Raw genomic sequence first — 57,671 nt, forward strand, 5'->3', positions numbered from 1 at the left:
TGCAAGCTCTGCGTATTCTTCCTTCAGCTCGAGTGAGGTGAGCTTGCCGTCCGTAGGAAGTCCTCGGCACAGACAGATTCCGCTATAGCCGCCAAGGGCGCCGATTTCGAGAATATTCCTGGCGCCGGCAGTCTGTACCAGCATGGTCAGCAGTCGGCCATATGCCGGTGCCACCGAAACCTCCGGCATCCCCTGCTCGCGGATGGCCTCTATCACGAACTGAAGTTCTTCATCTTCAGGGTATAATTGGTTAACATAATCATCAGGGGTGGTAAGCAATGAAGCCGCCTCCTTTATCTTGATAAGATACGCTATTCCCGTTAAACCTAACGAGAACTATCATATGATAATTGTCTTAGTCAATGCAATCGCCTATACTATATAGATTGAACCGGCGGCGACTATCGCCGTACACATGTTAAATGGAGTTGACATCGTTAATGCCTCGATTACAATTAATCGCGACGGCCCCGATGGGGCTGGAAGCCGTTGTTGCCCGCGAGTTGAAAGAGCTCGGGTATACCGACATGGAAGTAGAAAATGGCAGAGTTACCTTTACAGGTGACCTGATTGATATTTGCCGCTGCAATCTGTGGCTCCGGACGTCGGACCGTATTCTCGTCAAGATGGGTGAGTTTAACGCCTTTACCTTCGATGAGCTCTTTGAAGGAACAAAAGCTCTTCCATGGGAAGATTGGATTCCGGCGGATGGAGAATTCCCTGTGGAAGGACGTTCCCATAAATCGCAGCTTAGCAGCGTTCCCGCCTGTCAGGGCATCGTGAAAAAAGCAATCGTGGAGAAGCTGAAGCTCTCTCACCATACGGAATGGTTCCCCGAGGACGGCCCCCGATATGTAGTCGAGGTTTCCCTCTTGAAGGATCGAGCCATCCTGACCCTTGATACCACAGGACCAGCCCTTCATAAACGCGGCTACCGCAAGCTGGTTACGGAAGCTCCGCTGAAGGAAACCATGGCTTCCGCTCTGCTGCAATTAAGCCGCTGGGGTCCGCATCGTCCGCTATATGACCCGTGCTGCGGTTCGGGCACCATTCTGATCGAAGCCGCGATGATGGCCTGGAATATTGCGCCCGGCCTGCGCCGCTCGTTCCCGTCCGAGCATTGGGATATGATCGGGGACAACCTCTGGGAGGATGCGCGCGAAGAGGCTTTTGACGCAGTGAAAGACGATATTCCGCTGCATATCGCCGGAAGCGATATCGACCCGAAAGCGATCGAAGTAGCCAAGGCCGCCGCCAAAAGTGCAGGACTTGCCGGCGAAATCGACTTTAGGGTTCTCCCTGCAGCCAAAGCCATCCCTGAGGGCGAATTCGGCTGTATCATCACCAATCCGCCTTATGGCGAGCGGTTAAGCGAGAAAGAGGAGGTTGAGCGTCTCATTCGCCAGCTCGGGTCCGTGACGCATTCACTCCCGACCTGGTCCTTCTTCGCGCTCAGCCCAACCAAGCAATTCGAGCATTACTTCGGCCGCAAGGCGGACAAGCGCCGCAAACTGTTCAATGGCCGGATCGAATGTCAGTATTATCAATACCTGGGCCCCTTGCCGCCGCGTAACAAATCGGCGGAATAACGTAAATGACACTTCTTGCAAAAGCCGCCCTCGGGCGGCTTTTTTTGCTCGGTCAACCGAGCCAAGCTATAATAAGAAGACTGCGTAAAAGGATGTTTTTTAAATAAAAAGGAGGATACCCACGTGCTCTCATCCCCATCTTGGAGCGATATCCGAAGCCGGGTCTCCAAAGGGCTGCATTACCGGAACACCGCATATTTATTATTCCTTATTCTCATGATGGACAAGCTGATCATGCTTGATCATCATCTCCATATTACCAACATGAAGCTGGATCAGGCAGACTATGTGATCGCTGTCGGCTCGCTCCTGCTGATCTCCTTCTGGACCTTGTGGCTTCCGCCAAGAGGCCGGCTTGCAGCTTTAACTTTATTAAATCTCTTATGGACGGGGATCCTGTACGCCGATTTGATCTATTACCGCTACTTCGATGATTTCATAACAGTGCCGGTGCTTATGCAAGCCGGACAAGTCGGTTCCCTCGGGGATAGCATCCGTTCCCTGATTCATGCGTACGATCTGTTCTTTTTTATCGATTGGCTTATTATTGTCCCGTTTACTGCCGTGATGGTATTCCGCAAACGGAGAACCACCTTGGAAACCTATACACTCCCGGGTGAATATCGTCAGCATCGGCGGAACCGGATCATTCGCCGGTTGGTTACAGGCACGCTCGTGTTCATCCTGGGCATCATCATGACTTTCATTCCGATCAAGAAAGCGTCCAATACATGGGCCGTTGGCCTCTTTGAAGGCAATTGGTGGAATATTACGCTGTATAATGTGACGGGACTGATTGGCTTTCACGGATATGATATCTACCGTTATGGACGAGATCATCTCGTGGGTCAGCCCAAGCTGGCAGAGGAAGAGGTCAACCAGGTCAAGGCATGGTTTGATGCCAAGCGTATGGAGCCGTCCGGTACGGGCGCCTTGTTCGGCAAGTATAAAGGCAGCAATGTCATCATGATTCAGACCGAGGCCTTTATGAATTTTGTCATCGGCCAGTCGATCGAGGGTCAGGAAATTACCCCTAACTTCAACCGATTGATGAAGGACAGTATGTATTTCAGCAATTTCTATCATCAAACCGGTCAAGGGCGAACCTCCGATGCGGACTTTGTCACGCACAGCTCCTTGCTTCCGCTCCCCACAGGTTCCGTATTCACGCGATATGCTGACCGCGAGTACGATACCCTTCCGGAGATTCTGAAAGAACAGGGTTATGGCGCAAACGTGTTCCATGCCTATGACAGCAGCTTCTGGAACCGTACCACGATGTACCGGGAAATGAATTACGACCGTTTTTACAGCAAGAAGGATTTTGAAATGAGCGATGTGCAGGGATGGTCATTGAGCGACAAAGCGTTCTTCGCGCAATCACTGGATCATATGAAAGGCATCAAGCAGCCCTTCTATTCCTTCCTGATTACGCTAACGAGCCATCATCCGTATTATGTCCCCAAGGATGCTGCGAAGCTGGATACGGGGGCTTTCGAAGGCTCGATATTCGGGAATTATCTGCAGTCGATCCACTATGTTGACGAAGCATTCGGCCAGTTCGTCGAACAGATGAAACAGCAAGGGTTGTGGGATAACACCATATTGCTTATCTATGGGGATCACGACAATTCGATCAAGGAAAAAGCGGACTATGAGAAGTTCCTGGGACGAGACCTGAATGCACTCGACATGGAGCAAATCATGAACCAGGTTCCCCTCCTCATCCGCCTGCCAGACGGAGGGCATGCCGGAATTTACCCGGAGGCCGCAGGTATGATGAACGTGACGCCGAGCATCCTTCATCTTCTCGGTGTATCGGATGAGCCGTACTACTGGATCGGCAGCCATCTGTTTGATGATGAACCGCGTCTGATTCCGCTGCGCAGCGGCGCTTTTTCCGATGAGAAGGTGTTCTATCTGCCCACCGAGACGGCCGGGCTTGAAGGTGGAACCTGTTACGATCTGACGACGCGTCAGCCAACTGACATCCAGGCATGCCGTGACGGATATGATGAGACACAGAAGCAGCTGCGGATATCCGATCAAGTGATCACGTATGACCTGTTGAAGTTATTTAAAGCACAGGGTGAAGCGAATCCCCGATAACCGGGCCTAACGTTAATAAATTTCAAATCTTATTTTGGCCTCTCATCGCTGTTTGATGAGGCTGCTTTAAACCAAAACAAACCAGGCTGATCTCACCCATCGGCCTGGTTTGTTTTTTGGGCTAGGCAGTGTCCGAACCCACACCAAGCTGGATTTGTGGTGGATCATCTGATTTACTGATTGCATTTCATGTCAAGCTCCGCGGATAACCGACTCAGAATGGTTTCTCCGGCTGACAAGCGTTCCGTACATTAGCAAAAGCCCCATCAATGCCAGGCTAGCTACAATCCCCAGCGTCATATAGGCAATGTCAGGCGCAAAGAGTCGTATGGATTTCCAAGGGGAGCTTGTCAGACGCGCGAAGAGCGGAATGATGCCAGCTGAAATCGCAAAGAGAACCAAACTCAGCGGAAGCGTGAGATATAACTTCAAGCTGCGTTTCTGCATTCTTAGCAGCATCCATATCACGATAGCGAGCAGAATGATCAAAGTTACCGCTAATCCCCAAATCACCGGATGGATTCCGGCGGAAGGCGGTTTCGGGTCTTGTCCGTCTAACATCCCTCTCAAATCCTTGGAGACCTGAATCAATTTGGCTTCCTCCAGAATGTGGTCCTTGTTGGTTAAAATAGCGGCCCCTACGCCTCGTTCAGGGATGAAGAAGATTTCCGCCCGTGCTTCCGGTGTTGATCCGGAGTGCCATACCAGCCTCTCGCCTTGTTCCGTCTCGCTTATTCTCCAGCCAAAACCATAGGCACGATCCGGTCGATGCTGAACTAAAGGCGACAGGAGCAGCTCCTTATATTCCCGACTAAGCACCCTGTCATTATCTTGGAGCAAAAATTGGAGATACCGCGCCATATCTTCGATACTCGCCGAGATATAACCATAAGAAGCACCGCTGTTGTCATAGGGGACGCTGCTCACTCGCGGATAGCCGAACCAAGATTGATACCCATGTTCAAATCCTGTTTGAACCGCCCGCTCCTCATCGGCTGCAGCCGTACTCATGCCCAGCGGGCCAAACACATGCTTCTCCATATAATCGGCATAGGATTGACCCGACACCTCCTCCAGAAGAGCTCCCAGAATCATGTAATTGGCGTTACTGTATTGATGTTGTTCCCCTGGTGGTCTGCTAAGCTTCGTATTGGAGAGATGGCGCACATTCTCTTTCAGGGCAGAAGCATCCTTCGCACCCACATCAGAAAACACCAAGCCTGAATATGTACTATATCCGCTCGTCTGAGCCAGCAATTGCCTTATCGTTATTGATGACACCTCGGAAGACGCTTCGTCTGCAAACCACGGCAGATAGGTCCCAACGGATTCATCCAAATCGACCTGACCCGACTCCACAAGCTGGACAATCCCTAACGCCGTCATGGATTTGGAGAGAGATCCGAGTAAAAATGGAGTTTTGGAGCTGACCGTACTGCCCTCTGCTGTAACACCATAACTGTTCGTAAACACCATGTCCCCATCCTGAACGATGACAACGGAAAGGCCCGGAATATGATATTCCTCCATCGCCGCTTTCATGTAGAGATCAACCTTATCAGCCATAACTTCTTCCGCTTCAACAACGTTCCCCCATGCCGGAAGCACGAAAGCCAGTACGGTTAATACGACATACGCCCACTTCTTTCTCACAATACGTTTCCTCCTTCTGTAAACGGGAGGGAATGTCTATGTTTTCTTTTACCGAAGACGTGGACCAGAATGGTAACGAGCGCCGAAATCGAAAGGCTTAATACGATCAACATCATATTCCACCACGTCTGACCGGATATTCGGTACAGCAGATTGAAGCCGGTTATCTCATACCCCTTCACCCATGCCGTCGTTAATGAAAAGGAAAATAACAGCTGACATATGATATAAACGGCCGCAAAAACCAGCGAATATTTCAGAACCCCCCATACGCCAAGCCGCCCGCTGCGCTGTCCCGGTGATTCTGCAGAAACAGACTCGAGGTCCATGGCGTCTTGCACTCTAACCAAACCTTGCACCTCTGCATAATCCCTGACATACATATCGGGAGAGCCCAGATCTTCAAGACCATACTCCCCGTGCTCCCGGCTTGCCTCCAGATGTTCCCGGATCTGTTCGACAACGGCTTCCACCTGGTTTGACGTCATTTCGTACCGTTTCAACTCGCGGCGAACGTCCGCGATAAATTGTTCTTCTTCATAGGATAATGTCATCATCTCTGGCTCTCCTGTTCCACGCCATCTGCCATTCGCTGTACATTCGATGTAAGCAATGATCGAATATCCTGCTGCAGCTCCTGCCACTCCTGGATTTTCTTATCCAGAAACAAATCTCCGCTTGGCGTTATTTCGTAATACACCCTGGCTTTGCCGCTCTCGCTAAGCTCCCTCGTATCGGTCACCCATCCCTGATCTTTTAGCTTGGACAGGATGGGATAGATGCTTCCTACTCCCTTCAACTTCAGTCTGTGTTTCTCAAGCTCCTTCATGATCTCGTAACCATAACTCTTGCCATGACTCAGAATGGCCAATACGCACATCTCCAAATGCCCTTTTATTAAACTTGTTCTATCCATGACAACAATTTAACAGAATTATATATCGGAATCAAGTATATAATTCAGATACGTATATAAATTAAAAAAAGCCCGTTCATTAGCTCGAAAGCTATTGAACGGGCTGCACAGGATCATAAACTACTTTTTAGCTGAACGAAGCTTGGACAGACGTTCCTTCTCTTCGCCTAACAACTCTTCCGCCAATTCCACGGCGTTTCGGTTCCCCTGCTCAATCACTTGGGCGACCGCTTGCTCCGTATGGGATAACGAATTCTCCGCTTGCTGAATCAGCTGTTCCGTCGGGTGGGACATTGCCGAGGATACGGCACGGTGCAGCTTCTCCACGGAATCTAGCGCACTGTTGCTGGGACTGTTGGAATGAAGACTGGAATCGTGACTGTTCATGACGGATGCTCCCTTCTAAAGTTGTTGTTCCTGTTGCCCTCTTAGCATGGATGGCTGAGCCAGGAACTATACCCGGAGAATGGGAATATCTGCGAAACTTCGATTCTGATGTAACAAACAGCCGGTTGTTTGTTATTTCACAAACGGCAGCGCCTTTGCTAGCACTTCATCTTCTGTAGGCGCGCTGACATAACGGCCATTGATATACATAAAGGCGCGTTTGCCGCAAGGACCGCAATAGGATTTGCAGCCGATCTTAATGTCGGCATCCGGTACCATTTTCTTAATTTTCGGTATCATTGTCTTTAACTTCGTATGTCTACACTTCTCGCAGACGCGAATATCATTAGCCATTGTACATTACCTTCTTTATTCTGAAGTAACCTAGTGGTCGCCGTGATTGCCCTGGGACGGGTTCGTAATTACAAAGCCTTCCTGAGGAAAATAAAGATAGTCGATTTTGACGCCGTCCAGGAAAGGTTGTCCCGCTTCCAAAATGACGTCGATCTCTTTATCTGTGGATACGATAACATCATTTTCCTTCGGCGTATCCAGATCCAGACCGTAGTGGGCATGATCGCCATGCGCATGGGTTACCAGTACGCGAATTTTCTTGTCCTTGTTCTCTTCCTTGTCCAGCTCTCTCTTTAACACCTTGGCGGCATTACGGGTAATTTTACATTTCACGTATATTCATCTCCTCACGGATGTTTCATTCAATATGTTATTGTAGACCCCTGCCGGTTTTTTCGCAAGGGTCCTGTCCGTATTGTTACATCCGAAAAGCTCGTTTACCGAACGCGCTTTGCGGGACCCTGATCCTCACCGAGCACACCTGGATATTTCCGCTCGACGCGGGATACGAACCAATTCATCAGCAGCATCGTGACTCCGATATCGTCGATCGGCAGCAAAGGCATAAAGTCCGGCAGCACCCAGTACAGCACAACCGGAACCAGAAATAACAGCTTGTCCCCGAGTGTAACCCGCGAAGAGGCTAAATAACCGAATATCCGCTGGAATACGTGCGACCAGCGCCGATGCGACCATAATCTTCTCCACTTCATATTGTTCCCTCCATTCCAGGCAGCTTGTCTATATCATTACCCAATTAACAAATCTCTAAGAAATCCCACGCAGATTGCAGCAATTAAAGCACGAAAATAGGCCACTGCCTTGTAATCCTTAAAAGCAGCGGCCGTATTCTTCTATATTTTATACGTTGAATTGACCGTTTCGTTTCATAATATGCTATTCCAACGACATAAACGCAGCAAGAATGGATCCCACCTCCACGCACAGATCCTCGAAATCCTCAAGCGGCAGCGGATTCATCCCATAACCAATCTCTACGGTAAAGCCCGGCCTCCGGTAATGCTGAATAAACCAATCTTTATATCCCGCATCACTGCCCTGCAGCTTCACCGGCCTGTAACCGCCGGCCTGACCTAATCTTCTGGCCATGTCCTCACTTTCCGGTGGTTCGTAGTCCCTGTAATTCCAATAGATTTCCCGCCCTTGGCTGTGAAGGGAAATGGCCCGTTCCGGAGATATCGATAATGTATGCTGATAGACAGCTTCGGCTTCCGGCTCGCTTAGCGGCTTAGTCCCCGCATAATCCTGCGGGGATGGGCGGATTTTCCCCCTTCGCGCGACTTCCTCATGCCAATGCGCAGGGAACTGGTCTCCCAAATCCACGCCGTTTATATTAGCCTTCCAGCGCCGAAAATCCTCGCGCCCGCCATTCCACTCAAGCAGACGTTCATAATAGGGATGAGAAGGAGTGACTCCTTCCTGTACAAGCTCTACTCCATCCGGGTTGGCCATCGGCACAACCCATAACGTATAGTTCCGGTGCCAGGCATCCGGCTCCTGAAAATAAACCGGTGACTCTTGCGATAATGCCCTGCCGTACTCCTCCATGAATCGCATCAGACACGGAGTTGTGATCCATTCATTGGCATGCAGTGCTGCATTGATATGCAGGTTCTTAGGGCCTTTACCGATTTTGGCCGCATATAGCGGTTTGCCGAGTACGCTTCGGCCGATGACACTCCACTCGATAACAGGGTAACGCAGCTGTATCTCTTGTATATCGCGTTCCAGATCCCCCGGTCCGTATTCACCGGTTAATCGTATCATGCGCCTAGGCGTGGTGCCCGGCAGAACGATCGTTTTCCCCTGCGGCAGATGATGAGCCGATATCCCGGGATTCAGTTCTTCCAAGGCTTCCTTCCGAAACCGGAACGTATTGGCAATACTATCAAAGGTATCATGTTCCTGGATGACATACCTTCGGCGCAGCGATGCAGGAAGGTAGAGCATTTGCCCCTGCTGGAGATACGGCTGCTGCGCCGCCCATGGATTCGCCGTAATCAGCTGTTCATAGGCCAGACTATATCTGGCAGCCACGCGTTTTAGCGTATCGCCTTTCTGTACGACATATTGCTGCATAATGGATTCCTTTCCGCGGCAAAGCCGCTTCAATTAGCGTCCATTCCATGTATATGAGCGGCCGGTTGTCCAACATGTATGATGCAAAAGATCGAAAAAGGCGCCATACCCCGCTCCTGTTCTAAACTAGACACTGGAGATAATAAAGGCAGGACAAGGTCTTTTCCCTTGTCCTGCCTGCGTTTTCTGCACTTATTCATTACGGATTAGCTCTTAATATGAATGATGAATTATAGCCTTGTAATTTGCCAGACAACAGGTGTCCGCTTGATATGATCTCCGAGCCATTCAGTCGCGATGCTCTGAAAAATAACCGGATCTCCTGTACAGAAGAATTGATGCACCGGGCTCTCCATGCTGCTCGCAAGCTGGCCTTTATCGTACAGAATCGTGCTGACCTCGCGAGCTGTCTCATCGGCGGAGCTGATCAGTTTCACCGACGGCCCCATGACCGTTTGGATCGTATTCATCAGGAACGGATAGTGAGTACACCCCAGGATCAGACAATCTATGGAGGTATCCTTGATGCCTCTCAAGGATTCTTGCACCACCTGCAAAGCATCCTTGGATCGGAACAATCCGTGTTCGACGAGCGGCACCAGTTCGGGACAGGCTTGGCTTTCCACCTCGACATAAGGCGAGAGCTGTTTCAGAGCCGCTGTATATGCTCCGCTGCCAATGGTTCCGACTGTACCGATCACGCCGACGTTACCGGTCTTCGTTGCGCTTATGGCGGCACGCGCTCCTGGGTGAATGACACCTATGACGGGTACAGGCACTTTGGACGAAATATAATCAAGCGCCGCCGCCGTAGCCGTATTACAGGCGATCACAATCATTTTAGGATCATACTGAATTAGATAATCTACAATTTGCTCCGTAAATAAACGGACTTCTTCCGGCGTACGGGGTCCGTAGGGTGCGCGGGCTGTATCTCCGAAGTAAATGATTTTCTCTCTCGGGAGCTGTCTCATCACTTCTTTAGCGACAGTCAGCCCGCCGACACCCGAGTCTAGTATTGCGATTGCTTGCTGCACGAACCCACCGCTTCCTTCTTGTCAAATTCATGGTTTACAGTGATACCATATGTCATTTCGGATCGAAATGTACCTTAAATCTTACCCCAATTCCCCCCTATCTTCAACAAGATCGCCGTTGCAAAAGACGGCTGGTAATTTGTTCAAGCAATTGTAGGACTCTTGCGCCAGTCGCTTACCGCAGGTAGTTTATACTATAGTAAGCGTGCGTATAGTAAAGGAGAATTTTACGTGAAGGACAACATACATCATACCGACCTTATGGAAGCTGCAAAGGAGTTTATCGAGCTTTGTTATGCAGAATTAAACCGGAACGGGGAAGAAGTGCAGTCCCGGATCAGCGACATCCGCTCACAGATCGAGAGGACAGGTACATATGAGCATACGCTCGAGGAACTGACGCATGGGGCCAAAATGGCTTGGAGAAACAGCAACCGCTGTATCGGCAGACTATTTTGGGATCGCCTAAAGGTATTGGATGCCAGGCACTTAACCGAGACCTCTGACATTTTCTCAGCACTCCTCCATCATATCAAGAGTGCCACCAATGACGGAAAAATTATGCCTACGATTACGATTTTCAGGGCTGCACGTCCAGGGGAGGCCCCATTGATGATCAAAAACCACCAATTGATTCGGTATGCGGGTTACGAAACGCCGGACGGGACGGTTGGCGACCCGGCTTCCCTATCCTTCACGAAGGAATGCATGGAGCTGGGGTGGCGGGGAGACTTGACCGACTATGATGTGCTGCCGCTGGTTGTGCAGCAGGGGAATGAGCCGCCGGAGTGGCTTCCGATACCGAAATCCTACGTGCTGGAGGTCCCCTTGGAGCATCCCGAACTTCCTGCTCTGAAAGCGGAAGGAATAAAATGGTATGGGGTGCCTCTCATCTCGGACATGCTGCTTGAAATCGGCGGCATCATATACACGGCCGCACCGTTCAACGGCTGGTATATGGGAACCGAGATCGGAGCCCGTAACCTTGCAGACGAAGGACGCTACAACAAGCTTCCGCTTATTGCCAAGCTGATGGGGCAGGATACTTCCAGCGAAACGACCTTATGGAGAGATCGCGCATTGGTCGAGCTCAATGCTGCCGTTCTCTATTCCTATAAAAAAGCTGGCGTCAGCATCGTGGACCATCATTCGGCAGCATCCCAGTTCGGTTTGTTTGAACAGCGGGAACAGCAAGCCGGGCGGGAGCTCACAGGGGATTGGAGTTGGCTGATTCCTCCGGTCTCGCCGGCTACAACACATATTTTCCACACCTCTTATCATAACGACATCCGTTCGCCGAATTTTCATTACAGGAACAAGGAAAAGTAGTCTGGTCTTTATCTTTCGGGTAGTTAATACACAGCAAAGCCGGGGCTGTTTGCCCCGGCTTTCATGTATTTTGGCGTAATTCTTATCCTCGTAAATGAGTGCTGAAGCGGACATCAGATCCTTAATTAATCGTTGACCTTCACTTCCGCAGCAGATGGGACATAAGCATCTTCTTCAAAATCCTCGTCAAACGAGGAAACCTGCGCAATTTCCTCTTCCGCCAGCCAGCTTTCTTGCCGGTTGCGCCAGGACTGAATATCGGAGATTACGTTCTCCGCCCGATCCGTCATGATGCCGATCAGGTTGACGCCCTGCTCTCCTACCTTCTCTGCTGCCTCCTGCACCTTGGTGCCGATCCCGCGGGCGCCGTCGGCAATGTCATTCCGAAGCTCTTTGCCGGATTTTGGAGCCAGAAGAAGTGCGGTAACAGAACCTGCAACACTGCCGATCAATACTCCCCAGAGGAGTCCTTTGCTCTTCTCTTTCATATTCCATCTCTCCTTCTATTTGGCTTGCCCTTCGCCAGACTTGGAGGTGTACTTGTTCCATGAATGCCAAAGCGTCATTCCGGCATCAACCCACCGGAACATCTCCCCGATCTGCCGTTCATTATCGAGGCGAGCACGTTCCAGATGCTCAATGGCGGTTATGGAAGCTTTTTTCCCTACAGCATGAACCGCATCGGCCGTCTTGGCTACCGCTGACGCAGCATCGGACATGGAAGCGGCAAAAGCTTCGCCTGCCGCCAGCTGACGCTGAATCATCTCTAGCGAGACGGATGCCTGCACCAGTACTTGCGAGGCTTCCTGTGTCAATCGGGCACTGTCTTCCTCAAGCCGGCCCAGCATGGTCTCGGCCCGCCCGACCAGCTTTTTAACCGACAGCATCATGATCACCGCCGCAACCGCGATCAGAACGATACCGATGGCAGCAGCCAGCGCACTCCATTCTGTCATGGGGAACTCCTCCTTTCGTCCGACCGGGCGAATGCCTAGTCGCTTGATGCATTATAAGCAGCATGGGCTTGTCTTGACACAACATCGGCGATTTTTTTATTCCAGCACAGCAGAACCACGAGTTTCCCAGCAACTTCCGAACATGCAATCGCTTGAGATAAAACCAACAAAAAAACAGACCGTTCAGGGATTCCCTGAAGGCCTGTTAAGGATCATTTGTATGGAAGAGCCCATGGCATCATGGGATATTTCTTTGTGAAACTATACAACTATTAGTACATCTCGTTCTTTAAATACTCACGGACATTTCCCGCAAATTGCTCCAGCACATCAGGCAGAATCGGAGATAAAGAATGAAGCGTATGCCTATCCCAATCATAGTAGTCCTGCACGAGCGGTTTGCGCAATCGGACCAGCTCCAGCAGCACCTTATGAACCTCTTCGGGGAACACCTTTTCCTCATGATTAATATCCATGATATCTTCATAACTGCTGGCATCCCGCATAATAAATCCGTCAATCAAGTAGCTGCCGACATCCGTCACGACTTCGATCGCCAGATGAAGCGCACGCTCCTGAACCAACCCCAGCACAAGGCCTCCGTCCCATGATTGTGCCGCAGCACGCAACCCTTCCGCAATTTCGGGAATCGCGCTCAGACGCCGTTCAATTTGTTCTTGATTTACATAATACACCGCAAATCTCCTCCAACCCGTTGTTGTAAGTCTATATCAATGCCTACACTTCAAAATCAACGCTAAGCGTATGATCTTTCACCGTATTGATGTATTGGATCACTTCCTGGTGAACAGGATGAACGGCATATGCTTGCAAATCTTCAAGATTGTCCACTTCAACGATCAAAGCCAAGTCATATGAGCGCTCCGAGCGAATTACATCTGCGCCCGCCTCAAGGGATCTAAGCATCGGAATCTTGCCATCCATATCGCGCAGCACCTGCACCGTCTTCTCAATATTCTCTGCGGATGAGTCCTTCAATTTGAAAAAAACAATATGTTTAATCATCGTCCGTTCCTCCATCTCTAGCATGTATGTAAATCTTTCGTATCTATCATACCCCGTTCGTCCGGAAAAAGAAATCGCTCCCACCAACATATCGGACATATCGGCTGCGCCAGATCTAACCAAATAGGAGCACGGTCTGGTTTACACCAGACCGTGCTCCTGAAGTCAACACTCTATTTAAGAAAATAACGCTGAATCACAAACTTAATTGGTTCAGCATGTTCTGGGCAATCCAGACGCCGGCGGCTCCTGCTTGAGCAAGCCCCCTGGTAATGCCCGCACCATCCCCGCCACAATAAAGTCCCTTGATTTCCGTCTCGAAGGACTCCGTCAGCTTCGGTCTTGCGGAGTAGAACTTGGCCTCCACCCCGTAGAACAGCGTGTGCTCCGACGCGATCCCCGGCGTGACTTTATCAAGCGCTTCGACCATCTCGATCAGGCTTTTCATGGTGTTGTACGGCAGCACCAAGCCAAGATCACCTGGAACGGCTTCCTTCAGCGTCGGCTCCAGAAAACCTTCGCGAATTCGGCCCTCGGTGGATCTCCGGCCGCGGAGCACGTCGCCGTATTTCTGTACAATAACCCCGCCGCTGGATAGATCGTTAGCCCGCTTGCATATTTCACGCGCATATTCGTTAGGCTTGTCAAACGGCTCCGTAAACTTATGGGATACAAGCAGCGCAAAGTTCGTATTGGCTGATCCCAATGCCGGATCTTTATAAGAATGGCCGTTGGCTGCCATAACCCCGCTATGGTTCTCAACCACAACATGACCGGAAGGATTGCTGCAGAACGTACGCACCCGGGTTCCGACCGAGGTGTTAAAGATGAATTTGCCTTCATACAAATGCTCATTGATCTCGCGCATGACCACATCCGAGGTTTCAACCCGAACACCCACGTCCACCTGGTTATTATGCATTTTCAATCTGCGTTTTTTTAATACACTGGTCAACCAGGCAGAGCCGTCACGGCCAGGGGCAACCATCACCAAATTCGCCTCATGGACCTCCCCGCCTTTCATTGCGATGCCGGTAACGCGGTGGGCTCCGTCTTCTTTGACGGTGACAATGTCCTCGGCCTCCGCCCGAAAAGCCATATCAATTCTTGTCTTCAAATATTCGTATATCGATTTCAGTATCTCCAAATTCTGCTCGGTTCCAAGATGCCTTACCTGAGCGCGAAGCAGCTTCAGGCCCGCTGCGTATCCACGCTGTTCAATATCCCGGATCGCATTTGTTGTCGGATCCGTAATGGCAGGTGTTGCTCCGTGCTCCAGATTGATGGCGTCCACATATTGGATGAGCTCCATGACTTTGGATCCTGGCAAATAATCGGTCATCCAGCCGCCAAACTCCGTGGTTATGTTGAATTTGCCGTCGCTGTATGCTCCCGCCCCGCCAAATCCGGCTGTAATCGAGCAAGCCGGCAAGCAACCGGCAAATTCCTTACGTCCTACTGCCGGTGGACAGAGCTTAATCTTCTCCTCCAGGATCGGGCAGCTTCTCCGGTAAATATCATGTCCCTTGTCAACCAATAGCACCTTGCTGCCTGGTGACTTTAACGTCAGTTCATAACAAGCGAAAATACCGGCCGGACCGGCACCAACAACGATAACATCATATTTGCTCATCATATCCCCCTGTGTGTTTGACTGTCGCTTCTGCACACCGCTCCCGGGCACAAAAAAATCCTGCTCCGAATAGGTATGCTTGCGCATCCTATTCTTAGTCAGGAATTTAAGGTTCCTTGTAGAAACCCCTGAACCTTATTTTCAGGGATATACGAATAAGCATCTATTTTCTTCATCAACCATAGTTAATATAAAACGGATTTGCGAATGAGTCAAGATAAGATATATAAATTGTTCGTATTTAACTCCTTTATTCTAGTTAATACACCAACATTATCGATATATATAACCAAAATACGAACATTACTTTGAAATGATCAAATAAATTAGTAGGTCTATCGGACCATTACATCCGACTTATAAATCAGGTAACAACGAAATGGAAACAATTGTTTTATGATTAGCTATTGAAAAGTGAGTGTCGAATATTGTAGTATTGTGTTAAAAAAAATCGGAGGAATTATGCCTACACAACTGCAGCAAGAAAAACACTCCATTGAGGCGTGGTCCCTGATCAATCGTAAATATTTGGGGAAAGGTGTGCGAGTCAAGCGCTTTCGCCGGCCGACCCGCTGCCAAATTCGCAACCGCGTCCTACTAGCCGTACTTATGGCCAACGATATCAAATTGTCGCAATTGGCCGAGGAACTGGGAGTATCCTCCCGTAGTGTCAGCGCCTGGGTATATGAGGGACGCGTTCCCGGAAAAAACAACCTGGAGAAGGCCTGCGACTACTTGGGTTATCCCCGTCACATTCTCTTCAGGGAGGAACTGCTGGACAAGTCACCTTTAATCTGCCAGCCGGCACCTTCCCGCTTCATGAAACGCACCCTGACTCGCTCACCCGTTAGCAATCGGATTCTGACAGGCCTGTGCATGGTTCATGACTTGTCGGTAAGCGATGTTAGCCGCTGGATCGGCGTACATCCCGGCACATTCCGCAAATGGCTGCACCAGGGCACCGTACCATCCGCAGCGTTCCAGGAAAAAGCGGAACAGTTCTTCCGGATCCCTAAATCTGTTCTATTCGCAGATTGCGCATTAAAGCAAAATTCCTAATCAAAACTGCTGTTATAATAAAACCATACTTAAGACTCCAACCCATGCTCAGCTTGCCTGGTCGATCAGGCTAAGCCGGGCTTATTTTCTGTTATGGCATATTTCCAGACGATCAGGGAATACAAGTAACATTCCGTTCGCATCATCCAACAATTGAGGTGAGTGAGTATGACGTTACGTCATAAGCAGATTGGCGCTGCACTGGGATTGCTCACCGGAACAACCATGGGAAGCGGTATTGGATTCCTGCTTGGTTGGCACTCCTCCAATCTGATCGTCCTGGTGGCCCTCTTCGGCTTATTCGGAGTTGCCGCTGGTCTATGGCTGGGCTCACGAATGATATTCAAAGAGCTGCCTTAATGAACGATATGATGTTCATCGTTCTGCCTCTTCCTTGCTGAGATTGGAGGCATAACCACAAAAAGAAGACCGGAGAATTCCGGTCTTCTTAGTTATAAAATCAGTTATGGGGTTTCGTGTTAACAACATACAACGATCCTGACGCAACCTCTTTGTTCTTGGGAGCCCCAGGAGCTTCATCGGTGATAGCTCCCGTGGCAGGGCTGCTGGCGGTCGTATCCGGTATATCCAGGTTGCTCCAGGTTTTGCCCCCGTCCTCGGTTTTGGCTTGCCCGCTGAATCCTGTTTCAGGTGAAATGAAATGGAGAAATCCGGCATTCGGCGTGCTTCCAATCCGAACCCACGTCTCGCCGCCATCCGTTGTGCGGTACAGATCGTTATTCTCCATCACAGTCCAGGCCTGCTTGCCATTCAGCGCAAAGATTTGGCGTACGGTGCCTTTGGGCTGAGCCTGAACCTCCCATTCCGTGCCACCGTTATCACTAAAAGCTATCCAGCCTTCTCCGCCGATCCAGCCCGAGCTATGATTAATGAGCCGGACCGCCGTCACATCCGCTAAATCCACATCGAGTTCAGCGGCCTGATTGTCCGGAGCAACGTCCGTATCATCCTGTTCTGCGACGGCACCGCTTCCTGCGGCGTGATCCGCTCCATCTAAAGATTCTTCTGTGCCGGAAGAGGGCTCCGCCTTCTGGGTATCCTCCTTCGAAGATTCCACCGATCGCTCAGCCACATTCCCCTCATCCGATGGTTGACATCCAACAGATAAACTCACTGCAACGAGCATCAACAAAATAAAGCCCAGCCCTTTTCGAGGTTTTATCACAGGATCACACCCCTTGTATTCAAAATAACCCGCCAGTAACTTCTGCTAACAGGCCAAATATTATAAATCCACTCCATTGAATTCACCCTAAAGCTGAACGGTTCCTCCAGTTTAGTATAACGCGATTTCCACGTGAAGAGGAACGAAAAAAGCTGTTCTTCAAGTTAAATTTCACTTGAAAAACAGCTTTGCTTCATAGATGCGGTCGAGAGGACTCGAACCTCCACGGGGGTTAGCCCACACGGACCTGAACCGTGCGCGTCTGCCAATTCCGCCACGACCGCATGTTATGTAAGTCGTGATCGAGTTGATCACCGTAATTAAGAGTATATAATGCCCAAAGTTAAAAAGCAAGCATTTTTTAAAAAAATTGTCGAAACCATCAGACTTCATATGGTTTCGACATCATAAGTCTATTTTCAGACCGTCCATTGATCATGTATCACGCCAGATAACACCCAATCCTCTCCATATTGTTCAAATACAAGCCGGAGGCTTTCCCAATCCATCCCCGCATAATCAGGATGAACTCCTTCGTAATAATACTCAACGATGACAGCTCCCTTATACTGGCTGCTTGCATTATTCACCGTATTTCCTTCGCTCTTGGATTGGTTGTAACCGATCCATGGTGCTGCGGCAAAATCTAGGGTATAGACGAATTTATTATAATAGCTCTCAAAATTCATGGAGATCGGTTCTCCGCTGCCATCATACTCGCCCCAGCGGTATAAGGTGTCGTGGTTAAATCCCTTCCTCAGCTGCTGCTTGCTAAGTGTGACATCCTTCTGCCGATCAACATGCGCATAAGGGGAAAAGGTAATCCCGTTTGGATGAGCGAGCTCCGCAAGCTTCTCAAAATCCTTGTTTTTCAAAAGTATTATCGCCTGATTACTCTTCTTGGACAGGGCAGCTTCTGCCTCCTTCGGTGTGAGCAGCGGATAGATCATAGCTTCTTTAGCCTGGTTATTCCAGACAACCTTGCCTCCAAGACCCTCTGCCGAGAAGCGGAGGGGGATATAAACACGTCCCTCCTTGAGCAGAGGCGGGGCATCCAAAGTTACAGCTTTGCTGTCTTTAATGGCGTGATTCTGCCCCACGGTGTAGCTTGTCGTATGTTTAACATTACTCACAATGGCCGTCTGCTTGGCTTGATCCCAGCGCACTACGGCTCCCATCGCTGTTGAAATGCCGCGGAAAGGCACCATCACCCGGCCGTTATGAATAAAGGGAGGCGATTCCAGCAGAAGCCGACCTCCATTCACTCGAATTTCGATAGGTCTGCCTGAGGATGTGTCCGCAGCCCAAACTTCTCCTCCATATGACATGAAACCGGTTATCCCTATCATTGCCGCCATGATACCGGCCAGCAGCCTTCTCACGCCTTGACGTTTCTTCATCACAAGCTCTCCCTCCCTAAGCTAAAGTTCACTATCCATTCCATTATAAAAGATCTATAACCCTTAGGCCTATCCATAAATTCTGTTCCTGTCGATTCATATATTGACCCTTTTCAACGCTTGGTTCGATTGGATACAACTCTTCATTGTATGTTTATTCAATAAACCCTTCATACTAATACAACGTTGTCATGGATTGGCAAGTCATAACCATAGGAAATGCGAGGAAGTAACGATGTATATCAAAAAATATGCGATCACCCTGCTGTTAGGTATTCTTTGCCTGTCTTATACCGTGCTTACAGATTGTCTGTTCGGGTTCCCATGGTACAACTTTATGATCAACTGGCAATTTACTCTATTCTCCATCGTAGAGAAGCTGACGGTTACGGTGCTGCTATGCCTCCTGATCCTTCCTGATTGTTACCGAGCATTCAAAAATAAAAAGCTCCGTGATTCAAGCCAAAGTCCTGGAAACGCGGGACATGGTTCATGATCCGGAGCTAGAGTCGGATTTTGCCTTTCCTTTAGAGCTTCCCCTGCGTATCAAACCGACCACGACAAGCAGCAAGGGCACTGCGATTGAAAATATAGGGAGAATCATATATAGATGTTGGCTTCCTTTCATGAGATGCTCGCTATACGAGCGGGCGAGAATCATCGAATTGCCGAGCATGATTAAAGCGAAAGGATAGATCAATTTTTGATAGGGAATGTTGAACAACTCGGATGCAGAGATCAATGCGGCATAATAATACAGACTTATTTTAAAAAACACACCAATAATCAGAACCATCACGATCAAAATTTCCGTCCGCTCAATGAACTCCGAAATATTGGCTTTTCCGACCATCGTCAGCAGAGGAAAAACCGAACGCTCCGTGATGTTGTCCCCAAGCACAGAAATGGTAACGGCAGAGGTTAGCGCCAGCATCATTCCGCTGAATAAAATAGCCAGATACCCTGCCTTAATCCCGCTCTTCTGCCGGCTCAGATGCGGAAGAAGGACCGTAGCAACGATCAACTCCCCAAACGGAAAGTGCATATTTTTTTTCACAACGGATTGAATGATGGGTTGTATGCCGTTACCCAGAACAGGAAGCAAGTGATGGACTTCTACGATGGCGGAAAATACGATAACCAGGGCGCTGAATACGCTGATCAGCAGAACTATCGCCAAGAAGATCAAAGCGGTGCGCCCAAGCACCTCCAATCCTTGATGCAGCACAAAAGCGACGGTCATCACCATGATCAAATTGACAATGAGGAGCGGGGTCTCCTTAAGGGCTGCCGATGCCATTACCAACAGCCCTCCATCTACGATATCTCTGGAGCCTGTATACAGGTAAAACACACAGTAAGATACTCCCACCAATCCCCCTAAATATTTCCCAAGCAATATTCGATAATAAAACGTCGGCAGATGATCAGGAAACATGGTGTACAAATAAACATTCAGCGAATACATCATCGTCCCGATCACCATGCCAATCAGCAGCCCAATCCAGGAATCCTTGCCGGCCTGCAGTCCCATGTTCACGACAAGCGTCGTTCCGAACTGAAATAGAACCAGCAGCGAGAAGAACTGCAGCGGACTGATTTTCACCTTCACCTTTAAGCTCCCCTTTACTGGTTGTTCATGTTGTATTTAAAGGAGCGATCTCTCATCTGAGAGTTACGCACAACGGAATTCACATGATATTCCACTTCCAAATGCGGAAAGATCACATCCCATCGTCCCTTCATTTTGTGCCAGGCTTCTGGTCTGGCGCGTTCTACCGTTTGACCGAATTCCAGGATATCGCTGTTCGCTTCCTGACACTTCTTCACGGATAATTTCAGAATGCGAGCCACCTCTTGGTTAGCAGCTGCTTCAAGCGTTCTCATCGAATTCGGGTTCCGCAGGTCGATGTCGCTCATCACTTCCCTGATTGAGAAGTTAGGTTCGACGAAGATGTGGATAATAGGTTGAAGCGGATCTTTAAACTTCGCTTCCAGCCGGGTCTTCGATCGCATCACATCCAATGCAATTTCGCCCTGTCCATTTTCAAGTTTTATATTTAATGGCGTTGCTTGCATTTTGTTCTTGATCCACACGGTTCCCTTGCTCTCTTCCTTGGTCATCCAATCTTTAAGTTTGTCGCCCTTAAAAATAGCCAGATTGGAGATAACGCCCAGACCCGCGCTCTCCGAACTTTCAAGATTGGATTTCTTTACGGCTCGCTGCGCATCACCTTCGATGATGACCCCGTTAATGACAGGCCCGCCACCGGGAACAAGCAGATCCCGAATGACATCGTCCACCTCTACACGGAAGTTCTCGCTTAATTGTCTTGAGGTTAATTCAATCTTCTGTACAAGCGCGAAGGCCGTAATCTTTCCGATGGGCGTCAATACAGCAACCACGTCTTCCGCCCTTTGCCCTTCTGCGGCCACCAATATTTCGGTCGTCAATCGAATATCGGAATCACGATCCAAATAGTCGAATAGATCGATAATTCCGTTTCTGGCCACTTCGTCGGATATAACGATTAATCCCGTGTGGGCAAGCGAAATGATACGCGGTACTTTTCGAGACGTATTTCGCAGCGCTTCGATGATCGTTTTTCCGGATGCTTTGTATATGGATGTCGGTGTCGCTCCCCTGCCCGTTTTGCCGGATATTTCATCCGCAATGATGGTCTGGAAGGAAATCATATATTGCTGCTCTTCTTCCTTCCAGTCAATGCCGATACCGGCAACAATGGCCCGCTTATTCAATTCAGTCGCATCCCAGCAGCCCGTTATCGTGCTTAGGCAGCAGCACAGGAGAATGCTAACCAACCATCTGTATCTGAACATTTCCGGCTACACCCCTAACGTAAATTACGATTGGCCTCAGCGGCCGGAACAGCCGTCTTCTGGTCCCCCGTATTACTGTTATCCCTTCCGGCATTCCGATTGTGTAAACCGGATGATGGATTCCCGGCTTCCTGCGATTCGGTTTTCCCCGATGTACCTCGATTACTGCTTGAATGAGATGCGGACAAGGCTTCCGCTTGGAGCGATTTGAAAGGCATACGGATGACAGCGTCTTTTTGATTCCGCAATCGGAAAGGGCTGATCGGCGATAAATAGGGAACTCCGAACGAACGGAGACTATTCATATGGGCAACAAGGATGATTAATCCCAGTGTCAGCCCGTAAAATCCGAACATGCCGGCCAGTATCATAAAAGCAAACCGTATTAAGCGTCCGGCGATAGATAGGTTATAGGCTGGTATGGCAAAGCTTGCAATACCGGTTAAAGCTACGACAATGACCATGGCTGGCGTAATCAGGCCAGCTTCAACGACTGCCTGTCCCAGGATCAAAGCACCAACAACCGAGACGGTCTGCCCGATGGCTCTGGGCATCCTCACCCCGGCCTCACGCAGAATCTCAAATACGATTTCCATCAGCATCGCTTCGACAAAGGCGGGAAACGGTACCCCTTCCCGTTGAGCAACCAAACTGATCAGCAATAAGGTCGGCACCATTTCGTAATGAAAGGTGGTGAGGGCTATATAAACCGACGGGCCCAAGATCAGAATAATAAAGCTGAGATAGCGGACAATCCGCATCACAATCGCAATATCAAATCGCTGTGCATAATCTTCGGGTGATTGGAAGAAGTGAACAAATACCGTTGGAAGGACCAGGACGAAGGGGGTACCATCAACCAGGACGATGATCCTGCCTTCCAGCAATTTACTGGCGGCATCGTCAGGACGCTCCGTATTATAGATCGTGGGAAAAGGGGTTACCGTTTTATCCTGAATAAATTCTTCGATATAAGCCGATTCCAGAATCCCTTCAATCTCGACATCATTCAGCCGTTCTTTAATCTCCTTTACGATCCCGGGATCTGCTTTTCCTTTGACATACATAAGAGCCACGTGGGTATGGGTTACGGATCCGATTTTCATGGTCTCCAGCCAGAGATCGGGGGATTTCAGCCTCCGACGGATCAGGGATATGTTGGTAGCGATGGACTCCACGAAGCTATCCTTGGGCCCGCGAACAACAAGCTGGGAGGTCGGCTCGGTAACGGATCTCCATTCTCCGCCCTGTGTACCCGCTACGATGGCTTTCTCAGCACCTTCCAGCAGGATGACCGTATCCCCTGACAATATGGCCAGCATAATGTCGTTCCATTCGGTCATTATTTTGGATTCGCCCATCGACAGCCCATCCTTCATGATGTTGTCCAGGAAGACATCGGGCCCCTCACCCTTATATAAATCAGGGGATAAACGCAGGAGAGAATCCATTACGAAATTGTTGACCATCTCAGGATCGCTGAGTCCGTTCAAATATACAATGGCACAGTTCTCCTCAGGCTCACCGCCCAGCTTCAAACGCCGGGTGACAATATCCGGGCTGTCTCCGGACTCGGTCCGTATGCGATCGAGCAGCTCTTGTATATGGCCGGAAATCACGGATGACCCTGACTTCGAGGACACCGCCTGTTCCTCTGATTTCTTCGCGGGAATCGGGCGACGGTTTCGAGATCGGTAGCGTATCATGTCGGTACCCCCATCCTTCAAAGCTCAAGTTTACTCCATTATTTGCTTTACATTCCTATTTCATGCGGAGATCGGAAAGAGGGATTGGGACGCTGTAAGAAGAATTGTCTAAGCATGAAGATTACATTGTGTGGGGAGGTTTATATTTGAAACGATACGTGCTGCCATTGATCATCCTGATCATGAGTCTGCTTTATATTTTCTTCATTCCTTCCGAGCCCTTGCTCGTGAAACTCCTGTTCAAGCTCATTCCGATGTGGCTCATCATCCTGTTTGCCTATCGGCAATTCCCGCCCCATGCCTCTAAAGTTCACTATCTTCTGTTATCGGGACTGTTCTTCTGCATGATCGGTGACGGCACGCTCATCTGGTTTGTCGTGGGCCTTACCGCTTTTCTGATCGGTCATCTGTTCTATACGGCTGGCTTTCTGGGGCAATGGCGATATTCGCTTCCCCGCCTCCTCAGCATCATACCGATTGCGGCCTATTCATAAAAAAGCCGAGCCCGGGTCTACCCGGGCTCAGCCCTGTACAGCATGTTGGGTCCGATCATAATACCTGACCATGTAACATTTTTGCTCATCAAACCATATAAGAAGCCTTTAGTCCCGCCAGTTCATGCGAACCTGCTTAATGCCCTCTACCTGCCACAACTGCTCGAATAGTCCGTTAATTCCCTTGCTGTTAAAAGAATACACCCGGAATTCCATCGTCACCTTGGTCGAATCGTCTTCCGCCGTGTCATTATTCACGATCATGCCTTCCACCGTCATATTGGCCTTTTGCAGCAATTCGGTAATGGTACTCACATGAACCGGACGTTCTCCGGCCTCAATGATGATCTTCAAGCTGCCTGACTTTTTGATAAAAAGAAATTTCGATTCCAATTTATTCAACACCAGCGTGCTGACCAGAACGATCGCTGTCGTTATGATCGCCGGCCAGTAAAAACCGGAGCCGACACTTAAACCGATAGCAGCCGCCACCCAAAGAGTTGCCGCCGTGGTAAGACCTGAAATGATATGATTGGAACGCCGCAATATAGCCCCGGCACCAAGGAAACCGATACCGCTTACAACTTGTGCCGCCAGCCGGGCAGGATCAAACCTCGCATTGGGATGATTAATCAGTGCAGAATCAAAACCGTAAATGGAAGTCAGCATAATCAGCGTGGATCCGACAGCCACCAAGAGATGGGTTTTTAAACCGGCCTGCTTATTTCTGCGTTCCCGCTCCCAACCGATTAAACCGCCAAGCAATGCAGCGAACAGCAGCCGCATCAGCATGGTTTCCGTATCCAGTTGAAACACATCCATTCCCTAATCTCCACCCATCTTTGTCATGTAAGGCGGCTCTTCGCTATACCATATGTTCATCCTGCCAGCGCCATAGCTCTTTGCTGGAGGTGGATATGCCAATTACACCGCTCTTCAAAGCCGTATCAAAATCCTCCAAATCGATCATGAGTCCTCCAGCGATGACGGGCACGTCCACTTCTGCACGAATCCGTTCCATGATCCGCTGACACACCATGCCCGGCAGCACTTCAATGGCATCCGGATTGGAGGCCTTTATCATCTTGATCCCGTTGTCCAGAGAAACGGAATCGAATACAAACAGACGCTGGACCGTCAACAAGCCCAGTTTCTTTGCTTCTACAATCGCCGTGTTTTTTGTCGTGACAATACCGTCAATGCCAACCTTTTCAGCTAAATACTTAACCCCCGTTTTGTCTTTACCGATCCCTTCGATCAGATCAAAATGCACAAACGAGAGCTTACCCGCCTCCCGAATCTGCTCAACGATCGATTCAATGATAAAAATATCGGTTTTGAGAATAAACACGATATTCGATTCGGTCGCCAGCACAGCAGGGAGTTCATCGGCATTCATTAATGAAGTAATAATGGGCTTACGCTTCAAGCAATACGAAATTCGCTGTGCACCTTCAACACTGGTTTTCATCTCTTCACCTCGTTGCCGCCGCAACATCTCCAATTCTCCCGTTGCCCCGGCATATTTTTGTAACAACTCATGACTTTGCTTTGTCTGCCTGCTTCACGGCAGTACCGCTGAGATAAATATCGTAGACCGAATTCAACACATAGGTGGGCTTCACGCTGCTGTCCATCAGATCGTCCCTGCTCGATACGCCGGTCAGCACCATCGCCGTGCTCATCCCTGCCTGATTTCCCATCTTGATATCCGTCTCCAGCCGATCCCCTGACATGAGACAATCTTCGGCCTTCACTCCCAAAATATCAAGAGCGGTCAAAGCCGTCAAGACGGAGGGCTTGCCCATGACGGTCGTGATTGTAATGCCGGCGGTGCCTTCAATGGCACCGATCATGCCGCCGCAATCCGGGACATCGCCGCCAGGCATCGGACATGTTCGATCCGGGTGGGTGGCAATCACATCAGCGCCCCGTTTAATCGCCTGATATGCAAAATCCAGATGGCGGTAGTGAAAATCCCGGTCCCACGACACAACCACAACGTCGGTTTCCTCCGGCGATGAGGCGAATCGTATACCATTGTCCAGCAGCTCATTCTTCAATATATCCTCGCCAATGACATACACGTTTGCTCCCGGATGATGCTTCTGAAGATAATGAATCGTAACGAGCGCAGGGTTCAATATATTGTTCAGCTCAACTTGGATGCCAAGCTTCCTTAATTTCTTCAAATAGTTTTCCCTGGAATCTATCGTTTTGTTGGTCAAAAACAATAGTTTCTTACCCAGTCCCTGCAAATAATGAATGGTCTCCACCGCACCATCAATGGCCTCAGCCCCAAGATAAATCGTACCGTCCAAATCAAAAATATACCCTGAATAATGATCCATATTTCGTTCTCCTCTGCATGTTCAATCTGTAATTTCGCCCGTAAACGTAAATTGGACATGTTCTGACCAGATCAGTTCTGTTATGGACCCACAGTCCCCATCCGTAAAGTATACATATGACGGTGTCATGCCCTTTAGTCCTCGGACAAGCGGTTCCATGCGGATACAAAAAAATGAGAAGCACTTTGCATTGAAAAAGCCTTCATCCATGACAAATGAAAGTTCTCGTTATGCAAAGGGCTTCTCATCATCTCTGCCCAGCTCTATAACTTTATATGGTTATACTACATCCACATTTTACATTTGACAAGATGATCCTGATAAATAAGATTCCTATCGATTCATCGCTGACACGGCGGAGGAATGCTCGGTTTCCTGGTCGGAGCGCGATCCTGTGACGTCTTCCCGATCCGGCGGATCCGTAAACCGTTCCATCCTGCTGCCTTCCGCCACACCCCAAGCCAATTGCAATTGATCCTGCAGCAGCTCCCATTGCCTGTCGACTTCCTCTTGATTCCACTCTAAATATTCACGCATCAGCCTCATGACGGGGGCAATGGTCCGCTCGGTTTTTTGCCGGTCGAATAATAACCAGCCCGTTCTTCTTAACAGAAAATCGACTGCAGTCATCGTCATCTCATATTCGATGGAATACTCGATTTCCGCACGTAACAATCGAAGCTCGGTCGTTTCCGCCTCCTGCGAAGAGGCAGCGACCCGGTTCATCAGCTCCAACGTATTGGAGCCGTACCTGTTCATGAGGCTCAGAATGTCTTTGGGTCTGATACCAAGGAATTCACCCTGCTTGATCAACTTCTTCTGAACCTCCTCATAGGTAAGGCCGTTCAGGTCGCCCCCGCTGATGGGAACCCGATCCGTCGTACAAGGAGGATAGATGGTGCCGTCGGCGTCTTGAAGCTGTCTGGCTGCAAGGTTCACTACCTTTTCGGCCATTTTCCGAAATCCGGTCAGCTTTCCGCCTGCAATGGTGATCAACCCGGAATCGGATATAAACATCTCATCTTTTCTCGATATTTCCGAAGGGCCTTTTCCTTCCTCACGGACGAGTGGCCGCAGCCCCGACCATCCGGATTCGATATCTTCCGGTCCCAGCCTTGATTCAGGGAAAGCGTGATTCACCGCATCGATCAGATATCGCCGATCCTCCTCGGTAATGCCGGGCGTCTCAATCGCCCCCTCATAAACAGTATCAGTCGTTCCGATGTAGGTCTTGCCCTCTCTTGGAATGACAAAAATCATTCTGCCACCCGGCACATCGAAATAAGCAGCTTGCCGTATGGGAAGCTTGGCATGATCCACCACCAGGTGAACGCCTTTGGTTAAGAGCAGGCGCTTTCCCTTGAGCGAATTATCCTTGAGCCTAACCTGATCCACCCATGGCCCGGCGGCATTAATAATTTTTTTGGCGCATATCGTATAGATCTTGCCGTTCACTTGGTCTTCTACGTGAGCCCCTACTACTTTTCCTCCTCGATACATGAATTCCTGGACTTTGGCGTAATTCGCGATGAGCGCTCCCTTGGTCCTTGCAGACTTCATCACTTCCACCGTTAATCGTGCATCATCGGTTCGGTATTCATAATAATAACCGGAACCTTTCAATCCCTCCTTTCGAAAGAGCGGTTCAAGGGTCAGGGTACTCTCGCGCCGAAACATCTTACGCCGTTCACTGCGTTTGACCCCTGCCAGCCAGTCGTACAGATACAATCCGATCGCGCTGGCAAGATAACCATAAGTGCCTTTTTTATAAATAGGGAGCAGCATGGGAATGGGCTCCACCAGATGCGGAGCGCTCCGATGAAGCAGTGCCCGTTCAGAACCCACCTCACGTACCAAGCCGATCTCTCCTTGCTTCAGATACCGAAGACCGCCATGAATCAGCTTCGTTGATCGGCAACTCGTTCCTGAAGCAAAATCATTCATTTCCACCAATCCGACGCTCATCCCTCTGCAGCTGGCGTCCCAAGCAATTCCCGCACCCGTGATACCGCCGCCAATCACCAGCACATCCAGCTTTTTTGCCGACATGTCCTGCAAATATTGGGTCCGCATCTTGGCGGATAAGCTTGTGTCCACCTGACATTCTCCTCTCCGAATTTAAAATAAAGAACCTATTCCATCATAAGAAAAACGTCTACCGACGTACTTTATCTGAAGACAGACCGCATGTAGCGGAAGTTTTTCTTGCGAGATAAGGATGCTAAGCCTCGTATGTTTATACTTTCTTATCTCTTCAAAAAAAGAACCGCTTCTGCTAGGAATGCATACCAAATACAGTACGCATTTAAGCAAAAGGGTTCTCCGTTATCTCCGCCACTTTATGCAATAAATATGATTATTCATTATAGGTTGCTTTTATACTTATGTCTACATGGAGCCCATTCAGAACCTTTAAAGCCGATTCTCACTTTTTCCGTAAAGCCGATGGAGCCATGCTTTTATATTTCTTGAAGGTTCGACTGAAATAATAAATATCATTAAACCCGGTCGCAGCCGCGATTTCGGATACGGTAAGCGGACTTTCGCGAAGGAGATAATCCGCCCGGTTAAGCCTCGTCTCATTCACATACTCCGTCACGGTCCGGCCGCTGATCTCCTTGAACAGACGGCTGAAATGAAAGCGGCTGAGACCCGCCATGCCGGATAGGAGCTCAACTGATAAATCCTCCCGGTAATGCTCCTCGATATACTTGAATATCGGGGCAAACCGCTCCACATTCTTCATTCGCTCGACGTACTCATCCAGGGTAAGAACCGTCGCTACATAACCTCGTACAAGCAGCGTAAGCAGCCGATACAGCTCTGATTTGACGGCCAGCTCATAACCGAACTCCCGCTGTTCCAGCTCATGAATGATAGACAGCATGGAGGCTAGCGCATCATCCCCGCTAATTCGGTTCTCGAAGATCAGCCGATTCTGGGTGATGGGCGTAATGAATTTCATCTCGGTTGCATCCAACGAATGGCTCTGAAGCAGCGAGAAGTCCGCGATTAACGCATAATAAAACAAATGATCCGACAGGCTGAGGCCGTAATGCAGCTCATTCCGGTTAATGACGATCATATCGCCTTCCTTGACCGTGAAGGTGGACGAGCCGCACTCCAGACTCGCTTCCCCTGATACAATGTATAGAATTTCAAGATGTTCATGCCAATGGTGGTTAAACAAAACCTGTCCTCGGCCATCAAACTCGCAACGATGAACCTTAATCGGAAACTGAGGATCCGGCATCGTCATCGGTTCTCGCAGTGTTTTGTCCAATGTTCTGGTCTCCTTCCAGTAAGACAGCACAATTGTACAAACAAACAGCACGGTTTATCATGGTGTCTTCCTCTAAAAGCATTATAATACGAAAGTGTAATGCAGTAAATTCAGAGGAGTGAACTCATGAAATCTATTAATGTTGGCGTCATTGGCACGGGATCGATCTCTGCTATGCATTTGCAATCTTATCAGAAACATGCGAACGCGAATTTGCTCGCCGTGTGCGATTTAAATGAAGAAAGAGCACAGCGTGCAGCTGAAAAATACGGTGCTACCAAAGTCTACACCGATTACAACGAACTTCTGGCTGATCCGGAAATCGATGCAGTAAGCATCTGTACCTGGAACAATACGCATGCCGAAATCAGCATTGCGGCACTGTATGCGGGCAAACACGTCCTGGTTGAGAAACCTCTCTGCCGTACCGTGGAGGAAGCGCTTCAAGTGCAGGAAGCCGTTAAATCCTCCGGCAAGATGCTCCAAGTCGGTTTCGTAAGACGCTATGACCCTAACGCTCAGATGCTCCGCGAGTTTGCAGACAAGGGCGAATTCGGGGAGATCTACTTTGCGAAGGCTTCCTCCATTCGCCGCCTTGGCAATCCAGGCGGCTGGTTCTCCGACATCGAACGTTCCGGCGGCGGGCCGCTCATCGATATCGGCGTGCACGTCATCGATCTGTGCTGGTACATGATGGGTCGTCCAAAACCGGTTTCCGTCAGCGCCAATACATACCGAAAGCTGGGCAATCGCTCTAATGTTCGCAACCTCTCGTTCTACAAAGCGGCTGACTATGACGCGGAGAAGAACACGGTTGAGGATATGGCGAATGCGATGATCCGTTTTGAGAACGGCGCTTCTTTGCTGGTGGACGTCAGCTTCACGCTGCACTCGAAGGAGAATCTGCAATCCGTTAAATTGTATGGAGACAAGGGCGGATTCGAGATTGACCCTGAGGTTTCCATCGTAACCGAGAAGCACGATACCATCATCAACATCCAGCCGCAAACCGACAACAAGGGATTCGACTTCGATGCTGCTTTCCAAAGCGAAGTCAATCACTTCATTTCCTGTATCGAGAACGGCACAACACCGCTCAGCCCGGTGGAAGACGGCGTTGAGATCATGAAGATTCTGTGCGGCATCTATGAATCCGCTGAGAAAGGGGCTGAAGTTCTCCTATGAAACTCGGAGTAAGCTCGTACAGCCTGTACCAGGCCATGAACAAAGGCGAAATGACCATTACCGACGTCATCGATTACGTTGCGGAGATCGGCGGAGAGCATATCGAGATCGTTCCGCTCGGCTTTAACCTCAAGGAAACGCCGGAGTTGATTGATACAATTAAATCCCATGCCGCTTCCAAAGGGCTTGAGATCTCCAACTATGCCATTGGCGCCAATTTTGCGGAATTGGAAGATGCTGCATATGAAGCGGAGATTGAAAGAGTTAAAGGCGAAGTGGACATTGCGGCCGCGCTTGGCGTTACGCTGATGCGCCACGATGTAGGCTCCTCCAAGGACTTGTCCATCACGCATTTCCTGGAGGAACTTCCCCGCCTGGCCAATGCATGCCGTATCATAGCGGATTACGCGGCAGAACGCGGCATTACAACAAGCGTGGAGAACCACGGGTATTTCATTCAACATAGCGATCGTGTAAAAGCGCTGGTTCAGACCGTTAATCACCCTAACTTCAAAACAACCCTGGACATTGGAAACTTCCTCTGTGCAGATGAGGTGTCGACTGTGGCTGTCAAGAACAACATCGGCTTGGCATCGATGGTTCACTTCAAGGACTTCTATTATCGTCCGGCTCACCGCGCACCAGGATCCGGTTGGTTTAACACCTCCAGCGGCAACTGGCTGCGTGGCGCGATTGTCGGCCAAGGCGATATCGATATGCCGGAAGTCGTTCGCATCGTGAAGGAATCCGGTTATGACGGCTACATCTCGATTGAATTCGAAGGGATGGAAGATTGCCGTACGGGAGCTAAGTTTGGATTGGAATATCTCCGTAAAACCTGGAATGAGGTTTAAGTTATACGGACGATGGAAGACACAAGGATGATATAAGGGGGATATTAAGATGTCGAAGCCTATCATGCCTAACAAAATTGGCGTTATTGTTGACAGCTTTCGGGTTGGAGTAAGAGATGGCCTTCTTAAAGCCCGGGAAGTCGGAGCAGACGGCGTACAGATCTATGCCGTTCATGGCGAAATGGATCCGGCCAACCTCTCTGCTTCAGCACGAAAAGAATTGAAGGATTACATCGATTCACTGGGACTTGAAATCTCCGCCCTCGTGGGTGACCTTGGCGGACACGGCTTCCAGGACCCTGCTGAGAATGCGGCTAAAATCGAGAAATCCAAACGAATCATGGAGCTCGGCTTGGAGCTGGGAACCAATATCATCACCACGCATATCGGTATCGTGCCGCAAGATCATAACGGCCGCGTATATGAAACGATGCACAAAGCTTGCCTGGAGCTTAGCACATTCGCGAAGTCCATGGACGCATTCTTTGCCATCGAGACAGGTCCGGAGCCTTCGGCTCATTTGAAATCATTCCTGGATGGTCTGGGTTCCAACGGTGTGTCCGTTAACTTTGATCCAGCCAATATGGTCATGGTCACTGGAGACGATCCGGTACAAGGTGTGTACAACCTGAAGGATTATATCGTTCATACCCACGCGAAGGACGGAATCAAGCTGGCTGACTATATCGACCCTCGTGATGTATACGGAGATTTCGGATACGAGGCACCCGCCCTTGACCATGACAAAATTGCCGATATGGCGGAATCGGGCGAGAAGTTCCGTGAAGTGCCGCTTGGCGAAGGCGGCGTGAACTGGAATGCTTACCTGCAAGCGCTCAAGGATATCGGCTATACCGGGTATCTGACCATCGAACGTGAAGTGAAAGCCAATCCGGAAGCGGATATCAAGCTTGCCGTGGACTTCTTGAAATCATTCAGAGCTTAACATGTACACGATTCATTCAGAGTTCTTGCTGCAGGATGTCAATGCTACTGCTTGAATAGGATGCAGTAAACTCATGAACTAAACAAGGCCAATCAGGGAATAACCTGATTGGCCTTGTTTTATATTGTCCTACCTAGTAAATAAAATTAAGATACCACCTGTTTCCCTGATACCGTCTCCAGGGCGCCGTTCGCTCTTGCGGAACGAATCTCGGCTTCAATAATTTCCAGCGACCCGGCAGCGCTCTCAGGCGTACATACCGTTACCGGCTCTCCTTGCGCAACATGCTCAATGAAATAACGGAGTTCACGATAATAGCCGGAATCATCGGACAGCTCAGCCGTAAAGCCTGGCGCGTCTTCAGGGTACACCTTCAGTTCATTGTTCTCAAACACCAGCGTAGCCTCTTCCAAATTCACACGGTAACCCATATAAAAACCGTGTTCGCCGTGCAGCGTCCAATCCGCATGCGCGTTAATCACTTTGCCATCCGGGAAACTGTAGTGGGTGGATACGATATCGTAAGAGCTTCCTTTAATGATCGTTTTGGCGAATGTGGACACCCGCTCCGGTTTGCCCATAAGCCAATGGATCATATCCACGTCATGCACATGCATGTCCGTGATACAGCCGCCGCTCTTGTCTCCTTCCAGGAACCAGCCTTGAGGCGGCTCCGATCCCCGGAAGAATTCGCCTGCAACGATGCTTCCATAACGACCGTCCTCTAAGCATTCTTTTAAATATTCATAAGCTGGCCAGAAACGGAGGCATTGTCCGATCATGAGCGTTTTTCCTGTGCGCTCCGCTGTTTTTACCATGCGCCAGGCTTCCTCTGAGCTGCCTGCGACAGGTTTCTCACACATGACGTGAATACCGCGCTCCAACAGCATGCAGGACATGTCCGCATGCAAATAAGTCGGCAGGCATACATCCACAATATCCAGCTCTTCATGCTCCAGCATTTTGTCCACATGGTCATACAGGTGATAGGGCTCCAGGTCGTATACATCACGCTCGGTCGCCATATTGCCGTTGGCTTTGCTGTCCTTAAGCTCATCGATGCGCAAATCGCAAATCGCCACCAGCTGGATGTCCGCGCCCTCTTCAGCTAGTCGAACATAATTGTCGAAATGCATGCGCCCCATAAAACCAAATCCCAATATTCCGATTTTCAGCATCCTTATTCCCTCCGTTATCTCTTGTTATGATTGGCCTTGATGCTGGCGTGCATCCGGCTTGCGCAATGATGGCGTACGTCCAAGAATCGCATCCATTGCATTGGATGTATTAAATATGATCTGCTCCGAGTAGTGGGTATACGCCGGGATCATCTCTGCCGTAACATAGTTGTCATAGCCGATCACACGCAGCGCTTCAACAACGGCCGGATAATTAACGTCCCCTGCCAACAGGTCGACAAAACCGTGCAAACCGCCTGCCTGTCTGCGGTAATCTTTGAAATGGACTTTTTTGATCCGCTCACCCAAAATCCGAATCCAGTGCTCCGGATAACCGTTATGCACAACATTGCCTACGTCGAAATAAGAGCCGACATATTCGGAACCGATCTCGTCGATGAAGGTCCGCAATTCCAGCGGCGACAGCAGGAATTTATTCCATACATTCTCGATCGCGATGGCAACGCCGGCGCTTTCCGCGTAAGGAACCAGCTTACGAATGGATTCTTGAGCCCGCTCGTAGGCATATTCGTAATCGATGACGGCTGAACCAGGAACAAAATCGACTCCGACCGCCCCCGGGATCACAAGGATGGCATCCACTCCGAAAGCGGACGCGAGCTCCAGCTGCTTCTTGCAAATATCCATGGCCTTCTCACGGACAGCCGGATCATTACTGGTCATCGGATATTCCCAATACAAACCTGTCGCCAAACCCGCGATATCCAGGTCGGCTTCTTTCAACTGTTCCGTTATGGCCTGTACCTCTTTATCGCCAGCCTGAAGGCCGAGCTCTCCTGTTTGGTTTAATGACAATTCGATTCCTTCAAACCCGGCTTCCTTTGCCAATCGGATGCAGTCGGAGATGGAAGCATCTCCCGAGAACGACCAGATATTAATCCCTTTCTTCATCGTGAATCCCTCCTAGAATCAATAGATTGATGTTGTAACACTCGTTTTCTGAAACACATCATTTGACTTTTTCCGTCAAGTTGTAAACAAACCATTTGGATGTAATAATACTTATATAATAAATAAATATTTCACCAAATGATTTAGATAGAAAAGTGATTATTTGGACTATTCCGTTCTATTTAACATCTCTTAATAACATTTTGGAGTGAGTTTACGATGACCGCTATGGACCTCAATTTTCCGATAAAACGCGAAGCGCCTTTTCGCGAATGGTCACCCTGCATTCACTATGCGCAGTTTCAACGCATGGCGACGGGATCACTCCCGCAGCGCCGGTTATACGATTTTGAACTGCTCTATGTATACCAAGGGGAAGCCGCTACAACGATGTACGGGAACCGCTATCGCATCGAAGCCGGTCAACTGATCTTCCTGCCGTCCGGCGTTTACCACCAGAATGAGGTGGTCTCCCATCCTGACGCGCGATTTTTGGGGATTCATTTTGATTTTTTTGATGAGCTGGACATACAGACCGAAGCGGATATGATCGTGAATGAAGTCGTGCTGGATACGGATAAATTCGCGCATGAAGCGGTGTCCTCCTCTTTTCCCCCGCTCTCTTCCCGTGTCATCTACACACCTCCGCTGCCTTGCGTTCAGATGATGGAACGAATCGTGGAGGAATTCACCCTGCGTCCCGCCGGCTATGAGCTTGCCTGCAAGGGGCTGATGCTGGATGTGCTGGTTCAACTGCTTCGGACGCATCCTTCCCAAGCCTTGACGGAAACGTCACCGCACGATGCCACACTGATTGAACTGATGTCTCAAATCGAAAAAACTCCAGCCAAAGACTGGAGCAACAAAGTAATTGCGGAGCATTTAATGTTAAGCCCGGATCATACCGCCAAATTGTTTAAACGCTTTGCGGGGATGCCGCCAAGTGAATTCGTGCAATCCGTTCGTCACCGCGAAGCGCGCCGGCTTCTCCGGGAAACCGACATCTCGATCGAGGCGGTTGGCGAAGGGGTCGGATACCCGGATATTCATTATTTTAGCCGAATCTTCCGCAGACTGGAGGGGATTACCGCTACCGATTACCGCAAACTTTCAAGAATTCTGTAAAGTGGGCAGGCCATGGTCAGCACCTGCATGCGTTCTAAGCCAGCGGTCCATTCGATCAAGCGCTTCGCTCAATTGATCGGGCGAAGCGGCATACGAGCAGCGAATAAAGCCTTCGCCCCCGGTGCCAAACACATGACCGGGTACAACGGCCACCTTTGCCTCTCGAAGCAATCGCTCCGCAAACTGCTGGGAGCCCAAACCCGTTCCGGATATGCTGGGGAATGCGTAGAAAGCACCCTGGGGATCGCGGCAGCTTAGGCCGATATCGGTCAGACCCTGCACAAACATCCTTCTGCGTTCATCATAAGCCTGCTTCATCACGTCCCGATCCCCGAGTCCATTTCTTAAACATTCGAGAGCCGCAATCTGCCCCATGATGGGCGCGCAGAGCGCGGTATACTGATGAATCTTGACCATGGCGCTCACCAGGTGGGAGTCGCCGCAGAGGTAACCGACCCGCCAGCCCGTCATCGCAAAGGCTTTGGAAAATCCGCCGATGACGATAGTGCGCTCCCGCATCCGAGGCAGCGAAGCAATGCTGGTATGCGTGCGGCCGTAGGTAAGCTCGGCATACATCTCGTCTGAAATCACCACCAAATTGTGCATAACCGCAAGGCGCGCAATCGGTAGCCAATCCTCGTAGGTCATCACGGCGCCTGTCGGATTGCTTGGAAAGTTAACAACGATCGCTTTCGTCCGGGGGGTAATCGCCTTCTGCAGTGCATCCGCAGTCAATTTGAACTTATGCTCTGCGGAGAGCTCCAGTTCGACGACAGCTCCCCCGTTCAATTGCACAAGAGGAGCATAAGCGACATATCCCGGCACGGGAATAATAATTTCATCCCCCGGCGAAATGAGCGCCCGCAGCGTAAGATCAATCGCTTCGCTGCCGCCAACCGTGACCAGTATCTCTCTCGTCGGTTCATATTGCAGCTGGAATCCGGTATCCAGATATTTCGCAATCTCTTCCCTTAGCTCCATCAGCCCTTCATTCGGCGTATACATCGTGCGGCCACGCTCCAGAGCTCGTTTACAGGCCTCAATCGCACATGCAGGCGTCACAAAATCCGGTTCCCCCACACCGAGAGAAATGACGTCATCGTCCGCTTCCGCCGCATTAAAAAATTGCCGGATGCCGGAAGGCGGCATGGCTTGCACCGTTGATGTTAGAAAGCTGCTCGTTGTATTCATATGCTTCTACTCCTTGCCTTCGCTTTTTCGTTCCGATAATGAAGTTTCAATGATGGCATCCAAAAGTCCGCTGAACGAATAGCCCGCCGCTTTCGCGCTTCTGGGCAGCAAACTGTTCTTCGTTAAACCCGGGAGCGTATTAACCTCCAAAATATACGGAATCTCTTCCTTCAGGATGATATCGATTCGGGCATACACACTGCACTTCAGCGCCTTATAGCATTGAAGCGCAGCCGTGCGCACCCGCTGCTGAAGTTCGGCGGGAAGCTCAATCACCTGCTCATCCGCTTCGCCCTCTTCGTATTTGGATGTATAATCGAAAAATTCGGAGTTCGGCTTGATGGACACAATCGGGAGCATCTCACCGTTCAAAACCGGGCAAGTGATCTCTTCCCCCTCGATCATTTGCTCGATCATCACGGAGCGGTCCCATCGCAATGCCTCTTCTACGGCGGAGGCAAGGGCAGCCGCATCACGCACAATCCGAGTACCAACGCTGGACCCGCCCGCGTTTGGCTTCACCACGACAGGATAACCGAGTCCCTCCACGTCGGCGGCGGCCAGCTCCTCCATACTGCTGACCATGACCCAATCGGCTGTAGTCAATCCCTCGTACCGCAGCAGCTTCTTACTCAGGTCTTTATCCATGCAGACACTGCTGGAGAGAACGCCGCTGCCGGTGTACGGGATGCCCAGGGAGTCGAGTGTGCCTTGCACCGTCCCGTCTTCCCCGTATTGCCCGTGCAGGGCGAGCAAAGCCATATCGATGCCTTTGGTTTTGCTGATCAGCTCGCGTTTATCGTTAATCTCGATCGGATAAACCTCGTAGCGGCTTTTATCCAAATGCGCGATCATCTCTTTGCCGGTCATGAGCGAAACTTCCCGCTCGGATGATACGCCTCCCATGATGATGCCAACCTTCATGATGTAGACCTCCTAAAATCTATAATAATTCTATACGCTGATTGCCTTATGCATCACTCCGCATGCGGATTATTCTTCCGATCTCTGTTGCCCTCAGATTTCTACTGATTTGAATATTCGTTGTTGAAATCCGATTGCAAAGGAGAACGCTCCGCTTCTTCAGAATAATTCCGCCTTCTCCGTTGCAGCCAATAACCATTTTCTCAGGCAAACTGTTTCCTTGGATGCTAATCAGCACTCCGCATGCAGATTGTTCTTCCGATCTCCGTTACAGCCGGATTACACCAGCTTCCTCGCCGCCTCGCCGATGATCCGGATCCCCTTCTCGATGTTCTCGTCGGAGACGCGGGAGAATCCGAGACGCATGGTGTGATGGCCGCCGCCATCGGTAAAGAAAATGTCGCCCGGCGTGAATACCACGCCCTGGGCTGAGCAGGCTTCCAGCAGCTCGCGGGTTCGGAATTCGGGGCCGAATTCAACAAACAGGTGAAGCCCGCCGTCGCCGGACAATCGCTCCATCGGGATCCACTCCTCGCAGCAGCGGATCGCAAGCTCATATTTTCGCTTGTACTCGGCCTTCGCCCTCTTTAAATATTTCTCAAAGTTGCCGTTGTACAGATATTGAAAGAGCAGGGACTGATCCAGCGTCGACGTGTGAATGCTGCGGGCGCGCTTTACGCTTTCCAGATAATGAATCAGCGTCTTGTCGGCCAGCACCCATCCGACTCGCAGGCCGGGAAACAGAATCTTGGAGAAACTGCCTAAATAGATCACGCTGTTGTTCTCGCCGCCTGCACATGCAACGAGAGGCGCGATGTGTGAACCCGAATAGCGCAGCTCTTCGTTGAAACCATCTTCAATAACGGGAATTTCGTACTCATTCAGCAGTCGGAGCGCTTCCAGCCTCTTCTGGTGAGACATGACGATTCCTGTAGGATTATGATAGGAAGGCACAAGGTAGGCCATGTCGTACGTCCGCTCCGACAGCTCGCGCGCGAGCCCTGTCAGGCTGATGCCATCTGGCTCCATCTCGACGCCGGTAATGGCGTACCCGTGCATTTTAAAATTTTTAATGGCAGTATGATGGGTTGGATTCTCGCACAGAATGCGGCCATGCCCTTTGTTCAAGGCGGATAGCACCAGACTTAAGCCTTCCGTAAAGCCACTGGTGATCAGCATATCCTTCCCTTGAATATTCACGCCCTTGTTCTCCATATAACGGAGGAGATAATCAATAAGGGGTTTATAGCCCTTGGCGTAACCGTAGTTTAGAAGTACATCACCTTCAAGCGACATTCGGTCCAGAAATGCACGCTTTACATTTGGCAGGTCGAACAGCTTCTCATCAGGGGCGATGCTTGTAAAAGATATGGAGCCCTTCTCAGCACGAATGCCGTGTTTCATCAGATCATGCGCTTCCGCAAGCCTGGCGTATTCGTTCAGGCGTAACCCCCAATCCAGCCGTTTGCCTTCGGGCTGCATGGATGCTCCGCTGATCGAAAGGACAACAAAGTGCCCTTGCCCTTTAACCGCATAGATATAGCCTTCGTCCTCCAAATCCGAGTATGCGCTCAGCACCGTATTACGGCCCACTCGAAACAGCGTGCTTAGCTCACGCGTGGAGGGGAGCTTCTGATCGGCTTGCAGCGCCCCGGTTGTCATCAAGCGCTTCATGTAATCCTTGACTTGAATATACGCCGGGCGGTCATTCGCCAACTTGAAATCCAAATACATCGTTCATTTCCCCCTTGCTCTAATGATGGCATAATTTCGGCGGCACCACTAGAACCACAGCAGGCCTCTTTCGCCTCGGGCGTGGTTTGCCGATAACCATGGCAGAACACAGGCCATCCTCATCTCTAGGATCGGACTGCCCTTTGCACCGGTATACCTTGAATACCTGCACTTTCTCTTTATCATGGAACCATACGAGATCATGCACAAGCAAGAAAGAACATTCTAGGTATCCATCTGGCAAAAAAACAAATCGTGATGCAAATCAAAACGGCCCCAACTTCTCAAAGGAAGATGGGGCCGTTTTGCACAGAATTTATGCGGTCTGATTGACCATAAATAGGCTTAATAAGTCGTAAGCACACCGGTGCGGTTACTTCACAACCAAACTTTCCTTGATCTTATCGTTGATCCACTGCCGCTTCGACAGCAGCCATTCCTGCTCCCTCGGATATGTCTTGAAGGTGATCGGCTCTTCGAGCCCTTCCTCCAGCGCCTGGAGCACAGCCTCCCTGCCGATTCTCGTCTCCAGCAGTTGAAGCGCTCTCAAATCCTGAAGCGCTTCCTGGAATACCTTCAGCCGAATGGATTCGATCGGTCCTTCTTCACCAGGGTATACCACAAAAGCATCCCCGGAAGGAAAACCGCAATCCGCATCCGTCACCTTGAACGGGTCAATGGCGCGCTTCGAGTATTGCGAATTCCAAAAGTTATATCCCCAGTGGAGAAATCCCTCGATGTTAAACTTATACAGCTGGATCCCGATGATCCGGTTTCTTGCCGAGGGCAGATTAAAGAATCGGTTGGACACTTCCTTGTACTGGGAACAGCAATAATAGGTCCACAGCGGCGTTACCTCCTGGTCCAGGAAAGGCTCGATGTGGTTGCTTGCAGGAATCGGGCGCTTCACCAGGCCTTCCTCATAAAACGAAATATCGGATAGTGCATCAATGATCGGGTAATCCGGCAGCAGCTCGTTCATCAGCCGGCTTGCATGACCGTAAGCCTTCAGATGGGACACGGACGGCTCATCGGATACATGGAAATAGCAGCGCTGCTTAAGTCCCCGGCCTTCAATCCAGCGGGTCAGGACCGGTATGAATTGTCGGATGAAGGCATGATACTCTTCTCCGGTCGCATCCGTCTCCCATCCGAACAGCTTCTCGGGCTTTCCGTTCACATTGGCGATAATCTTCGGCGCATGCCCGGCTCCCCACTGGGTGAAAAGATGAGAGAATTCCAGGTACTGAATCCCATTGGAATCACATAGGTCTGCCCAGCGGTCCAGCTTATCAAAACCAAACGTATACGCTCCATCTGGGGTTACGGCGACGTCAACCAGCTGCACCGTTGGCCGTTCTCCTCCCACTTCCGTATCCAGCGGAGGAGTAAACAAGGGGGTCAGGATCATATTGATGCCATTCTGAGCGGCGGTTTGCATAAACTGACCGATCAACGCCCAGTGCCGTTCACTAAATATGTCCACCTCGTAGTAGTTCGCCAAACAATCGGCATGGAACCATTCCGTATGAATCAGCGTCTGGTCCGGCAAGGTTGCCGGTATCACTTCGAGCGTGAACACCTCTTCTCCAAGCGACTCGCCCGATTCCGCTTCAAAACGGATCCGGATTTCATATGTACCACCCTTGATCTCACCCTCAGGCTGTACCGTAATCCACAGACTTCTCCACTGGTTCGGGCATCCGGTTACAACAGGCTCTGATGCCAGAAGCAGCAACGGGTCCGGATACAGCCCGGGCGCAGCTCTTATGATAAACTCGTCATGATCATGATACGTAGGCAGCTCCGATGGAACCAGGCCTACCGAACGGATGGTAATCCGTTCACTCAACGATGATTGCAGATGAACCCGGATGTTTTTTAACAAGCGATTGGAACGGTATGCAACTTGAAACGAGTACGTCTCATTGCCAAACGAAGACCCTCTGTCATACGAGGCTTGGGACAGTTCTTCATCGGCAAACACTTTGGACAAAGAGCTTAACAGCCGGGTCTCAAATGATACGGAATGGCTCATGCAGGTTACATCCTCTCTACAATGAAATGGGATACTTTCACGTACATATTACACTAAACTGGATGGAACGGAAGGTAAATTTTACGTTTTCGAAAAAAAGGAGCCACCGCCCTGTTGCGATGGCCGCCTTATTATGGCACCATACCGGAATTCCGCCGGATGTTAGAATTCTCTCACCAATCCTTCGAACTCCGATATACTTCAAAGCCGGACAGGCGCGGACACCATCTCGATTCCAAAATGGTAAGCCGGATATATTGAGCCCGTACAGCGGGAAAGCGGCAGATGCGTTTGCGCCCGATTACCGTCCCGGATTGGATCGTGTGCCAGTTCCCGTTTTCCATATATTCAAGCTCGAAGCGCTCGATCCGCTGCCCGTACCGGTATTCAGCCAATACGATATGATCAAAATCGATCGCCCGCCCAAGGTCCAGCTCAATCACGGCGTATTCCGTACCGTCCTCTGGGCTCCAATACGTATCCTTGCTGCCATCGACAACAAATCGAGCCTCCAGCCCCGCCTTCGTCTCGGATGCCGTAACATCCGCATCAGCAGCCAGATTGGTATCGAACGTTGTTCGAATGGCGTCACCCAGTTCCTGCAGACGCTGCAGATCATTCTCATGAACGAGTCCGCGGGTATCCGGCGGAATATTGAGCAGAAAGGTGGCATTGCCGCCAACCGAGCCGTAATAGATATGCAGCAATTCTTCCAGCGATCGGACTTTTTCGTCTTCGGACGCATGGTAGAACCAGCCGGGACGGATCGAGGTATTGACTTCGGCCGGATACCATACCAGCTCCTTCTCGCCCTGAATGACGCTCCGGCTGCCGAGATCCTCTTCGCTCGATTCATAGCGGCGGGCAAACTCCCGATCATCGGTTTGCTGCGACTTTTCCTGGATCGCTTCATTCTGGCGCAGCGACGCCGGAACGACGCTCCACTCCGACTCCCTGCAATGTCCCGCTTCATTCCCGCACCAGCGAATGTCCGGTCCGCATACCGAGATGGCGGCATTCGGCTGCAGTTCCCGAATCAGGGCGTAGTACGACTCCCAATCGTATTCCTGACGCTTGCCATTCGGACCTTCGCCGCAGGCTCCGTCAAACCAGACGCTGAATATCTCGCCGTAGCCGGTCAGGAGCTCTCTTAGCTGATTCAGAAAAAATTGATTGTACCGCGGCGAATCCCCATACGACGGTTCATGCCGGTCCCAGGGGGACAAGTAGATGCCGAACTTGATTCCCTCTCTCCTGCAGGCATCGGCAACCTCCTTCACCACATCCCCGTATCCGTTTCGCCACGGGCTGTTCTTCACGGAATGCTCCGTATGCTGACTCGGCCATAAACAGAAGCCGTCATGATGCTTGCAGGTCAGGATCAAGCCGCGCATGCCGGCACTGACACAAGCGCTCACCCACTGATCCGCATCCAGCTGCTCCGGATTGAACAGGGCCGGATCTTCTTTTCCCGTGCCCCATTCCATATCCGTGAACGTATTGATGGTAAAATGAAAGAAGGCGTAGAACTCCATCTCCTGGACGTCTAATTGACGTTCCGAGGGCTTAATATTGGCAGCGTATTCAATGAAATTGTGCAAGCGATAAACCTCCTATACCTCTATCCTTGGTTGTCTAATGCTTTCTGATGAATCTCCAGATACTTATCCAGCTGAAGCCCCTTAAATCCGCTGACATAGGCATCCCAGTCCTTCTCGATGTCCTTGCTGTCGGTTACGAATTGGGCCAGATTCGATTTCACGTAATCCTGAATCGTCTTCTGAATCTGCGCGATGAAGGTTGCATCTTTCGGATCGATGAACACATCCGTCGGGTACACCAACTCCGGTTTGGCAAAAGGCTCGTATTTCTTCGCAGCCAGCCACAAACGATACTCATAAGCCCCGTTTCCAAGCGGATCTTCCGGAGCGGCAAAGGATTCGCGGAGGGAGTTCACCATCAGCATCGTGCCAAGCTGCCACCAGGTTACGTCAAGCGATCCCTCGGGCACATCCCGCTTCAGCGCTTCGTATGCGGCCGGTTCGCCATTGTAATCAAGCGCACCGGACTCCGCCTTCCGCCATCCGTCTCCTTCAAAGCCCCAGGAGGTCATCACGGTGCCTTCTTCGGAGAACAGGTAATCCGCCAGCTTGATCGCCGCGATCCGCTGCTCCTCCGTCGCTTTGTTCGTAATGACAAACGATCCATCCCCTGCTCCGACGCTATAACCTGCAAGCTGCACGCCATTCGGTCCTTTCAGCGGGGGAACGACATCGTATTCCTTATGACGGGGCTTCGCGTCGGTTGGTTCCAGCACGCTGCTGATCAGTGCATAACCAACGGCGCCGACCACATTGTCCGTTTTGTTGCCGAGCTGCTTGACGGCATCGCCGTTTTGGGTAAACGCTCCTTTGTCGATCAGTCCTTCGCTGTACAGTTTGTTGAGATATTTTAAACCTTCCTTCCACTCGGGCTCAGCCGCGGACAAAATCACCTTGCCATCCTTCACGCTTAAATAGGTTGTGCCATTGTTATATATAAAAGCATTCATCAAAAAGGCGTCAACTCCTCCTCCCCACACATCAAGCGAAGTGGTCATCGGTATTTCGTCGGCCTTGCCGTTCCCGTTCGGGTCCTGCTCTTTAAAGGCTTTCAACACTTCATAGAACTCATCGGTTGTGGTTGGCATCTCTAGACCTAACTTCTCAAGCCAGGTCGTATTGATCCACATCCGCTGGCCATACGTACAGTGCAGGCATTCATTCACCTTCGGAAGCGCATAAATATTGCCGTCCGGCGCGGTCATCGCCGATTTTAAATAGGAGACCTCCTCCATCGCCTTTTTAATGTTAGGTGCATGCTTGTCGATTAACTCATTCAAGGGAATAAAGGCTCCCTGCATTCCGTACTTGATCTGATCCGCTTTGGATATGCCGGCATTCATAATGAGCGCCGGATAGTCACCGCTTGCCAGCATCAGCAGTTTCTTATCGTTAAATACCGCGTCAGGTGTCGTATTCCACTTAAATGTAAGCCCCAGCTTCTCTTCGATATGCTTGGAGAATGGATTGACATCGAGACTCTCGATGCCGGCGGACTGAGGAGCAAATACCGACAGTTCAACGGGTCCCCCTGACCCCGGAGGGCTTGCCGGACCTTCAGTTCCTGTTTCACTCGTCTTGCCGCAAGCGGATAGAGCCAACACTGCCACGAGAACCAGACTTAAACCTAATCCAGTGAACCTTTTCAAATGAATTCCTCCCTAATATGGAATACCTGCCCGTACTTCGTAAGTGAAACCGTGTTTGCATATACCCCCTATATGTCCGAACATCGGAATTACCTATTCTATAGTGCCGGCCTCACCTCCTTCACGGAATAGGAATCACCCTTTTAAGGACCCGATCATTACGCCTTTGACAAAATACTTCTGCACAAACGGGTAAATGATCAATACCGGGGCGCTTGCCACCACGATCAGCGAATACTTCAGCAAATCCTTCAGCCCTTCACGGACTAACAGCTCGTTGACGTTCGTCACCATCTCGGCGCTGACGGAATTCAGGATCAGAATATCCCGCAGGAAGATCTGAAGCGGAAACAGGCTGCTGTCCTTCAAATAAATCAAGGCATTAAAATAGGAGTTCCAATGGCCAACGGCAAACATTAGCGCGAGCACGGCCAGAATCGGCTTCGATAGCGGAAGAACGATTTTAAGGAAAAAGGTAATGTCGCTGCTCCCGTCCATCTCGGCCGCTTCAGCCAATTCTTCCGGGATCGTCGTCTGAAAAAAGGTTCTGGCGATGATGACCTGAAACACGGCTAGCGCCCCCGGTATAATCATGGCCCAGCGCGTGTCGAGCATGCCGAGCGACTTCACGAGAAGATAGTTCGGAATGAGCCCGCCGTCAAAAAACATCGTGAACACCAGCAGCATCATGATGATGTTGCGAACGTAAAACGTTTTGCGGGCGAGCGGATAGGCAAGCATCACAGTGAATGCGACATTCACGATCGTGCCGACAACGGCATAGAACAGCGAGTTGCCAAACCCGATCAGAATATTGGAATTTTGGAACACCGCTTTGTAGCCGATCAGGGTTACATCCACCGGCCACAGCCACACTTTGCCCGAGGACACTGCGCCCGGAGAGCTGAAGGATGCGCTTACAATATGCAGCAGCGGAAACAGGATGACGATCAGTACGACAGACAGAAACAAATACACGATACCAAGGAAAATCCGGTCTGCAGCGGACTCCCGTACGGTTGATCTGCTCATGCGCTACCTCCTACCATAGACTTGTGGATGAAACTTTTCGGGATACGTAATTGACGATGACCAACAGAATGAAATTGATAACGGAATTGAACAGGCCGATGGCGGCGGAGAAGCTGAAGTTGGCTCCGAGCAGGCCGACCTTGTACACATAGGTAGAGATGACTTCGGACGTGTTCTGATTGAGCGGGTTTTGCATGAGATAAATTTTCTCAAAGCCCAGACTCATCAGATTGCCCAGATTCAATATGAGCAAAATGACGATGACCGGAAACAAGCTGGGAATATCGATATTGATGATTTTTTGTAGCCGGGTCGCCCCGTCCACTCTGGCCGCCTCGTACAAATCGGGATTGACTCCCGCCAAGGCCGCAATATAGATGATGGCGCCGTAACCGGTGAACTGCCACATATCGGACCAGACATAGATTGACTTAAACAGTTCCGGGACGCCCAGAAAATCTACGGTCTCCAGTCCCAGCGCCCGAAACAGGTTGCTCATCAGCCCGGTGTTGGGCGAGAGGTTCACGATCAGAATCGAGACGATGACCACCGTTGATATGAAGTACGGCGCGTACGTCACCATCTGGACGGTTTTCTTGAAGCGGCCGTTTCGGATTTCATTCAGTGCCAGCGCTAACAGAATGGGGGCCGGGAAACCGACCAGCAGGCCGTACAGGGAAATCTCGAGCGTGTTGCGGACATACTGCCAGAAGAACGGAGCGTCAAACAATTGCTTGAAATAATCGAACCCTACCCAGGGACTGCCGAATATCCCCTGTACGACGTTGTATTCCTTGAATGCAATCAAGACGCCGAACATCGGAACGTATTTGAAGAGGATGATGTAGACTAACGGGAAGAACACGAGCAGATAGAATTGCCAGTGCTTCATCAGCTTCTTCCTCGTTCGGTTCATGGGCTTGTTTGGTGGTAAATTCGTTGGCGCCTGTGCATCTGCAGGTACTGGGATTGCGCTGCTCATACGAGCCACTTGGGTCACCCTCCTTCGCTTTGTGTTGATCCCAAGTCTAGGGCCGACAACGCCATCCGATCAATAAACAAGATTCTCCGAATCAACGTATTTCCGCGAGCAGAGGGTACTATAGAGCCGACAGGCCGTAAGGGCGAATAAACCTTTTTCCGTCGCTAAACCTATCTCCGTTTACAGCAAAAAGCCCGCGGGACGGTTCATCCGCAGGACTCTCTGCTTGGTTATATATGCATGACCTAGTCAGAAGGATTCTCTACTTGATCAGTATGTATGAAGCAGTCAGAAGGATCGTTAGTTCTCGTAATTCTGCTGCTTATAAGCAGCCTGCTCACGGTAATCCCCCGGTGACATCCCCATCAGCTTTTTAAACATCCGGCCAAACGAGATGGCATTGGAATACCCAACTTCGGTCGCGATATCTTGTACAGGCAGCAAGGTCTCTTCGAGCAGCTTCCGGGCATGGTTCATCCGCAGCTCAATTAAATAATCCACGAATTTCTGGCCGGTCTCCTCCCGGAACAGCTTGCTCAGCGTCTTCCAGTTCATATTGAAGCGTTCGCTTAAATAATTGAGAGACAGATCCGGATTGCTCGAGTTCTGCTCCATAAACAAGCGCACCTTCTGAATCGTGTCCGCATGATTTCGGCCCTCCATGAGAGCGAGCATACTGTCGTACAGAGCGGATAAAGCCTCCCCGAACTCCTGTTCCAGCTGCTCCAGTGTATCGGATGATTGGAGCGCGTTCCGTAACGCAGGCTGCCCCTCTGTCAGCCACAAATCCTGAAATTCTTTTGCCATGCACGACATTTCACGTCCGAGCGAGTACATCATGTAATCCACCAGGTTCACCACGCCGTCCCGGTCCAGCATATTTTGTCCAATGTTATGGATGAGGGCATTGTATTTCTCCTGCCAATCCCTGTTGCCGAGCCGGAAGGATTGAGCCATCGAGCGGATCAGGTTCAAGAAATCAAAGGCATGGCCCCGCTCCTCCCCGGATACTTGGGTGTAATGAATGATTCGATTCTCGCCGAGGATCATTTTGTATTTCAATGCGGTGCGTGCCTGCTCATAGGAGTCCGGGATATCCGTATATCGCTCCGCTTTCTCCCCCATACCAACGGTTATGGTCAGCTTCAGATGCTGCTCCACCCACTGGCGGGCCTGCTCCAGCAGCGTGACCACATGCTGTGCTGCGTCCTGGTCATCCGCCATCGTCATCACACCCAGCTTCGAAGCGGATATCCATTCTGTCCAAACACTCGTTTCCTGCCCGGCTGCAATTTCTTGAACGACGCTTTTGAGGGCAAATTTGATCAAATACTGGTCCTGCAGCGGGTACTGCTCGCAGAACAATGGATATTTATCGATTTCGATGACATTGACGATCTGTGATTCGGACAAGTCCGGCAGTCCCATGGCGTCCCGCTGCTCGTTCCACTGCTCCATATGGGACGGGTACTGCCCCTCCATCAGCTGCTGGAACAGATACGCTCTGCGCAGCAGCAGATCCTCCCGATGCTGCTGTTGAAAGCTGCTCGCCTGTTCCAGCATACTCTCGAGTGCCGATTCGATAAATGCGAACTCATCCTGTTTACTGTTATGGATCAGCGCGCTCGTTTTAGACTGCGAATAATGATGAATCCGGGACACGATGGCTTCAATCGGCTTATAGTTTCGGCGCGTAACCAATACGATCCAGACAACCCCGGCAACGCACATGAGCAAGCCGACGATAAACCAGATATTGTACAGCTGACTGACGATACCAACCACTCTGCCTTGAGTAAGACCTCCCTCATATACCCACCCGGTATAAGGCGAAACCGCCTGGGAGACAAGCTCCCCACTCTCTGCCATTGAGGTACCGGAGAGCATGGACTGCCCCTGCGTATCCTTCACATGAATAAAACTAACATCGGGATTTACCATGCCCTGAATCATGTTATGTATGGCGTCCACCTTGATATTAACGGCAATAACGCCTTTCCCATGGGTAACAAAGGGTGCATCTCGAACCAGTGTTACTACATGCTGCATGCTGTTGAAGCTGAACTCCCGGAAATTTCGCATCGCACTCCATTTTGCTTCACTATTGACCTGGCCCAAATAAGGCTTGAGAAAGTCATAATCCGCATAATCCGGCAAGTTGAACGAGGATGAAGTACTCAGGACGAACTCATCCTGGGTCCGCACGAGCACCATGGAATCCACAAGCGGATTGGACACCTTGAACTGCTTCATGGCCTTCACCGCCTGCATGTTCAAATAGACGTTGTCCTGATCCTCATGATTGAAAAATCCCGACATATCGGGGTTGAACAGCAATTCCTGCACGAGCATCTGATCGATGGCCTTCAGCGAGTTGTCCACCGAACGCATCGCCTGATGAATCATCGTCTCATTGGCCTGAATCGCACCTTGCCGAGACTGTTCCCCGAGCATTTGGAAAAAGACAAAAAACACAAAGGAAATCACGATAAAGAAGACGGGCATATACGATAAAAGCTGACGGTAAAACCACGCTTTTCTTCCCATAGGCATCCCCCCCCGAGCGAATAATTCCTTATCTCATCGTCGATTTGAAGTAATTTCATCATAGAAGAATGAGCGGAGTTTACCAACACTTTTTTGAGAGCGGAAGAAAAACAAGTCTAAAGCATCACGACTTCCATAGCATTTACACCGCCCTTAACCTATGGTAATTATCTATTGCTCGGCAAAGAGCGGTCAGCCGCCGACAGACCGGAACTATGGATTCGGAGGAGTGGGCACCGCCGGTTCTCCCTCACGTCCAAGCCGCCGGCTTGCCGTTTCCCTGCGACCCGTCGCAGGAACATGAGCTCCTGCTTTGGCCAAACCGAATCTCGGCATGTTGTTGTACAGGCATTCATGCTGCCCTTCCTGAACAAGATAGGTTTCGTGGAATATCCCTACGTCCCCTCCCGTTCCGACCTTGCGGTTGAAATCCCGCCATGCCTTCAGGTGATTGGCTCCGTGGCATGCATAATGCTCCAGGTGTTCGAAGCTTCTCCAATATTGGATGAGGGTAAGTCCCCGTCCTGAAAAATGATAGGAACCGTCCATGAAGCCGAGCTCCTCCTTATTCCGGTACAGCTCCTGAAGCATCGGGGTCATGGCATTCATGACAGGCAGCCACTTATGGACCGCCCACCACTTGTTAATCCGAAACCCGATCACGAATACAACGAAAGATCCGTCCATATGTGCAGTATATCGACCTGGAATCACTTTGCCCATGCTTGTTCACTCCTCTTCCTTTATTTCAAGCAGACCCAGATGCGCTTCATAGAAGCGACCGACATCCGTTGAGCTGTACAATTGAGCCGTCAGAAACGCGCCATAAAAAATGGTGAAACAGATCTGCACGGCTTGCTCCAAGGTAAGGGCTTTGTTCAGCCTTCCGGCTTGAGCTTCTTCCTTCATGAACTGCTGGAACAAATCGTACATGTTGGGTGATCGGCTTCCCGCTTCCTCGTGACCGGGAAAGAGCAGCGATACTTCCGCAGGGCTCAGCTCCGGCATGCAGGGCTGCATGTTCTGCTCTGCGAGAAAGGAGATCAGGCTAGGCATCATACCAGGCCTCACTTGATGCTCCTTAGCCACTTGGGTTAGCAGATGCCGGAACGCCTGAAACCCTTTTTTCCCTTCCGTATCGATCTCGTTGACCCGCTCGGTCAGCCATATCCGCATAAAATAGATCAGCAGATCCTCTTTGCGTTGATAAAACTTAAAAAAAGTGACCTTGGATATTTCTGCGCGCTTGCAGATGTCCTCCAGCATAACTTGGCTGAACATCCGGTCCTTCATCAAGGATAATGCCGCTTCATACAGCGCGATTTTGTTCTTGGCTTTTTTTAATTCCCTTAATGGGATATCCGTATCCATTGTGATTAGCACCTCTTAAAAGTTAACTTGTGTAAATAAATTAACATAAGTTAACTTATTTTGTCAACATAGCCAAACAGACAGACAAAACACCCCTGACATCAGCAATGCTGATGCAGGGGTAATGGTTTACGTTCACGCTGTCTTTTGAACGTGGCCTCACTTCATTCACCAGTACATATCCCAATCTTTGAAGACCCTCACCAACGCCTCGAAATAGAAATAGTCCCCCCAAATGCAGCATTCGTCGATTCCGTTGCCAAGCGGCTTTCCGTAGACCGCATGCTGCAGAATGCCGTTGGATTCAGGGAGCGTTGCCGTCGTATATCGATCGCTTAAAGACGCCAGGATGCGGAGTGCCGCGTTCTCGTATGTACGGCGCTGCGGATGCGAGAGCGGTAAACGCTTCGCCAGCTCCAGCATTCCGCATACCGAAATGGCGGCTGCCGAGCTGTCCCTCTCTTCCTGCCCTTCGGTGAATATCAAATCCCAATAGCACACATCATCCTCAGGCAGCCGATTCAAATAGTAATTAGTGACTCGCTCGGCATCATGCAGCAGTGTTTCTTCCTTCGAATAGGCATAACTGAGCGGCATACCGTAAATGGCCCAGGCCTGACCGCGGGACCAGCACGAATGATCCGCATATCCTTGGGACGTTTGCCCAAACCTTGGTTCTCCGCTCTCGACATCCATATAATACGTGTGATATGTTGAGGAATCCTCGCGGATCAAATAACGAGCGGACTGCTGCGCATGGCTTATGGCAGCGCGCCGATACTCCAGTTTGCGGGTTTCCTCCGTCGCCCAATAGAGCAAAGGCAAATTCATGCAGCAGTCGATGATCATTCGGCCGCGTTGTGACGGCCTGTCTAGCTTGCCCCAAGCCTGAATGATCCCGGCTTTCTCGAAATACCGCTCCATCAGCAGGTCTGCTGCAGCCAAGGCAGTCCGTCTCGCTTCTTCATTCCCGGTCAGCTTATAAGCGGCAACGCAGGACAAGGAATACAAAAATCCCAGATCATGCGTCTCCGTGGCGATGCGCTGCTCCACGCGCTCCTTGTAGCTGTGGAGCTGAAGCTCCGCAATCGACCGGTACTTCGTTTCCCCCGTAACCTCATAAGCAAGCCACAGCATCCCGGTCCAGAAGGACGAGGTCCATTCCGTATTGCCGATTGGCTCGTAAATATGATTGCGGCTTGCAGGAGATGGAAACCGGCCCGAAAATGTGTCTAAATTCTCATCGATCTTATGCAGCACGAATTCGATGGCGGCTTCGGTCCTTTGCCGGGTCCATATCGTTGCCTCGCCGTATTTTAAAGGTTCCCGGATCGCTTCCATGGCTAATTGGCCACTCCTCTCCTCGTTTAAGCGTTACTGCCCGCTTGCGCTCACCCGATATTTGCCAGGGGTGACCCCCTCCAATTTCTTGAATGCCCGGATGAACACAACATCATTGGTATAGCCGACCAGTTGGGCCAGCTGCGCATTGGTCAGTTCCGATTGCTCCATCAATGTCTTCGCTTTCTCAATCCTCGCACGTGTAATATAGTCGGTGATATTGCATCGATTCATCTTTTTGAAGAAACTCGAGATATACTGCGGCGTCATGCCGAAATGGTCGGCAATCATGCCAAGTCCTAAATTATAATCGGTTAAATTCCTGTCGATGAATGCCATCATATCCTGCTGCAGCTGGATGCTGTGATCGCTATGCTCCGTATGAAAGAGACAAGTCAGTTTGTCATATAACCGCTTGGTCTCGGCTTGCATTTCATCACTTGTGGAACAACCGAATATGTGTTTGACGGGATCAAAGCTCGGGCCCAGCAGGCTTTCATGATCCGTGTTCGTCAAATTCAGTATTTTCAGAAAGGTGCTGATGATATTGAAGAACAAGCATCTTCCCAGTTCCGGGGTCATCCCCGCCGATTTAAAATTCATCGTATAAATATTGTCCAGCAGCTTGGCGACATTTTCCGTATCGCCGCCTCTCACATGGTTGACAAGCTGCGTCTCGAATTCGATCGGATAGTAATAATGATGCTTGATGTCCCGTACATGCCCGAAGTGAATGATGGAGTTTCTGCCGCTGAACATACGGTAATCCAGGGCGGCCATGGCTTCCAGATAAGCGCTGCCGATCGTTCCGTTTCCTCTGTGTACGCTGCTGACGGCAATCGTCACGGAAATATGGAAACGGTCCTCCAGTACCCGGAGCAATCGCTCTGCAATCTCATGAAGGAAGAGCTCGGCTTCCGCCTCCTCAACCGGATGGAAATTAACCAGGATCGCTACCCGGTCGCGTTCCATATCGACGGCGAATCCCTGATGACCCGAATTTGCGATATCCGTACCGATATTCGAGATAATAAACCGAATTTGCGTCCAATCTTGCTCGGATGGCTCCGGCGACAGCCTTGTAATATCCACGGCTTGAACAATGATTACGGCAAACTTCTCGGACGCGAAATGGATGCCCATCGTCACTAATGTCGGCCCCCCTTGATCCCCCGCATGATCCGGATCGATGTACCCCCGAATGAGCCTTGACAGAAAATCAGCGCGGATGACGGGCGTCTGCCTGAATAGTCGCTCCCTCAGATGCCGCTGCTCAACGAGCGAGCCTTCGATCGTTTGCAATATGAAATCATATTCGTTCGCGGCCGGCTTATCCTGAATCGGCTTTCCTTGAAGAATGGCATCCACCACCCGTTTGACGGGACTGTACTGTCGGTATGCAAACCAACAAGCAACGGCCGCTCCTGCGACAAGCGATGCGACAAACACCGTCAGCGCCATTCTCTTCAGTTGTGCTACTCGTTCCATGACACTGTCCATTGGCATGACGGACACATAATGCCAGCCGGCCTCCTTGGATTCCGTAAAGGTTACCATGCTGTCCGTGCCATTTAATGCTGTCTTGAACAATCCCGATGGACCGGCTAGTCTTTCCGTCACCTGCGCGGACAACTCCGAATCCGATGAGCTTGCAATTACGCCCCGTTCCTTATCGAGAATATATATCTCGCTGTCGTTGGCGGACTCGATTTGGCGGAACATCTCTTGAAGCTGCTGTCCATCAATCATAATAACCAGCGTTCCGCGGATATTGGACACGTCATGAAGCGGAAGGGATTGCGCATAGGTGATCACATCCGCCGGGTTGCCATTTCCTTGGTTCGGATTCTGCAGCAGCACATCGGAGGCCAGGAACGCCTTGTTGTGGTAGCTGCCAAGCATCGTCTGCTTCCATGTTTCAAAGTCCATATGCTCAAACCGGTAATACTTGTCGTAAAAGGTTCTTGCATCCGTCCGCAATCCAGGCTTCAGGATGACGTCTCCGGCCTGCAGATGAACATAGTAGTCCTTCACGAATCCGCTTACAAAAGATTGATAGCGATTTAAATAATCTCGGAGGAATTCTACCTGGCGGTACGCCCCTCCTTGATCATGCCGATCAAGATTCAGCAAATAAGCCAGTTTGGGGTTAAACATGATTTGCTTAGCCAAAATATCCACTTCTTTAAGCTTGCTGTCCATGGATAGCCGCAGCTGCTCCAGCATCGCCGAATTTGAACGCTCCGCATTGTTTTCCATCACGTTTTCCACCCGTCCATATAGAAAAAGCCCCACGGTCATAGGCAACAAAAGGATGAGCATATACGAAACGATCATGGTTTTCAAGACGCGTCCCCGGCTGCTCTTTCGCTTGCCGGGAAGAAGGCCGGGTATCGAGATCATGTCGCATTCCTCCAAGAAAATGTATGGAAACCTATTTCTTGAATCCTTCGCCGAACGGACTAGCAAACCCTTTAATAATTTTGATCACCCAGGTGAGAAGCGTCCCATTAAAGGGATGTCTAAGTTTGGGGTACATCGAAGTATTTAAAGCGCCTGAACTAATCGCACGGAACGAAGCTTCACGGCAGCCGCCTGCCAAATTTCCGGTCCAAAAGGTTTTGGCTTCGCAAGCTTGCTCGATAAGGTCAACGTATACGTGCCCGGATTCTCTATTACGATCCGCCCGATCGATGAATGAATCTCGGTGTACGGATGCTGACAAGAAATGGAGTCGCTGACGACCTTATCCTCTCGGGGAATACACGCAATCGTCTGTCCTGCTGCCCGTACGGTGACTTCATGATCATATTCCTGTTCCCAAACGGCATCGGATTTTTTGAAGTTGACGAGGTTGACTTCATATATGCCGGACGACGCTGCCTTGAAGGTCCACCGAGCCTCGTTCATCCCGTTGCCTGTCGTTATTTCCGACAGGACAAGATCCAACTTAACAGCGCCGTTTGCCTGTTGGATAAAACCCTGATCTACATCGATCCTGCCATCGAGTTCCAATGCAATAACCGATACATGGTCTTCTGGGGGAAGTTCAGGCAATCGGATCCGCATCTCGTGATGGTCCGTTTCCGGCTGATAGCTCTGGTGCACAGGAAGACATGTGCTGGGGTCCGTGAGCAGATAAGCTTTTTTAACCGTATTTCTTACGCCGTTCAATACCAAATCTTCCGCAGGCCAATAGCGATTGTACACATGCAGGAAGAGCGTATCTCCTTTCACCGTAACCGCTCCCCATTCCAACTCATAAGGGAACGGGCTTGCGCTTGTGCCGTAGACCGCCTCTCCATTTCGCGCAAGCCATTCGCCGACTTCCTCCAGGCGTAGAGTGGATTTTTCCGGAATTATGCCTGTTTCCGTAGGGCCGACATTGAGCAGCAGGTTCCCTCCCTTGCTTACGATGTGCACCAACTTTCGGATCAGAGCATCCGTCGATTTCCACACTTGATCCTTGGTGCTGTACCCCCACGATTGATTTAGAGTCATCGGCGTCTCCCATTCCCGCGTTTCCTCGCCATGCATCGGGATTTCATTGTCACCCTTGGATTGGTAGTCACCGAAATCAGGCCAATGGCTTACCCTGCTGTTAATCAGGCAATCGGGCTGAAGCCCACGGATCATGTTTACCATCGCTTCGCTCTCCTTCTTCGACAATCCCCCGGATGTGTCGAACCAGAGCAGCCCGACCGGACCATATTCCGTCAGCAGCTCACGCACTTGTCCCTTCGCTTTATGGTTCCAGTAACTAAAGAACGCCTTCTTCTCCAGCTCATAGTCCCATAGATTGTTAAACGTATCGTGAAGCGCATGCGGATGATGCCAATCAATGACATGGGAATAGTAAAAGCAAAGCCGGATTCCTTCCTCCCTGCAAGCCTCGGATAATTCCTTCAACGGATCCCGGCCGAATGGAGAAGCATCCACGATATTGAACGGGTCCGTTCGTGAATGGTACATGGCGAAACCATCGTGATGTTTGGCAGTGATGACGATATATTTCATGCCTGCCCTTTTGGCGCAATTGACCCAAGCCTTGGCATCATACTGCGTCGGATTGAATTCCTCGGCGAGTTTCTCATATTCCTTTACCGGTATTTTGTTGGCATACATGACCCACTCCCCTTTGCCGAGCAGCGAATATACCCCCCAGTGGATGAACATGCCGAATTTGGCATCCTTCCACCACTGCATCCGGCTCTTGCTTTCCGTTACGATATCTAATGAGTCAGCCATCGCTCTCCTCCTATTCCTTAATGGCGCCGATCAAAACGCCTTTGACGAAATATTTTTGCAAAAACGGATACAAAAGCAGTATCGGCAATGTGGAAACAATAATCGTTGCATATTTAATGGTGTCCGCGATCGCCATCCGGTCTCCCGAGGCCTCCGTCATCATGCTGTCGGTCGTATTGGTTATGAGAATTTCCCGGAGCACGAGCTGAAGTGGGAATAGCTCCCGGTCCCTTAGATAGATGAGCGCTCCGAAATATGAATTCCAATGTCCAACGGCATACCATAAAATCATGACGGCGATAACGGGCATGGACAGCGGAATAATGATCCGGAACAGAATAATCAGATCGTTCGCCCCGTCGATTTTCGCCGATTCCTCAAGACTTATAGGTACGGACTGAAAGGCAGTCCGCATAATGATCATATTGAACGTCCCGATCATCCCGGGGATCAGCATCGCCCAGATCGTGTTCAGCATCCCCAGGTTATTGATCAGCAGATAAGTCGGAATCAGCCCGCCGCCGAAAAACATGGTGATGACGATCAGCATCATCAGGACATTTTTGAAGTACAAATTTCTGCGGGACAGCACATATGCGCCGATCGCCGTGGCCACCAGATTGATGGCCGTTCCCGCCACAACGTAGATTAGCGTGTTCCGATATCCCGTCGTAATCATCGGATTGTTAAACACCGCCTTATAGGCTTCGAAGTTAATATCAAGCGGCGCGAACAGCAGCCCCCGGTGCTGGGCCAATGAAGCGGGATCACTGAACGAAGCGAAGGCAACATACACGAACGGATATAAGGTGACAAAGCAGAGGCCCGTCAGGATCAACGCATTCAAACAGACGAAGGTTATCTCGTCTGCGGATCGTTTGTTAGCCATGGATGCCCCCCTCTCTACCACAGTTTATGTTCGCTGACCCGCTTGCTGATCGAGTTCGCGAGTACAAGCAGGATGAAGCTGACCACCGCATTGAATAAACCAACGGCGGTCGTGAAGCCGTAATCCGTCTCCAGAACCCCTCTTCTGTAGACAAAGGTCGAGATCACGTCTGCCGTTTCATAAGTAAGCGGGCTGTACATCAGCAATACTTTTTCGCTGCCAACGCTAAGCATGGAGCCCATATTGAGAATGAAAATGATGATGATCGTCGGCAGCATGCCCGGCAGCGTGATGTGCAGCATCTGTTTCCAGCGGCCTGCGCCGTCCATCTTGGCCGCTTCGTACAGGGTCGGATCAATGGTGGCGATGGCAGCAAGATAGATGATCGAACCCCAGCCCACGCCTTGCCAAATGCCGGAGCCGACATATATCGTACGGAACCAGCTGGCCTCGCTCATGAACGGAATCGATTCGATGCCGAAAAAGCCCAGAATCTGATTCACCAAGCCATCTCT

Annotated in this window: 54 protein-coding genes, 1 tRNA gene and 1 riboswitch (2 of these 56 only partly in view); of the genes, 11 read left to right on the forward strand and 44 right to left on the reverse strand. The window is 50.3% G+C overall.

Annotated features, from left to right (window positions below; genetic code table 11):
• A protein-coding gene (locus tag ACQKPA_RS04350) for an O-methyltransferase (RefSeq protein ID WP_427489675.1) crosses the window boundary here: on the reverse strand, nt 1-279 show its beginning. It extends 354 nt beyond the left edge of the window; the window shows 279 of its 633 coding nt (coding positions 1-279); it begins with the start codon at nt 277-279; its stop codon lies beyond the left edge, outside the window.
• Nucleotides 280-440: 161 nt separating this feature from the next.
• On the opposite strand from ACQKPA_RS04350, the gene ACQKPA_RS04355 reads away from it, so the two are divergent.
• Nucleotides 441-1,589 (forward strand): THUMP domain-containing class I SAM-dependent RNA methyltransferase, encoded by a 1,149-nt coding sequence (locus ACQKPA_RS04355; protein WP_427489676.1) that lies wholly within the window; start codon nt 441-443, stop codon nt 1,587-1,589.
• A 123-nt stretch (nt 1,590-1,712) separates the two neighbouring features.
• The gene (locus tag ACQKPA_RS04360; protein ID WP_427489678.1) at nt 1,713-3,698 is read left to right on the forward strand and encodes an LTA synthase family protein; all 1,986 of its coding nucleotides are present in this window, start codon (nt 1,713-1,715) and stop codon (nt 3,696-3,698) included.
• Between the two features lie 192 nt (nt 3,699-3,890).
• Here the strand turns inward: ACQKPA_RS04360 and ACQKPA_RS04365 are convergent, their stop codons facing one another.
• The 9 genes from ACQKPA_RS04365 to racE all read right to left on the reverse strand — a co-directional run bounded on the left by ACQKPA_RS04365 (nt 3,891) and on the right by racE (nt 10,145).
• A complete protein-coding gene (locus ACQKPA_RS04365) occupies nt 3,891-5,351 on the reverse strand; it encodes a serine hydrolase (protein ID WP_427489680.1) in 1,461 nt (486 codons plus the stop codon).
• Nucleotides 5,348-5,908, reverse strand: a complete 561-nt coding sequence (locus ACQKPA_RS04370) for a hypothetical protein (RefSeq protein ID WP_427489682.1) — start codon at nt 5,906-5,908, stop codon at nt 5,348-5,350. Before ACQKPA_RS04370 ends, ACQKPA_RS04365 begins: the two co-directional genes overlap by 4 nt.
• A complete protein-coding gene (locus ACQKPA_RS04375) occupies nt 5,905-6,267 on the reverse strand; it encodes a PadR family transcriptional regulator (protein WP_427489684.1) in 363 nt (120 codons plus the stop codon). The genes ACQKPA_RS04370 and ACQKPA_RS04375 overlap by 4 nt, the downstream gene beginning before the upstream one ends.
• A 120-nt stretch (nt 6,268-6,387) precedes the next feature.
• On the reverse strand, nt 6,388-6,654 hold the full coding sequence (locus tag ACQKPA_RS04380; protein ID WP_009593780.1) for a hypothetical protein: 267 nt from the start codon (nt 6,652-6,654) through the stop codon (nt 6,388-6,390).
• Between the two features lie 132 nt (nt 6,655-6,786).
• Nucleotides 6,787-7,008: a DUF1450 domain-containing protein gene (locus ACQKPA_RS04385; protein ID WP_076325704.1), complete on the reverse strand. Its 222-nt coding sequence runs from the start codon at nt 7,006-7,008 to the stop codon at nt 6,787-6,789.
• Nucleotides 7,009-7,038: 30 nt separating this feature from the next.
• A complete protein-coding gene (locus ACQKPA_RS04390) occupies nt 7,039-7,341 on the reverse strand; it encodes an iron-sulfur cluster assembly accessory protein (protein WP_194543907.1) in 303 nt (100 codons plus the stop codon).
• A gap of 104 nt (nt 7,342-7,445) precedes the next feature.
• Entirely contained in the window at nt 7,446-7,721 is a 276-nt protein-coding gene (locus ACQKPA_RS04395; protein ID WP_427489687.1) for a hypothetical protein, read from the reverse strand.
• A gap of 184 nt (nt 7,722-7,905) precedes the next feature.
• Complete coding sequence (locus ACQKPA_RS04400; RefSeq protein ID WP_427489689.1) at nt 7,906-9,108, reverse strand: M14 family metallopeptidase; 1,203 nt, start codon at nt 9,106-9,108, stop codon at nt 7,906-7,908.
• Between the two features lie 230 nt (nt 9,109-9,338).
• Complete coding sequence (gene racE, locus ACQKPA_RS04405; protein WP_194543909.1) at nt 9,339-10,145, reverse strand: glutamate racemase; 807 nt, start codon at nt 10,143-10,145, stop codon at nt 9,339-9,341.
• Between the two features lie 231 nt (nt 10,146-10,376).
• Between racE and ACQKPA_RS04410 the strand changes: the two genes are divergently transcribed.
• Complete coding sequence (locus ACQKPA_RS04410; RefSeq protein ID WP_427489691.1) at nt 10,377-11,474, forward strand: nitric oxide synthase oxygenase; 1,098 nt, start codon at nt 10,377-10,379, stop codon at nt 11,472-11,474.
• Nucleotides 11,475-11,599: 125 nt separating this feature from the next.
• On the opposite strand, the gene ACQKPA_RS04415 is transcribed toward ACQKPA_RS04410, so the two are convergent.
• From ACQKPA_RS04415 to ACQKPA_RS04435, 5 genes are all read right to left on the reverse strand, one after another.
• Nucleotides 11,600-11,962 (reverse strand): YtxH domain-containing protein, encoded by a 363-nt coding sequence (locus ACQKPA_RS04415; protein WP_427489693.1) that lies wholly within the window; start codon nt 11,960-11,962, stop codon nt 11,600-11,602.
• 15 nt (nt 11,963-11,977) lie between these two features.
• The gene (locus ACQKPA_RS04420; protein ID WP_427489695.1) at nt 11,978-12,430 is read right to left on the reverse strand and encodes a DUF948 domain-containing protein; all 453 of its coding nucleotides are present in this window, start codon (nt 12,428-12,430) and stop codon (nt 11,978-11,980) included.
• Between the two features lie 272 nt (nt 12,431-12,702).
• Nucleotides 12,703-13,125 (reverse strand): DUF86 domain-containing protein, encoded by a 423-nt coding sequence (locus ACQKPA_RS04425; RefSeq protein WP_427489697.1) that lies wholly within the window; start codon nt 13,123-13,125, stop codon nt 12,703-12,705.
• 43 nt (nt 13,126-13,168) lie between these two features.
• Entirely contained in the window at nt 13,169-13,456 is a 288-nt protein-coding gene (locus ACQKPA_RS04430) for a Dabb family protein (RefSeq protein ID WP_076325696.1), read from the reverse strand.
• 196 nt (nt 13,457-13,652) lie between these two features.
• Nucleotides 13,653-15,089, reverse strand: coding sequence for an NAD(P)/FAD-dependent oxidoreductase (locus tag ACQKPA_RS04435; protein WP_427490270.1), 1,437 nt, complete (start codon nt 15,087-15,089; stop codon nt 13,653-13,655).
• A 75-nt stretch (nt 15,090-15,164) separates the two neighbouring features.
• Nucleotides 15,165-15,264: riboswitch (purine riboswitch) on the reverse strand.
• 287 nt (nt 15,265-15,551) lie between these two features.
• On the opposite strand from ACQKPA_RS04435, the gene ACQKPA_RS04440 reads away from it, so the two are divergent.
• Nucleotides 15,552-16,148: a helix-turn-helix domain-containing protein gene (locus ACQKPA_RS04440; RefSeq protein ID WP_071223142.1), complete on the forward strand. Its 597-nt coding sequence runs from the start codon at nt 15,552-15,554 to the stop codon at nt 16,146-16,148.
• 168 nt (nt 16,149-16,316) lie between these two features.
• Nucleotides 16,317-16,508, forward strand: coding sequence for a hypothetical protein (locus ACQKPA_RS04445; protein WP_427489699.1), 192 nt, complete (start codon nt 16,317-16,319; stop codon nt 16,506-16,508).
• Between the two features lie 100 nt (nt 16,509-16,608).
• Here ACQKPA_RS04445 and ACQKPA_RS04450 read toward each other — a convergent pair whose 3' ends face one another.
• The 3 genes from ACQKPA_RS04450 to ACQKPA_RS04460 form a co-directional block, all read right to left on the reverse strand.
• A complete protein-coding gene (locus ACQKPA_RS04450) occupies nt 16,609-17,334 on the reverse strand; it encodes a WD40/YVTN/BNR-like repeat-containing protein (protein ID WP_427489701.1) in 726 nt (241 codons plus the stop codon).
• Between the two features lie 200 nt (nt 17,335-17,534).
• Nucleotides 17,535-17,618 (reverse strand) — tRNA-Leu (locus tag ACQKPA_RS04455).
• Nucleotides 17,619-17,753: 135 nt separating this feature from the next.
• Nucleotides 17,754-18,734, reverse strand: coding sequence for a copper amine oxidase N-terminal domain-containing protein (locus ACQKPA_RS04460; protein WP_427489703.1), 981 nt, complete (start codon nt 18,732-18,734; stop codon nt 17,754-17,756).
• Nucleotides 18,735-18,969: 235 nt separating this feature from the next.
• On the opposite strand from ACQKPA_RS04460, the gene ACQKPA_RS04465 reads away from it, so the two are divergent.
• Nucleotides 18,970-19,230, forward strand: a complete 261-nt coding sequence (locus ACQKPA_RS04465) for a hypothetical protein (protein WP_427489705.1) — start codon at nt 18,970-18,972, stop codon at nt 19,228-19,230.
• On the opposite strand, the gene ACQKPA_RS04470 is transcribed toward ACQKPA_RS04465, so the two are convergent.
• The 3 genes from ACQKPA_RS04470 to ACQKPA_RS04480 are packed head-to-tail and all read right to left on the reverse strand — an operon-like array spanning nt 19,225 to nt 23,281.
• Entirely contained in the window at nt 19,225-20,346 is a 1,122-nt protein-coding gene (locus ACQKPA_RS04470; RefSeq protein ID WP_427489707.1) for a GerAB/ArcD/ProY family transporter, read from the reverse strand. The genes ACQKPA_RS04465 and ACQKPA_RS04470 overlap by 6 nt on opposite strands.
• 14 nt (nt 20,347-20,360) lie before the next feature.
• Nucleotides 20,361-21,575 (reverse strand): Ger(x)C family spore germination protein, encoded by a 1,215-nt coding sequence (locus ACQKPA_RS04475; protein WP_427489709.1) that lies wholly within the window; start codon nt 21,573-21,575, stop codon nt 20,361-20,363.
• Nucleotides 21,576-21,589: 14 nt separating this feature from the next.
• A complete protein-coding gene (locus ACQKPA_RS04480; protein ID WP_427489711.1) occupies nt 21,590-23,281 on the reverse strand; it encodes a spore germination protein in 1,692 nt (563 codons plus the stop codon).
• Between the two features lie 146 nt (nt 23,282-23,427).
• Here ACQKPA_RS04480 and ACQKPA_RS04485 point away from each other — a divergent pair, with 146 nt between their 5' ends.
• A complete protein-coding gene (locus ACQKPA_RS04485; RefSeq protein ID WP_427489714.1) occupies nt 23,428-23,775 on the forward strand; it encodes a lysoplasmalogenase family protein in 348 nt (115 codons plus the stop codon).
• Nucleotides 23,776-23,883: 108 nt separating this feature from the next.
• On the opposite strand, the gene ACQKPA_RS04490 is transcribed toward ACQKPA_RS04485, so the two are convergent.
• The 5 genes from ACQKPA_RS04490 to ACQKPA_RS04510 form a co-directional block, all read right to left on the reverse strand.
• Nucleotides 23,884-24,597, reverse strand: a complete 714-nt coding sequence (locus ACQKPA_RS04490) for an MgtC/SapB family protein (RefSeq protein WP_427489716.1) — start codon at nt 24,595-24,597, stop codon at nt 23,884-23,886.
• Nucleotides 24,598-24,640: 43 nt separating this feature from the next.
• Nucleotides 24,641-25,246, reverse strand: a complete 606-nt coding sequence (locus ACQKPA_RS04495; RefSeq protein WP_071223375.1) for a glycerol-3-phosphate responsive antiterminator — start codon at nt 25,244-25,246, stop codon at nt 24,641-24,643.
• Between the two features lie 67 nt (nt 25,247-25,313).
• Nucleotides 25,314-26,126: an HAD-IIA family hydrolase gene (locus ACQKPA_RS04500; RefSeq protein WP_427489718.1), complete on the reverse strand. Its 813-nt coding sequence runs from the start codon at nt 26,124-26,126 to the stop codon at nt 25,314-25,316.
• Nucleotides 26,127-26,459: 333 nt separating this feature from the next.
• Nucleotides 26,460-28,223 carry a glycerol-3-phosphate dehydrogenase/oxidase gene (locus tag ACQKPA_RS04505; RefSeq protein ID WP_427489720.1) on the reverse strand — a complete coding sequence of 588 codons (1,764 nt, stop codon included), beginning with the start codon at nt 28,221-28,223 and terminating at the stop codon, nt 26,460-26,462.
• Nucleotides 28,224-28,551: 328 nt separating this feature from the next.
• Nucleotides 28,552-29,409 carry an AraC family transcriptional regulator gene (locus ACQKPA_RS04510; RefSeq protein ID WP_127591598.1) on the reverse strand — a complete coding sequence of 286 codons (858 nt, stop codon included), beginning with the start codon at nt 29,407-29,409 and terminating at the stop codon, nt 28,552-28,554.
• A 126-nt stretch (nt 29,410-29,535) separates the two neighbouring features.
• On the opposite strand from ACQKPA_RS04510, the gene ACQKPA_RS04515 reads away from it, so the two are divergent.
• Genes ACQKPA_RS04515 through ACQKPA_RS04525 form a run of 3 tightly spaced genes read left to right on the forward strand, consistent with a single transcriptional unit; the run spans nt 29,536 to nt 32,394 of the window.
• Nucleotides 29,536-30,594 carry a Gfo/Idh/MocA family protein gene (locus ACQKPA_RS04515; RefSeq protein ID WP_427489722.1) on the forward strand — a complete coding sequence of 353 codons (1,059 nt, stop codon included), beginning with the start codon at nt 29,536-29,538 and terminating at the stop codon, nt 30,592-30,594.
• Nucleotides 30,591-31,448 carry a sugar phosphate isomerase/epimerase family protein gene (locus ACQKPA_RS04520; protein ID WP_427489724.1) on the forward strand — a complete coding sequence of 286 codons (858 nt, stop codon included), beginning with the start codon at nt 30,591-30,593 and terminating at the stop codon, nt 31,446-31,448. Before ACQKPA_RS04515 ends, ACQKPA_RS04520 begins: the two co-directional genes overlap by 4 nt.
• A gap of 49 nt (nt 31,449-31,497) precedes the next feature.
• Nucleotides 31,498-32,394 carry a sugar phosphate isomerase/epimerase family protein gene (locus tag ACQKPA_RS04525; RefSeq protein WP_427489726.1) on the forward strand — a complete coding sequence of 299 codons (897 nt, stop codon included), beginning with the start codon at nt 31,498-31,500 and terminating at the stop codon, nt 32,392-32,394.
• A 146-nt stretch (nt 32,395-32,540) separates the two neighbouring features.
• Here the strand turns inward: ACQKPA_RS04525 and ACQKPA_RS04530 are convergent, their stop codons facing one another.
• Both ACQKPA_RS04530 and ACQKPA_RS04535 read right to left on the reverse strand, forming a co-directional pair.
• Nucleotides 32,541-33,572, reverse strand: a complete 1,032-nt coding sequence (locus tag ACQKPA_RS04530; protein ID WP_427489728.1) for a Gfo/Idh/MocA family protein — start codon at nt 33,570-33,572, stop codon at nt 32,541-32,543.
• 24 nt (nt 33,573-33,596) lie between these two features.
• A complete protein-coding gene (locus tag ACQKPA_RS04535; protein ID WP_427489730.1) occupies nt 33,597-34,484 on the reverse strand; it encodes a sugar phosphate isomerase/epimerase family protein in 888 nt (295 codons plus the stop codon).
• 219 nt (nt 34,485-34,703) lie between these two features.
• Here ACQKPA_RS04535 and ACQKPA_RS04540 point away from each other — a divergent pair, with 219 nt between their 5' ends.
• Entirely contained in the window at nt 34,704-35,609 is a 906-nt protein-coding gene (locus ACQKPA_RS04540) for an AraC family transcriptional regulator (RefSeq protein WP_427489732.1), read from the forward strand.
• Here the strand turns inward: ACQKPA_RS04540 and ACQKPA_RS04545 are convergent.
• The 16 genes from ACQKPA_RS04545 to ACQKPA_RS04620 form a co-directional block, all read right to left on the reverse strand.
• Nucleotides 35,595-36,800 (reverse strand): aminotransferase class I/II-fold pyridoxal phosphate-dependent enzyme, encoded by a 1,206-nt coding sequence (locus ACQKPA_RS04545; protein ID WP_427489734.1) that lies wholly within the window; start codon nt 36,798-36,800, stop codon nt 35,595-35,597. The two genes, ACQKPA_RS04540 and ACQKPA_RS04545, sit on opposite strands and share 15 nt — an antisense overlap.
• A gap of 6 nt (nt 36,801-36,806) precedes the next feature.
• A complete protein-coding gene (locus tag ACQKPA_RS04550; protein ID WP_427489736.1) occupies nt 36,807-37,724 on the reverse strand; it encodes a D-alanine--D-alanine ligase in 918 nt (305 codons plus the stop codon).
• A 279-nt stretch (nt 37,725-38,003) separates the two neighbouring features.
• A complete protein-coding gene (locus ACQKPA_RS04555) occupies nt 38,004-39,458 on the reverse strand; it encodes a PLP-dependent aminotransferase family protein (RefSeq protein WP_427489738.1) in 1,455 nt (484 codons plus the stop codon).
• A 373-nt stretch (nt 39,459-39,831) separates the two neighbouring features.
• Complete coding sequence (locus ACQKPA_RS04560; protein WP_427489740.1) at nt 39,832-41,496, reverse strand: DUF4091 domain-containing protein; 1,665 nt, start codon at nt 41,494-41,496, stop codon at nt 39,832-39,834.
• Nucleotides 41,497-41,669: 173 nt separating this feature from the next.
• A complete protein-coding gene (locus ACQKPA_RS04565) occupies nt 41,670-43,097 on the reverse strand; it encodes an alpha-L-fucosidase (protein WP_427489742.1) in 1,428 nt (475 codons plus the stop codon).
• 20 nt (nt 43,098-43,117) lie between these two features.
• A complete protein-coding gene (locus ACQKPA_RS04570) occupies nt 43,118-44,746 on the reverse strand; it encodes an ABC transporter substrate-binding protein (protein WP_427489744.1) in 1,629 nt (542 codons plus the stop codon).
• A gap of 135 nt (nt 44,747-44,881) precedes the next feature.
• On the reverse strand, nt 44,882-45,778 hold the full coding sequence (locus ACQKPA_RS04575; RefSeq protein WP_427489746.1) for a carbohydrate ABC transporter permease: 897 nt from the start codon (nt 45,776-45,778) through the stop codon (nt 44,882-44,884).
• 10 nt (nt 45,779-45,788) lie between these two features.
• Complete coding sequence (locus ACQKPA_RS04580; protein WP_427490272.1) at nt 45,789-46,760, reverse strand: ABC transporter permease; 972 nt, start codon at nt 46,758-46,760, stop codon at nt 45,789-45,791.
• Nucleotides 46,761-47,060: 300 nt separating this feature from the next.
• On the reverse strand, nt 47,061-49,307 hold the full coding sequence (locus ACQKPA_RS04585; protein ID WP_427489748.1) for a helix-turn-helix domain-containing protein: 2,247 nt from the start codon (nt 49,305-49,307) through the stop codon (nt 47,061-47,063).
• Nucleotides 49,308-49,520: 213 nt separating this feature from the next.
• Entirely contained in the window at nt 49,521-50,030 is a 510-nt protein-coding gene (locus ACQKPA_RS04590; RefSeq protein ID WP_427489750.1) for a DUF4188 domain-containing protein, read from the reverse strand.
• Between the two features lie 6 nt (nt 50,031-50,036).
• Nucleotides 50,037-50,678 (reverse strand): TetR/AcrR family transcriptional regulator, encoded by a 642-nt coding sequence (locus tag ACQKPA_RS04595; protein ID WP_427489752.1) that lies wholly within the window; start codon nt 50,676-50,678, stop codon nt 50,037-50,039.
• 168 nt (nt 50,679-50,846) lie between these two features.
• Nucleotides 50,847-52,019 (reverse strand): glycoside hydrolase family 88 protein, encoded by a 1,173-nt coding sequence (locus ACQKPA_RS04600; RefSeq protein WP_427489754.1) that lies wholly within the window; start codon nt 52,017-52,019, stop codon nt 50,847-50,849.
• 33 nt (nt 52,020-52,052) lie between these two features.
• Entirely contained in the window at nt 52,053-54,422 is a 2,370-nt protein-coding gene (locus ACQKPA_RS04605; RefSeq protein WP_427489756.1) for a helix-turn-helix domain-containing protein, read from the reverse strand.
• 144 nt (nt 54,423-54,566) lie between these two features.
• Nucleotides 54,567-56,267, reverse strand: a complete 1,701-nt coding sequence (locus ACQKPA_RS04610; protein ID WP_427489758.1) for an alpha-L-fucosidase — start codon at nt 56,265-56,267, stop codon at nt 54,567-54,569.
• 10 nt (nt 56,268-56,277) lie between these two features.
• Nucleotides 56,278-57,156, reverse strand: coding sequence for a carbohydrate ABC transporter permease (locus ACQKPA_RS04615; protein WP_427489760.1), 879 nt, complete (start codon nt 57,154-57,156; stop codon nt 56,278-56,280).
• 14 nt (nt 57,157-57,170) lie between these two features.
• Nucleotides 57,171-57,671: the 3' portion of an ABC transporter permease gene (locus ACQKPA_RS04620; protein WP_427489762.1), read on the reverse strand. The gene runs 447 nt beyond the window's last position; the window shows 501 of its 948 coding nt (coding positions 448-948); its start codon lies off the right edge, out of view; its stop codon occupies nt 57,171-57,173.

The organism is Paenibacillus sp. NPDC093718 (genome assembly GCF_050279985.1).
GTDB lineage: Bacteria > Bacillota > Bacilli > Paenibacillales > Paenibacillaceae > Paenibacillus_AQ.

Coding starts and splice junctions, on each gene's coding strand:
- ACQKPA_RS04500 (WP_427489718.1), bottom strand. CDS start 26,126: ATGGATCATTATTCAGGGTATATTTTTGATTTGGACGGTACGATTTAT.
- ACQKPA_RS04525 (WP_427489726.1), top strand. CDS start 31,498: ATGTCGAAGCCTATCATGCCTAACAAAATTGGCGTTATTGTTGACAGC.
- ACQKPA_RS04400 (WP_427489689.1), bottom strand. CDS start 9,108: ATGCAGCAATATGTCGTACAGAAAGGCGATACGCTAAAACGCGTGGCT.
- ACQKPA_RS04380 (WP_009593780.1), bottom strand. CDS start 6,654: ATGAACAGTCACGATTCCAGTCTTCATTCCAACAGTCCCAGCAACAGT.
- ACQKPA_RS04490 (WP_427489716.1), bottom strand. CDS start 24,597: ATGGATGTGTTTCAACTGGATACGGAAACCATGCTGATGCGGCTGCTG.
- ACQKPA_RS04430 (WP_076325696.1), bottom strand. CDS start 13,456: ATGATTAAACATATTGTTTTTTTCAAATTGAAGGACTCATCCGCAGAG.
- ACQKPA_RS04590 (WP_427489750.1), bottom strand. CDS start 50,030: ATGGGCAAAGTGATTCCAGGTCGATATACTGCACATATGGACGGATCT.
- ACQKPA_RS04475 (WP_427489709.1), bottom strand. CDS start 21,575: ATGTTCAGATACAGATGGTTGGTTAGCATTCTCCTGTGCTGCTGCCTA.
- ACQKPA_RS04460 (WP_427489703.1), bottom strand. CDS start 18,734: ATGAAGAAACGTCAAGGCGTGAGAAGGCTGCTGGCCGGTATCATGGCG.
- ACQKPA_RS04575 (WP_427489746.1), bottom strand. CDS start 45,778: ATGAGCAGATCAACCGTACGGGAGTCCGCTGCAGACCGGATTTTCCTT.
- ACQKPA_RS04480 (WP_427489711.1), bottom strand. CDS start 23,281: ATGATACGCTACCGATCTCGAAACCGTCGCCCGATTCCCGCGAAGAAA.
- ACQKPA_RS04370 (WP_427489682.1), bottom strand. CDS start 5,908: ATGATGACATTATCCTATGAAGAAGAACAATTTATCGCGGACGTTCGC.
- ACQKPA_RS04610 (WP_427489758.1), bottom strand. CDS start 56,267: ATGGCTGACTCATTAGATATCGTAACGGAAAGCAAGAGCCGGATGCAG.
- ACQKPA_RS04420 (WP_427489695.1), bottom strand. CDS start 12,430: ATGACAGAATGGAGTGCGCTGGCTGCTGCCATCGGTATCGTTCTGATC.
- ACQKPA_RS04385 (WP_076325704.1), bottom strand. CDS start 7,008: ATGGCTAATGATATTCGCGTCTGCGAGAAGTGTAGACATACGAAGTTA.
- ACQKPA_RS04560 (WP_427489740.1), bottom strand. CDS start 41,496: ATGAGCCATTCCGTATCATTTGAGACCCGGCTGTTAAGCTCTTTGTCC.
- ACQKPA_RS04555 (WP_427489738.1), bottom strand. CDS start 39,458: ATGTATTTGGATTTCAAGTTGGCGAATGACCGCCCGGCGTATATTCAA.
- ACQKPA_RS04495 (WP_071223375.1), bottom strand. CDS start 25,246: ATGAAAACCAGTGTTGAAGGTGCACAGCGAATTTCGTATTGCTTGAAG.
- ACQKPA_RS04545 (WP_427489734.1), bottom strand. CDS start 36,800: ATGAATACAACGAGCAGCTTTCTAACATCAACGGTGCAAGCCATGCCG.
- ACQKPA_RS04540 (WP_427489732.1), top strand. CDS start 34,704: ATGACCGCTATGGACCTCAATTTTCCGATAAAACGCGAAGCGCCTTTT.
- ACQKPA_RS04615 (WP_427489760.1), bottom strand. CDS start 57,156: ATGGCTAACAAACGATCCGCAGACGAGATAACCTTCGTCTGTTTGAAT.
- ACQKPA_RS04585 (WP_427489748.1), bottom strand. CDS start 49,307: ATGGGAAGAAAAGCGTGGTTTTACCGTCAGCTTTTATCGTATATGCCC.
- ACQKPA_RS04580 (WP_427490272.1), bottom strand. CDS start 46,760: ATGAGCAGCGCAATCCCAGTACCTGCAGATGCACAGGCGCCAACGAAT.
- ACQKPA_RS04605 (WP_427489756.1), bottom strand. CDS start 54,422: ATGATCTCGATACCCGGCCTTCTTCCCGGCAAGCGAAAGAGCAGCCGG.
- ACQKPA_RS04445 (WP_427489699.1), top strand. CDS start 16,317: ATGACGTTACGTCATAAGCAGATTGGCGCTGCACTGGGATTGCTCACC.
- ACQKPA_RS04520 (WP_427489724.1), top strand. CDS start 30,591: ATGAAACTCGGAGTAAGCTCGTACAGCCTGTACCAGGCCATGAACAAA.
- ACQKPA_RS04595 (WP_427489752.1), bottom strand. CDS start 50,678: ATGGATACGGATATCCCATTAAGGGAATTAAAAAAAGCCAAGAACAAA.
- ACQKPA_RS04440 (WP_071223142.1), top strand. CDS start 15,552: ATGCCTACACAACTGCAGCAAGAAAAACACTCCATTGAGGCGTGGTCC.
- ACQKPA_RS04550 (WP_427489736.1), bottom strand. CDS start 37,724: ATGAAGGTTGGCATCATCATGGGAGGCGTATCATCCGAGCGGGAAGTT.
- ACQKPA_RS04535 (WP_427489730.1), bottom strand. CDS start 34,484: ATGAAGAAAGGGATTAATATCTGGTCGTTCTCGGGAGATGCTTCCATC.
- ACQKPA_RS04600 (WP_427489754.1), bottom strand. CDS start 52,019: ATGGAAGCGATCCGGGAACCTTTAAAATACGGCGAGGCAACGATATGG.
- ACQKPA_RS04515 (WP_427489722.1), top strand. CDS start 29,536: ATGAAATCTATTAATGTTGGCGTCATTGGCACGGGATCGATCTCTGCT.
- ACQKPA_RS04465 (WP_427489705.1), top strand. CDS start 18,970: ATGTATATCAAAAAATATGCGATCACCCTGCTGTTAGGTATTCTTTGC.
- ACQKPA_RS04395 (WP_427489687.1), bottom strand. CDS start 7,721: ATGAAGTGGAGAAGATTATGGTCGCATCGGCGCTGGTCGCACGTATTC.
- ACQKPA_RS04530 (WP_427489728.1), bottom strand. CDS start 33,572: ATGCTGAAAATCGGAATATTGGGATTTGGTTTTATGGGGCGCATGCAT.
- ACQKPA_RS04435 (WP_427490270.1), bottom strand. CDS start 15,089: ATGAGCAAATATGATGTTATCGTTGTTGGTGCCGGTCCGGCCGGTATT.
- ACQKPA_RS04375 (WP_427489684.1), bottom strand. CDS start 6,267: ATGGATAGAACAAGTTTAATAAAAGGGCATTTGGAGATGTGCGTATTG.
- ACQKPA_RS04415 (WP_427489693.1), bottom strand. CDS start 11,962: ATGAAAGAGAAGAGCAAAGGACTCCTCTGGGGAGTATTGATCGGCAGT.
- ACQKPA_RS04355 (WP_427489676.1), top strand. CDS start 441: ATGCCTCGATTACAATTAATCGCGACGGCCCCGATGGGGCTGGAAGCC.